The sequence below is a fragment of the Streptomyces sp. NPDC058632 genome, from assembly GCF_042717095.1.
Taxonomy (GTDB): domain Bacteria; phylum Actinomycetota; class Actinomycetes; order Streptomycetales; family Streptomycetaceae; genus Streptomyces.
Map to the genome: position 1 here is coordinate 1 of NZ_JBHXQZ010000062.1, position 47,762 is coordinate 47,762.

A 47,762-nucleotide genomic window follows, 5' to 3' on the forward strand; every position below is an offset into this window, starting at 1 on the left:
CCCACTCACGTGGTCGCGTACTGGCATGCCTAGCGCGCGGTGTCGGTCCTGCGTACCGACAGCAGGTCCTCCAGCTGTTCCTCGCGGGCCTGGGCGGCCACGAAGAGCAGTTCGTCGCCCGCCTCGAGCGCGTCCTCCCGGGTCGGGGTGAGGACGCGTGTCCCGCGGATGATCGTGACCAGGGAGGTGTCCTGCGGCCACTGGACGTCGCCGACCTGCGTGCCGGCCAGCGCCGACTCCTCCGGCAGGGTCAGCTCGACCAGGTTGGCGTCCCCGTGGCTGAAGTGCAGCAGCCGGACCAGGTCACCGACGCTGACCGCCTCCTCGACCAGGGCCGACATCAGGCGCGGGGTGGAGACGGCCACGTCCACGCCCCAGGACTCGTTGAACAGCCACTCGTTCTTGGGGTTGTTCACCCGGGCGACGACGCGCGGAACGCCGTACTCCGTCTTGGCCAGCAGGGAGACGACCAGGTTGACCTTGTCGTCCCCGGTCGCGGCGATGACGACGTTGCAGCGCTGGAGCGCCGCCTCGTCCAGGGACGTGATCTCGCAGGCGTCGGCGAGCAGCCACTCGGCCTGCGGAACCCGCTCGACCGAGATGGCGGTCGGCGCCTTGTCGATGAGCAGGATCTCGTGCCCGTTCTCCAGCAGCTCGCCCGCGATCGAGCGGCCCACCGCGCCGGCTCCGGCAATGGCGACCCTCATCACTGACCGCCTTCCTTTTCGGGACCCTTGGCGAATACCGCCTCGACCTTGTCGATCTCGTCGGTGCGCATCATCACATGCACCAGGTCCCCCTCCTGCAGCACCGTCTGGGAGCTGGGCAGGATCGCCTCTCCGAGCCGGGTGACAAAGGCCACGCGGACGCCGGTCCGGTCCTGCAGCCTGCTGATCCGGTGCCCCACCCAGGCCTGCGAGGTGTGCACCTCGGCGAGCTGCACACCGCCGGTCGGATCGCGCCACAGCGGCTCGGCGCCCGACGGGAGCAGCCTGCGCAGCATCTGGTCGGCCGTCCAGCGGACCGTCGCCACCGTGGGGATGCCCAGGCGCTGGTAGACCTCCGCGCGGCGGGGATCGTAGATACGGGCGGCGACGTTCTCGATGCCGAACATCTCGCGGGCCACCCGCGCGGCGATGATGTTGGAGTTGTCCCCGCTGGAGACGGCGGCGAAGGCACCCGCGTCCTCGATGCCCGCCTCGCGCAAGGTGTCCTGGTCGAAGCCGATCCCGGTGACCCGGCGGCCGCTGAACGAGGAGCCCAGCCGGCGGAAGGAGGTCGGGTCCCGGTCGATCACGGCGACCGTGTGCCCCTGCTCCTCCAGAGTCTGGGCCAGGGCGGAACCCACCCGCCCGCACCCCATGATCACAACATGCATCGCGTCACACCGTGCTTCCTGCAGGCCCGTCGACCTTCATGACCATCGTGACCATCGTGCTCGTGTCCCTCTTTCGGCTCGCCGGGCAACCCGCGGCGGCCCGAGTACGGGCCGCGGGGCAACATCATGCCGGGACGGCGCGATCCCGATCCCCTCCGGGGCCCGACCGCGGGTACCCGGGACCAACGTATCCGTACCGGGAGAAGGTCAGCGGCGGGTGATGCTGCGCACGCTCGCCAGGGTCAGGGCCCCGAGGCCGAGCAGCGCGGCGAGGGCACCGATCAGTTCTGCGGGCGCGTACATGGCAACCTCCACGGAGCGGCGACGGACAGGGCCGACGGACAGGGGCCCCGTCATATAGGCATGGAATCGGTACGCTCCGCGGAACCCGCAACGCCGCCACCCCGCGTTTTCACCCGGAGAGCAGAAGGCCGGACGCTCCGCAACCCGGCGGCGCACCCGGGTGCCGTACGGGTGACGTACGGCACCCGTACGGAAGCCGTATGGATGTGGGTGGTGGGTGGGTCGCCCTCTGTGAGACGGCCTACGATCCACTGTTGTGTCCAAACTGACCGACGTGCCCAAACGCATTCTCATCGGGCGCGCGCTGCGCAGCGACCGGCTGGGCGAGACGCTTCTGCCCAAGCGCGTCGCACTCCCCGTCTTCGCCTCCGACCCCCTGTCGTCCGTGGCGTACGCGCCCGGCGAGGTCCTGCTCGTCCTCTCCATCGCAGGGCTGTCGGCGTACCACTTCAGCCCCTGGATCGCGGTCGCGGTCGTCGTCCTGATGTTCACCGTGGTCGCCTCCTACCGGCAGAACGTCCACGCCTACCCCAGCGGAGGCGGCGACTACGAGGTGGCGACGACCAACCTCGGTCGCCGGGCGGGCCTGACCGTCGCGAGCGCCCTGCTCGTCGACTACGTCCTCACCGTGGCCGTGTCGATCTCCGCCGGCATCGAGAACCTGGGCTCGGCGGTCCCGTTCGTCGTCGAGCACAAGGTGGCCTGCGCGATCGGCGTGATCGTGCTGCTGACGCTGATGAACCTGCGGGGCGTACGCGAGTCGGGCACCCTCTTCGCGATCCCGACGTACGTGTTCGTCGCCGGCGTCTTCACCATGATCGCGTGGGGCACGTTCCGCTCGGTGGTCCTCGGCGACGACATGCGGGCACCCACGGCGGACTACGAGATCAACCCCGAGCACCAGGGCCTGGCCGGCTTCGCCCTGGTCTTCCTCCTGCTGCGCGCCTTCTCCTCCGGCTGTGCCGCGCTCACCGGCGTCGAGGCGATCTCCAACGGCGTACCGGCCTTCCGCAGGCCCAAGTCCAGGAACGCGGCGACGACGCTGGCCATGATGGGCCTGCTCGCCGTCACCATGTTCTGCGGCATCATCGCGCTGGCCCTCACGACCGACGTCCGCATGGCCGAGGATCCGGCCACGGAACTGTTCCACGACGGTGTCCCGGTCGGCCCCGACTACGTACAGCACCCGGTGATCTCGCAGGTCGCCGAGGCCGTGTTCGGCGAGGGCAGCCCGCTGTTCCTCGTCCTGGCCGCCGCGACCGCGCTGGTGCTCTTCCTCGCCGCGAACACCGCCTACAACGGCTTCCCGCTGCTCGGCTCGATACTGGCCCAGGACCGCTACCTCCCGCGCCAGCTGCACACCCGCGGCGACCGGCTCGCCTTCTCCAACGGGATCGTGCTGCTCGCCGGCGCGGCCGTCGTGCTGGTGTGGGCCTACGGCGCCAGCACCACGCACCTGATCCAGCTCTACATCGTCGGCGTCTTCGTGTCCTTCACCATCAGCCAGACCGGCATGGTCCGGCACTGGAACCGCCTGCTGACCACCGAGAAACAGCGGGCCGCACGCCGTCACATGATCCGCTCCCGGGCCATCAACACCTTCGGCGCCTTCTTCACCGGCCTGGTGCTCGTCGTCGTACTCGTCACCAAGTTCACCCACGGCGCCTGGGTCGCCCTGCTCGGCATGTGCTTCTTCTACGCGCTGATGACGGCCATCCGCCGGCACTACGACCGCGTCTCCGAGGAGATCGCCGCCCCCGAGGGCCCCGGCCCCGACATGGTGCGCCCCTCCCGTGTCCACTCGGTCGTCCTGATCTCCAAGATCCACCGCCCCACGCTGCGCGCCCTCGCCTACGCCAAGCTGATGCGCTCGGACACTCTGGAGGCGCTCAGCGTCAACGTCGACGCGGCGGAGACCCGGGCGCTGCACGCGGAATGGGAGCGGCGCGGCATCGAGGTGCCCCTGAAGGTGCTGGACTCCCCGTACCGCGAGGTCACGCGGCCGGTCATCGAGTACGTCAAGAACCTGCGCAAGGAGTCGCCGCGGGACGTGGTGTCCGTGATCATCCCCGAGTACGTGGTCGGCCACTGGTACGAGCAGTTGCTGCACAACCAGAGCGCGCTGCGGCTGAAGGGCCGGCTGCTGTTCACGCCGGGCGTGATGGTGACCTCGGTGCCGTACCAGCTGCAGTCCTCCGAGGTGGCCAAGCGGCGCGCCCGCAAGCGGGCGGACTGGACGGCACCGGGGTCGGTGCGGCGCGGGCCGGCGGAGCGGTCGAAGGACTCCTCCCGGCCCGCGTAGACTGGACGGCTGTTGTCGCGGGCCACCGCCCGCACCTACGCCCCCGATGTTGTGGAGTCACCCCGCCATGCAGGCAGAACCGAGAAAATCGCTGGTGGGGGAGGAGTACGAGGTCGAGATCGGCCCCGTCGCCCACGGCGGCCACTGCATCGCCCGTACGTCCGAGGGCCAGGTGCTGTTCGTCCGGCACGCGCTGCCCGGCGAGCGGGTCGTCGCGCGGGTGACCGAGGGCGAGGAGGGTGCCCGCTTCCTGCGCGCGGACGCGGTCACGGTGCTGGACGCCTCCAAGGACCGCATCGACGCCCCCTGTCCGTACGCCGGGCCCGGCCGCTGCGGCGGCTGCGACTGGCAGCACGCCAAGCCGGGGGCGCAGCGCAGGCTCAAGGGCGAGGTCGTCGCCGAGCAACTCCAGCGGCTCGCCGGGCTCACCCCCGAGGAGGCCGGCTGGGACGGCACGGTCGTGCCCGCCGAGGGTGACAAGCTCCCCGCGGGCCAGGTCCCGCAGTGGCGCACGCGCGTGCAGTACGCGGTGACCGCCGACGGCCGTGCGGGGCTGCGCCGGCACCGGTCGCACGAGGTCGAGCCGATCGACCACTGCATGATCGCCGCGGAGGGCGTCAGCGAACTCGGCATCGAGAAGCGGGACTGGACCGGCATGGACTCCGTCGAGGCGATCGCCGCGACGGGCTCCCAGGACCGCCAGGTCGTCCTCACCCCGAAGCCGGGCGCACGCCTGCCGCTGGTCGAACTCGACCGTCCGGTCTCCGTCCTGCGCATCGACGAGCGCAACGGCCAGGTCCACCGCGTCCACGGCCGTCCCTTCGTCCGTGAACGCGCCGACGGCCGCACCCACCGGGTCGCGAACGGCGGCTTCTGGCAGGTCCACCCGAAGTCGGCGGACACCCTGGTCACCGCGGTCATGCAGGGTCTGCTGCCCCGCAAGGGCGACATGGCGCTCGACCTGTACTGCGGCGCCGGCCTGTTCGCGGGCGCCCTCGCCGACCGGGTCGGCGACGCGGGCGCGGTCCTCGGCATCGAGTCCGGCAAGCGCGCGGTCGAGGACGCCCGGCACAACCTCGCCGACTTCCCCCGGGTCCGCATCGAACAGGGCAAGGTCGACTCCCTCCTGCCCCGCACCGGCATCACCGAGGTCGACATCGTCGTCCTGGATCCGCCGCGGGCAGGCGCCGGTCGCAAGACGGTGGAGCACCTGTCGTCCCTGGGCGCGCGGAGGATCGCCTACGTCGCCTGCGACCCGGCCGCCCTGGCCCGCGACCTGGCGTACTTCCGCGACGGGGGATACCGGGTGCGGACGCTGCGGGCGTTCGACCTGTTCCCGATGACGCATCACGTGGAGTGCGTGGCTATTCTTGAGCCGATCGCAAAGGGTGTCTGACCTGCGGTTTTGTTGTCCGGGTGGCTTGCTCGACCTGTTTCCCTCCGTGCAACGGTTCAAGCGGACGGATCGATCTTTGAGGGCTTTCTGACCTGCGAATTCGTCAGCGAGGCGCTTGCAACGGCGACGTCTTTAAGTGGCTCTTGTGGAGACTCTTGACGCTCGGATGACGCTCGAAACGGAAGTCTCTACTGCGCCTCCGCGGTAGGGATGCGAGCGGTCGCCCAGTCCCACGCTTCGCGGAGCCGATAGCGCGGCCCGACCGCGCATTTGATACCAGCCTGGTATCATCCCTGTATGGCAATGACACTTCGACTCCCCGACGACCTTGACGCGAAGCTCACCGAGCGGGCTCGTCGGGAGGGTCGCAGCAAGCAGGAACTTGCCATTGAGGCCATCCGTGACGCGCAGAACCGGGCCGAGCTGAAGGTCGAGGACGTCTTGGCTGAGCTCATGGACAGCGATGCGGAGATCCTGGACTACTTGAAGTGACCGAAGTGCGCTACATCCAGATCGACGAGATCCTGGCCATCGCCCGCACGGTTAACGGTACCGAGCACAGCGTGCGTGATATGGGCCTTCTGGTGTCGGCAATCGAACGACCCCGGACGAACGTGTTCGGAGCCGAGTTGTATCCCACGCTGCACGAGAAGGCAGCGGCACTGTTGCACTCCGTCGCCCGCAATCACGCGCTGATCGACGGCAACAAGCGCACCGCCTGGCTCGCCATGCGCGTCTTCCTGCGGCTCAACGGCGTCAGCGCCAGTACAGCACCGCCGCACGTCTCCACTGCCGGCCCGTTCGTCGAGGACGTCGCGCAGGACAACATCGATGTACCGGTCATCGCCAAGCGCCTGGCGGCCTGGTTCCCTATTTCCTGAGGTTCGATGACGTGAGGGCAGGGCACGCGCGTGCCCTGCCCTCACGCGCGGTCCGGCCCTGCTCAGGTCAAACCTGAATGGGACGCTGTGTACCGGAAGGTGTGGCTCCCTTTAGGCGCGGGATACCGGACAGCAGCCGCAGGCTTTCCGCTCGAGTTCTTGGCTCGGGTCACCGGGTGACACTGGGTGCCTTATCCCGGCGTCACGTACCCTGCGCCGATGCGATCGAGGCCCCTGCGTCAACGCGGCGACGGGGGACACCTGAGTCGACGCCCACCTCTTGCCGGTCCTCGCCCCGTCGCCCGACGCGATGTCGACGACCTCGCTGGATGGATTCCGGGGTGTCGCGACCATCGGGCGCGCGTAGCTATGCGGCGCGGCTGCCCCGAGGCGGCCGACTCGCCTTGCCCACGACACCCGTATCGTCCGCGCCGGGGCAGGAACGAGTTGACAGAGCACAGGAGTGCGCGGTGCCCTCCCCGCACTGGCACTACTGGCGATCGATGTGATCCACGTGGAAGGTCAGCCCGGCAACGGTGCCCGACTGGATGACAGGACCGTGCTGGACTCCCCCGCTGATGTGGTTGTCCACCGTGCGCCAGCTGTCTGTCGCGGACGCCGAGAGTTGCAGTAACGAGGTCAGCAGAGCGCGCAGGGCTTCGTCGCTGTCGTCGCCGGCTTCCGCGAGTCGGCGCAGACGGTCACCGTATCGTCGGCTGATCTCGCGGGCGGTCCGTTCTCGTTCCGTGGCGTCGGCGGTGAGGAGCCGGGTCCTCACGTCCTGCAGGTCGTCGAACGTGTCGGGGGCCGCGCCTGCGCGGGTCAGGTACCGCCCGACGAGTTCCCGGGCGTGTGTCCAGGAGTCGGTGACCATGAGGGAGACCAGTGTGGTGGCGCCCGACGCCGCGAGTACGGCCAGTTCGCTGTCCATGTGTCTTCTCCTAGGCGAGGGGGAAGCCGGAGGCGGGTGCCTCGTCGTCGTCCGGAGCGAGGGACGCCGGCGGATCGAAGCGGTGCTGGATCTCCTCGGCGGTCTCGTGGCGGTTCTGCTCCTTGACGAGGCCGGCGATCTGTGCGGCGAGCATCGGGCGGCGTACATCCCCGTCGGTGAAACCGATGCTGTCGAGGAAGTCGGAGAGATGCATCGTGGCCGTCTCCCGCCCTTGTGGCGCTGAGGGAGGCCCCTCCGCGGGAAAGTCCGGCGTCGTCGGCTCGCCGGCCTGCTGAGAGATCAGATCCTGAAGCCGTTCGGGAACGTCGGTGTCATTGGCCGCCGAGGTGAGCTGAGCGAGCAGGGCCAGGTCGTTCACCGTACGTCCCACATGCTCGTCATTCCTGGCGAGCCACCAGACCACGGCGCTGCCGGTGTCCTTGAGGACGTCCTCGCCCAAGTACCGGCGCCTGCTCTGCTCGTACTTGCGCTGGTGCGCCCAGACCTCCTCGTCCTTGCGCACGCCGGCGAGTTTGTCGAGGCGCTCCTGGTCCTGCTGCACCAGGACGAGCTGGATGTTCTCCGCCATCGCCTGGAGATGCCCGGTGGGCTCAGGCAGCATCCGGCTGAGGGCGCCGGACAGTTCCTGCTCGACGAGTGAGGCCCGGACCGGTTCTCGTTGCTCGGTGATGGTGCGAGCCCGCTTCAGGACCGCGTCGACGGCGAGGCCCGCCGGGTTGAGGACGGGGGCGCTCGCGGGAGCGTCGACGAGGTACCAGCGCACCGTCGCGGAAAAGACGAAGTCGTAGTCGGCCCACTTGCTGGGCAGTACGACCTGGCCGACGCGGTGTTCCGTGCGTTCCACGGGGGCGGCCGTGAGCTGCTCCTCGAAAGCCACCGGTACCGTGCCGCGGCGCATCGCGGCGATCCGGAAGACGGCTGCCGGGACGACGAGCAGCAGCACTGCCAGCAGCGACCATGCCCATGCGGGCCACCGCTGCATCAGACCGATGATGCTCAGCAGAAGACCGCTCAGAACGGTGAGGAAGACGGTCGTGGTTTTCCGTGCGGTGGTCATGATCGAGTCCCCCTGGGTGAGGGCGTCGGCGGTGTGGCCGGAGCGACGCCTTGAGCCGCGCTGATCTTGTGGAGCAGCAGATCGGTGGTCTCCGCGGACCGCGCCGCATCTCCCGGACTGGTGCGCTCGGCGTCGCGGGCGCACGCGTACAGCAGAGCGAAGACCTCGCCCCGCTTCTCCGTGCACCGCTGTGCCGCGCTGACGAGGAGGTCCAGCAGGAGCCCGCCGTGCGGCCCGGTGTCGGCGGCCGCCCAGTGGAGCCAGCGTCGTGCTTCTGCCCGCCACTGCGGAGGCGGCAGCTCGGTCAGTACTGCGTGCCAACAGGTTGTCAGGCAGCGCTGCGCGCTCTGTTCGTCGACGAGCGTGTGCGAGGTGCCGGTGCGCTGCGTCAACAGTTCGGGATCGCTGACCTGGAGGAAGATCCCGAGATTGGCGGGTGAGCAGTCGGAATGGGCGAGACGGTCGAGCAGCACGCGGTGCAGTCGGCGGCTGCGCGCCACCAGATCGCACAGCGCCTGCCGGGCACGCGTCGTGCCGCGCTCACGCCGGGCCAGGTGGTAGAGCCTGACCAGGGCTTGATCGGGATGACTGGTCGCGAGGACGTCGGCGCAGACGCGGACCAGCACCTGCGCGAACTCCCCCTTGAGATGCCGTTTGGCGCACCACTGGTAGATCTGCTCGCGGAAGTCCCTTGCGTGCACCGGGTCCGCCAGCCCGCGGGTGAGCGCATGAACGGCCGCTTCCAGGCGAGGGCGGCTCGTCCCACCGGTGCTCCAGCCTTCGATGAGGGCGCCCAGTCCGTCCGCACGTCCGGTCCGCAGATATTCACCGGCCACTCGTTCCACCAGGCCGTCGCGTACGACGGGGACGACGTGCGGGTCCTTCAGCTCCACCACGCTCGCGGCCCAGGTGCCGAGGTGAGGGCGGAGATCAGGCATGTGGTCCCAGAAATGGGCACGAACGGCGGAGTCGAAGTCCAGCTTCTCGAACCGGACCTGTCCGTTGGGGGTGGCAGTGGCCGAGATCTCGAGGAGCCGCTCGGCGAGGTCCCGGTGCTGCAGCGGCGAGTCGCCCTCCGACGGAGGTCCGAGGGCGCTCAACAGTTGCTCGGCCGCGCGGTAGACGACATCGGCATGCGCTCCGTGCAGCATGGACACCGCGATCAGCAGGGCTCGTTGCGGCGCCTCCCGCAGCTTGGTGACGAGCGCGGCGGCTTCCCGTCGGCCGTCGTTTCGCGCCCGCCAGGCCGCCTCGCACCACTGACCGAATCCGTCCCCGGGCTGACCGGCCTCACGTGCTCGGCGCACCAGGTCGGCGAATTCCGCGATCTCCCGCATCGGCCTGTTCGTCGTCAGGAACCCGGTGACGGTGCCGTCCGGCCGGAGATATTGCTCAGGCGGCACCCCGTGCAGGCGCAGATGCCGCCGGAGAACGCTGATCCCGGGTGGCCGTTCGAGCACCACACGGCAGTACTGCAGGTCCGGGTCGAGAATGCCGCGGAGCGGCATGACCACGACCAGGTGTGCCCGCTGCTCGTGCACGGCCTTGCGCAGCGCCGTGAGGTCGGCCTGGGCCGCGGCCCAGCGGCGGTCGTCCGCGGCGGACAGGTCCAGCAACAACTGATCACCGGTGCCGACCAGAGCGGGGTCCTGGAGGGACAGCTCGCCCTCCTCACCGGGCAGGAGTTCGTGGAAGACACCACTGTCCCGGTGATGTTCGTGCAGCAGTACGCGGGCCGCAGCCGACCGGCCGATGCCCGGGACACCGTCCAGGATGACGGTGCCGGTGTCGGCGAGTACGGCACGAGCCTCACCCATACGCGCCGGAGCGACCAGTACGTAGCGCAGTCGGCGGAGTTGGTCCTCGGCGATGCGGCGGAACGCCGGCTTGTCCGAGTCCTGCAGTTGCGTTCCGATGTAGACATCGCCAGGGCCAGTGACCGTGACGCCCGAGTCCCGGACCCAGGTACTGGTGTGCTGGCTCACCGGTCCTTGTCCTCGTGACCGTCCCGTTCACCGAACCGATGCTGGACGGCGCCGTGGTGGTCACCCTCGGAGTACGTCATCCCGTCACCGCCCGAGACATGACGTGAATGCGAGTAGATGCTGCCGTTCCCGGTGTGAACAGGACCGTGGGCGCCCTTGACGACCGTGCCGACGTCACCGGTGAAGTCACGGCTCTGTACGGCTGTACCGTTCACGGTCCCGATGGAATTGGTCACGCTGCCCGGCGCGGGTGTCCCCGTCTCGGTCCCGGACCGGTCTTCAAGGCCGGGAACCAGATCGGCCATCAGGTCACCGATGCGCGCGACACACACCTCGGTGTCACCGGAGTCGAACGCGATGGACTGGAGATCGGCTAGCCGCTGCAGCGCGGGCGGCAGATCAGCCTTGCTCAGCCGACTGGTTTTGCGTCCGTCCAGAACGGGGACCACCGGGACCTCACAGATGAAAGCCTCCTCGATCTCCTTGCGCACCCAGTCCCCGGGGTCCTCCAGCCGGGTACGGAAGTTCGTCCAGTCCGGTCCGATGACGGCCAGGAGTACGGAGCTGCGCCGTACCGCGGCCAGTAGCCGTTCGGGCCAGCTTTCACCGGGGACGATGGATTGTGACGCGTGGAACGCGTGTCCCGGACCGAAGCGGTGCGACAGTCCTTGACGCAGTAGGGCCGCGGTCTTCTCTCCGTCTCCGGTGCGGTAGTTGATGAAAATCTCGCTCATGACGGTGACTCCTCAAGAGGGGTGGTCGGGCGTGACAAGGTGCCGAGCCGCGGTGCCAGCCGACGTACCGGTGGATGGTCCGGGTAGCGGCCCAACACCCGGACGAGCCGTCGGAGATCGGTCGTGACGGTCGCTGAGCGCACCGCCGTCACGCCGTCGAGCAGTGGCTCCGTCAGCGCGCAGGCGTGGTCGATCTCGCCGGCGGAGGCATAAGCGAGCGCGCGGCGTACGCCGTACCGGACCTGCGTACGCACCGCGTCGGGGCCGACCAGAGTGAGCTGCCGATCCAGTTCCTCGCCCGCCTCGCGCGGTCGCCCGAGATCGACGAGGCACCAGCCGGTGATCATGCCGACCGAATCGGGAAGATGCATGGAGCCGATCACCGGGCCGTCAGCGCCTTCGGCAATGTCGTTCCGGCGGGCGAGCAGGGTATGAGCCCGGTCCAGGGCACGTAGACAGGCGCCGACATCACCGGCGAGGGCATGACCCTGCGCTTCGCGCTGCGCGGCGAGACCGCGGATCCGTGGCGGCAGCACGCCGCTCTGCGCCCGGCGGGCCAGCGCGATCGTCTGCTCGGCGTCCTCCCGGTACAGCGTGACCAACGCCCTGCGGACCAGCGCATAACCGGCCAGCGCCTGATCGCCGCCGGCGGCGGCCAGATCGACCGCACGCTGTGTCCACCACAGCGCCGCACGCTCGTTCCCGGTCTCCTGCACCAGCCAGCCCACGTACTCGGCGTACCGGGAACCGAGCGCCAGCAGGCGGCGCCTGGTGCCGCTGTCGCTCTGCGCCGACAGCTCCCGCAGCGTGTGTGTCTGCGCGATCAGAACGGGCAGGAGCAGGCCGGGTTCCACGGTCTGACCGAGTCTGCGGTAGTGCGTGAACAGGGAGCGTGAGGCTTCCAACATGCCGGCGCCGGCGACCGGGGAAACCGGACCCGATCCGTCCGACCTCCAGGTCATCAACGAGGCGACACCGGCGTTCATCACCTCACGCCGGCCCACGGGCCCGAACGAGTTAGGGCCGTCCGGTGACAACTGCATCATCCAGTTCTCCTCCTCGACCCGGCCTGGCGCCGACACGGCAGGTGAGTCGACAGCGGTAGGGGTGCCCAGGGCGATCAGTGCCCCGTCGGCACCGAATGCGGCGTCGCACAGCCGCGCGAGATCACGGCTGGGAGCCTTGATGCCCCGCTCGACCTTGCTGAGCTGCGCCTTGCTGTAGTGCACGAGACCGGACAGGTCCGTAAGGCTCAGTCCGGCCTCCAGACGCCGCTTCCTCAGTTCCTCGCCGAACGGGGTGGACGAATGTGGCATGGGAACCTCCCAAACCCGGTCATCCGGGTCGAGGCGGTGCTGCACGAAAGAGTGCGGCACCAACTCCCGGACGGACAAGGCGATCGAAGCTGTTTCCCGTTTCCTTCTCCGACGCCGGGGCGCGGCAAGCCTCGTCAGCAACCTTCGATCACACTGCCTATTTGACGTTGGGTCTCTCGTACGCACTGGGCGCACCGAAGCGACTTCATCGGCGTGATACTCCGTGCCGGTGGAGGTGCTGCGTACTACGGGGAGGCATGACGTGCCAGAGTTTCGGTGCAGAACCGACGTAGAGTCGTGACGCTCATTTGACGCTCCGTATGCCCGACGGTCCTCGACTGAGCTGGGGGAATTCGCTCTGACCTGCTGTTTTGACGTTTGTGTCCAGGCCGACAGCTTTCCGATGACGCACCACGTGGAGTGCGTGGCGATTCTGGAGCCGGTGAAGAAGGCTGCCTGACCTGCGGTATCGCGGTGACTTGGATAGATCCGACGTGTTTCCGTCCTCACCACAGGTCGATCCGCGTATACGGCCCTGACCTGCGTGTTCCTTTGGTCGGGGCCGTTGCGGCACCCGATCGCACCGTCTTCTCGGAAATCTTGACGCTCGGACCCTCGGCGGATCATGGGGTGAGTGGCGGTGGCCGGCCGAGGCAGGACCGGTTATGCCGAGGGGGGTGAGTCGCGCCTGCGGATGCCTGCCCATTGGCCACGGACAGTGACAGACTCCGGCTGTGGCGTTCGGTCGGTTGATCGGACGTTCCTCTTGAGAAGTCCGGCTGCCTGGAACTGGTACAAGTAGACTTGTGCATGCTGCGACGTAGTTGACCTGTCCCGATGTGGGGTTTCCCTGATGAACAAGAACCTGCCGCCCAAGCCTGAAGATGTGGTCGACCGGGACCGGGAGTGGGGCCTGCTGGCCGAGTTCGTCACCGATCCGGATCCGGCGATGCGCCTGGGCATCGTGTCGGGGCGCAGGCGGCACGGGAAGTCGTATCTCCTGCAGGCGATGTGCGAGCGGGTCGGTGGCCTCTATGTCACCGCGGTGCGGGAGGAGGGCCGGCTGCCGGCGATCCGGCGGTTCGGTGACGCTGTCGCGGCCCATGCCGGGCTGCAGCCCGGCACGCTTCGGCTGTCCGACTGGCGTGAGGTCCTGAATAACGCCCTTGATGTAACCGTCCGTTCGGGTACGCCACTCCTGGTGATCGACGAACTGCCGTATTTGCTCCAGCATTCGCCGGAGATTCCCGGACTGCTCCAGCAGCTCTACGACGAGCGTCAGCGCGGCACCGGCACCGGCACCCGCCCCGGCCCCCGGTTGATCCTGTGCGGCTCCGCCATGAGCGTCATGCATGAACTGCTCTCGGGTACCAAGCCGTTGCGGGGCCGCGCTGTGATTGACCTGCGGCTGGGAGCGTTCGACTACCGAGCCGCACGCGACTTCTGGCAGATCGAGGACCCTCTGACCGCCCTGCAGGTCCACGCCGTCCTCGGTGGAGCCCCCGGCTACCGGCCGGTGGCCGCCCGCCCGCACCCGAACGACGGCTTCGCCGCCTGGCTGACCCGCACGCTCCTGGATCCCGGCCGTGCCGTCTACTCGCGTACCGAGACGGAGTACCTGCTGCGGGAGGATCCGCGTATCACCCATCACACCCTTTACTACGACATCCTCACCGCGATCGCGCAGGGCGCCACCACCCCTACCAAGATCGGTGCGGCCCTGGAGCGGCAGCGCAACGCTGTCACCCATCCGCTCGACGTACTGGAGTCCACCGGCTACATCCAGCGGGAGCAGGACATCCTCCGCCCCCGTCACCCGGTGATCACCCTGGCCGACCCCGTGATCCGCTTCAACCAGCTGATCGCCCTGCCGCAAGTAGCCACGGTGGAGCAGGGCTTCGCGGAGCAGGCATGGCAGGCCGCCGCACCGACGTTCAACTCCAAGATCCTCGGCCCGCATTTCGAGGATCTCGCCCGCACCTTCACCCGCCGCTACGCCTCCCCGCTCCTCCCCGGGGGCCTGCCGGGCCCGGTCGGCACCACCGAGGTCGCCGACCCGGCGGCCCGTACCAAGCACGAGCTGGACGTCATCGCCCTAGCCCTGGGGGAGCGTCCGCAGGCGCCGCGCGCTCGGGTCGCCCTGATCGGTGAGGCCAAGGCCACTGCCGCTCGCCGCGGTACCGGTGACCTCCAACGCCTCGAGCGCATCCGGGACTTGCTCGCCGGCCAGGGCTACGACACCACAGGCACCACGCTGGCCCTGTTCTCTCTGCACGGCTTCTATCCGGACCTGATCGAATTGGCGGCCAGACGTGATGATCTCCTCCTGGTCGACCTTCCGGGTCTCTACGGGGTCGGTTGACCTCAACAGGAATTTTGCCCGTCAAGTCAATGAACGGCGTAGAGGGGAAGAGATCGGACCCTGACACTGCCTCCGACCAAACCCGTGACGGGTAGCACGGGAACGCGCATGAGGGGGCCATGAGCCGTGTTGTCGTGGTGCACGGGGTGGGACGTCAACTTGATACCGCTGAGACCATGTGGGCGGAAATCGCGCCGGCGTTACGCGGCGGAGTCGGACTTGCCCTACGCCGAGATCCCACCCTCGGGCGGCTGTCGGAGGACGACATTGCCTGCGCCGGACATGGGGACCTCTACAGGCAGACCGGCACGCGCGGTGAGCCGTACTACCGGGGCCGAGTTGCTGGAGACCTGGTGGCGGGAGGCCGCTCGGCTGGACCCCGGCATCCCCGGCCCGGACACCACAAGGTCGGACGGTACGGACGTCGGTCCCCCTGCCAGTGCCGCCCCCGGCCGTCCTGCCGGCCGCCCTCTGTCTGCGGACCGGGTTCGCCGCGCCCTGAACGCTCTCACTCGCACTCGATTCTTCGGTGCCGTCTCCGACCGGCTACTGATCTCGAATCTCAAGCAGGTACGTCGCTACTTCACGGAGCCCAAGCTGCGCGAAGCCATACGGTCTCGGACTGCGGAGCTGATCACGGCCTGCCAGCCCCCAGCCCACGGCACGAAAGCGGTCCACCGACTCCGTCGGCGGACCGTCACGAAACTTCGAGGCCAAGGGTGATTTCGCCCACAATCGACGGTAACCGGTGTGCGGCAGTGCGAAACCCCGTTTCGGAGAACGCGAACGCCTCACTCCTGCTGTGAGGCGGGCGGGGAGTATGAGTTCACCTTCGGCCTCTTCTTCGCGCTGCGGCTGCGGGCGCGTACGGCCCGGTCGCGGGGTGTCTCGTCGCTTGTTTCGAATCCCAGCATCACGTTGTACCCCTCGCGGGCACGTTGCAGCCCGAAGTCCCTCAACTGCTCGACGCTGGTCCCCACAGTTCCGACTCGGCCGAGCTTCACCAGCTCCGCGAACTCTGATCCGACGAGGTAGCCGACAGCCCGTTCGTAGCTGAAGATGCGTCCATCCTTGGGGCCAAGCGTGCAGTCGTCTTCCAGGAGGACTCGGGCGTAGGAGAGGGGGATGTACATGCCGTGGGCCAGCTCGGTGCCGGAAGCTGCCCCGTTCCGCCAGTACGCGAACTTCAAGAAGCAAGCGTCCGTGGAGAGGCGCCACTCATGGGAGCGGGCGGGTTTTGAACTGAGCTGTGAAACCTGTTCCAAGCGGGTCATCTGGTCCAGGAGTTGCTTGTTCACCCGGTATTCCTTACGCCGGGGCTCCAAGCGCTTGTACTGGACGAGGACGAAACTGTGCGTGGGGTGGTGGTAGTAGATCATGTCTGTGCCCAGTCGGCTCTCTACCGGAGTGGCATTGACGTTGACGACCTCGAGACGGCGTCCTGCGGAGTCCTCCAGCACGTGGATGTCGCATCGAACGTCATTGCGTTGCCGCCAGTCATCGAAGAGAGGCACTTCGCCGCCCAGGCCGACCCGTGCGTCGTGGTCGATCAGGCTGTTCTCCACCGGGTCCGGAATGAGTCCCGCCAGGTATGGCTCTTCCCGGGACGAGGGGCGCCCCCAGGCCGACAACGCGGAGTGCGGGAAATCGGTCACGCGAGTAAGGGTCTGAGCCGCGTCTCTCTCCTCCTGCCACGCACGGTCCGCTGCGTCCTCGACGTTGAAGTGGAGCGGGTTGAGCTGGGCGAGCAACCAGTTGATGTACCGGGACAACTCGGGGTGGCGACTTACGAGTGCTTCCTGCAGAGCCCGCCAGGTCTCCGTGCCACAGTGGCCCGCGCTTCCGGAGAGAGCTCGCTCCACGTGACCTCGGTGTGTCGAGGGCAAGGACGCGAGGATTCCGTCGGGCCCGTCCAGAGGAACCGGTTTTGGACATCTGCGCATGGGCTCGATGGTGATGCTTCTGTCGACCGGACCCACGGTGTTGATGCGCTGGACCGACCCCATCCAGGTGATGAAGCGGCCGTGTTCGGCGAGCGCGTCGCGGCCGGAGTTCGCGGAACGTGCCGGATTGTCGCGGACCAAGAACACCAACCGCGTACCGGTGTCCGACGTGTCGAGCCCAGTGGGCAGCCCTTTGGTGAAGTGTTCCGAGACTAGCCAGTCGTCTTCGTTGCTGGCCATCTGTTCCGGGGTGAGGGTCACTATGTAGGTCACGAGCGGACCCTACCGATGCGGTCGATACTCAGGCGTACGGAACACCCGGCACTGCTGAGTAACGGAGTTGAAGGGGACGCTGCGTTCTCACTGTGCTCCGTCCTTCCTCCGCGCCCCCGGCACCATCCTCAACGAGCCGCCCAGAGCCCGATGGCTCGCTGGCCACTTCGGCGGGAATCTCATCCGGACCCAGAGCATCGTCGATCGGGCGCTCGCCAAGGCAAGCAACGCGGTCGAGCGCACCTTGGCATGGCTGGTCATGACGCTCGTTCGACGCTCTGGGCGGCGGCACGCGGGGCCACGAGCCCAGAAATGGGGCCTGACCTGGCCTTTTCCGGGACTCACTCAGGCCGACATCTTCCCGATGACCTCGCACGTGGAGTGCGTGGCGATTCTTGAAAAGGCCGCAAAGGACGTCTGACCTGCGGTTGCGCGGCCCAGGTGGGTCGCTCGACCTGTTTTCCTCCGTACAGCGGGTCGGGCGCACTCACTGCTTGTTCAAACTCGCCTGACCTGCGGTTACAGGGTGTGGCGGGGTTCGTGCGAATGATGTCGGCGACGTGCATTCATCATTGTTGACGCTCGAATGACGCTCGATTCGTGAGACTGAAGCAGGGCCGCGTTGCTCGGCCGGCGATGGGCGAGTGGGGCCGGCAGGTTGCCCTCGTTCGCGACGCGTCGGCGTGACTGTCGCCCACGAGGGACAGCCGACAGCCGGCTTACGCAAAGGGCGCAAGCCGGTGATCGGTCATGACGTCGTCCGGCCCCATCGGTGACGACGGAGCGCTTGCCGGAGGAGTCTCATAGCCGCTCCCGGGCCGTCCGGTCGCGGACACCCAGGACGTCACCCGCACGGACTCGGTGCGATTCGGTGCGCGGCACGTCCCGGGTGCTCCGATCCGCTTCAGCCGCCGATGGGCGTGACCCCTGAGGGAGCCGGGACCAGTCGGTACCCGCCGTCCTCGCGTAGCACGTGTCCGGCGGTCGGCGGCGGGAAGTGGCTCCCAAGCAGGAGAGTTGACGTACCGGCCAGTGAGCCGAGCACCTGGTTCCGGGTTCTGGCCGCGAGTTCGGGAGCGACGTCCACACAGCTGCAGAGCTGCGGATGCGCCATCTGGACCGGGTGGTGGATGCTGTCGCCGGTGACCAATGCGGTCTCACCACGGCTGCTCAGTTCCACCGCTACCTGCCCCGGTGTGTGGCCGGGGGTGGGCAGCAGACGGATGCCCGGCGCGACGTCCGTGCCCTCGTCCGCGACATCGATGAGGTCGAACAGACCTGCTTCCCGGACGGGATGGACCGAGTCCCGGAACATCTGCCGACGCGCCTCCTCCATGTCGACACCCGCCCAGTAGTCCCACTCGGTGCGTGAGGTGAGATAGCGCGCGTTCGGGAAGGTGGGCACCCAGGCGTCGCCCTCGGCACGCGTGTTCCACCCCACATGGTCGGCGTGGAGGTGGGTCAGGACCACGACGTCAACGCTCTCCGGCGCGAAGCCCGCCGCCCGTAGCCGTGCTTCGTAGTCGCTGTTCAGGTTGTGCCAGGCGGGGTTGGCGCGCCGCTTCCCGTTTCCGATGCCGGTGTCCACCAGCACCCGCATGCCGTCCACCTCGACGGCGAAGCTGTGACTCGCCAGGCGCAGGACGCCTTGTTCGTCGGCGAATTCGGGGCTCAGCCAGGGAGTCCGGCTCACGAGGTCGGTGGTTGCCCCGGGCAGCAGCCACGGACCGGTCCGGGCGGGCAGGACCACTTCGTCGATGCGTCGTACGGTGTGGTTGCCCACCGTCCAGGAAGAGGCGGGGGGAGTGATGGACTTGGTCGTTTGCGATGAGGTGAACACGGCGACTTTCCTTACCTGTTATGGGTCGCGAGGACGGAGATGTCTGGAGCGGGTGTGTCGGGTGTGTCGGGTGAGGCGGATGTGTAGTTGCTCGTCGCCGGGCAGGAGTGGGCGTCCGGGGACGGTGTCCGGCGCCGACTGCGCAGCGGCGCGGTCAGCGTCGCGACTGCGACGGTCGCCAGTACGGCCACGCAGCCGGCATAGGCCAGTGCTGCCGCACGCAGCCCGAAGCCGGCGGTGAGGGCGCCGGCGCCGATGGCGGGCAGACTCATCGCCAGGTAGCTGAGTACGTAATAGGAGGCGAGCGTGCCGCCCTTCTCCCGGGCCGGGGCCGAGTCGACGACCGCGCGCAGCGCACCCTGGGAGACGGCTCCGAAGCCGAACCCGGCCAGCGCCGCCCCGGCGAAGAGAAGTACGGGGCCGGCAAGATGCAGGGCACCCAGGGTCAGGACGGCCGCCGGAATCACCGCGCAGCTCCCGAGAAGAGCGGAGACGTCGGCACGCATCCTGCGCGTGAAGTACACCGTCGGGGCGGCGACGGCCGTCAGCGTGAAGAAGACCATGCCGCCGGCGTATTCGGGTCCGCCGGGGGAGATGAGCCGTGTGAAGCCCGGTCCCAGGGACGAGTAGAAGCCGCCGAGTGCCCAGACGGCGACGACGCCGGTGCCGTTGAGCAGGAGAGTGTGGGCGGCCGCCGACGGCAGCGCCAGGTGGGGCCGCGTCGAGCGCAGTGCTCCGGGACGGCGGCGGACGGTCTCGGGCGTCGAGACAAGGGCGATGGCCTGCGCGGTGAACACGGCGATCAGGGCCGCGTACACCGTGATCGTCGGAACGGGGGCGAAGCGCACCATGAGGGTGGCTGCCAGGACGCCGGCCGCCATGCCCGTCACCGGCGCGATGCTGTTGGCCAGAGCGGGGCGACCCGGCCGGGCGGGGTCTTCCAGGTCGAGGAGAGCCGCACCTGCTGCGCTGGTCGCCGCGCCGGTCGCGATGCCCTGCAGCACGCGGGCGCCGATCAGGGTGGTCAGGCCGCCGGCCGTCGCGAACAGTGCCATGGAGGCGACCTGGACCGCGAGCGCGCCCAGGAGCACGGGGCGGCGTCCGACATGGTCGGAAAGGGTTCCGGTCGTCAGCAGTGCGATCAGGAGCGCCAGGGCGTAGGCGCTGAAGACCACGGTGATGTCGAGGGCCGACAACTGCCACTGAGCCTGGTAGTGGGGGTACAGCGGGGTCGGCGCGCTGGATGCGGCGAGCAGCGCGATCAGGATCGAGGCGTGCAATGCGAACGGCAGGCGTCCGGATGGGGAGGTGCGGGGAGGCGCGAGGCCCGCGGGGACGCTCTGCATGAGGGTCCTTCCCGTGCTAAAAGCGATTGGTTTGCTTTAAGCCACCGTAGGTCCTACGATCGACTAAAGCAAACGATTCGCTTTTGCGGTGGTCGGAGGTCCTGTACCAGCCCCGGCCCGTCGCGCCGCACAGATCCGGAAGGAAGCCATGACCAGTGAACTCACCCCCCAAGAGGCAGCCCGAGGGGCGCTGCGGGCGGGGCTCCCCCTCGGGGACGGCCGACACGAAGGAGTGGCTATGACGGCCAACTACATCCACTCCGTGATCAGCACGTTGCGCGAGCTCGATTTCGGCGAGACCCCTCCCGCGTCCTCCTACCGAGCCGGACAGGGGAACGCCGATGCAACCGTTTGAGCTGTCGCTGACCGAAGCCTCCCGTGCGGTGCGCGCACGGGAGCTGTCCCCCGTCGAACTCACCGAATCGGTGCTCGCCCGTATTGCCGCCGTCGAAGGACGGCTGGGCGCCTACGTCACCGTCGCCGCCGACGCGGCCCTGGCCGCAGCGGTCCGCGCCGAACGGGAGATCTCCGGAAGCGGACCGCGCGGGCCACTGCACGGGATCCCCATGGCGCTCAAGGATCTGATCGACGCAGAGGGGATACCCACCACGGCGAGCTCGCACGTCCGGGCAGGGCACGTGGCGGAACGCGACAGCCGGGTGGCCGAACGGCTCGGCGCCGCCGGGGCCGTCCTCCTGGGCAAGACGCACACGCACGAATTCGCCTACGGCCTGACCACTCCGCAGACGAACAACGCCTGGGACCACAGCCGGGTTGCGGGCGGCTCGAGCGGCGGCTCGGCGGTAGCTGTCGCCGCAGGCGGGGCGACGTTCGCCATGGGCACGGACACGGGCGGTTCCATCCGGGTCCCCGCGGCCCTGAACGGCGTGGTGGGCCTCAAGCCGACCTATGGCCTGGTCCCACGCACAGGCGTGACCTCGCTGTCCTGGTCCCTGGACCATGTGGGCCCTCTCACCCGCACCGTCCAGGACGTCGCGCTGGTGCTGTCGGCGACCGCCGGCCACGACCCGTGCGACCCGGCGAGCGTGTCCGGCCCCATGCTGGACCGCTTCCCGGGAGGCGACCTGCGAGGACTGAAGGTCGGCGTACCGCGGAATCACTACTTCGACCGGGTCACGCCCGAAGTCGAGGAGTCCGTACGCGGCGCGATCGAGCGACTGGCGGAGCTGGGGGCGGAGCTCGTCGACGTCGAGATCCCGATGGCGCGTTACATCCAGGCCGTTCAGTGGGGGCTGATGGTTCCCGAGGCCACCGCTTACCACGAGCGGTCGCTGCGGGCCACCCCCGACCTGTACGCGGCGGACGTTCGCATCCTGCTGGAGGCCGGTGAACTCACCTCTGCGGGCGACTACCTCCGCGCCCAGCGGGCCCGCACCATGATGCGAGACGCCTGGGCTCGCATGTTCGACGGAATCGACGTCCTCGCCGCGCCGACGGTGCCGATGACCGCCGCCGAGGCGGGTCAGGAAACCGTCGAGTGGGCCGATGGCACGACCGAGGCCGTGTCGGACAGCTACGTCCGCCTCTGTGCCCCGGCCAACATCACCGGCGTCCCGGCCCTCACCCTGCCGGTCGGTGACGACCGCGCCGGACTGCCGATCGGTATGCAGCTGATGGCGCGCCCCTTCCGCGACGCGACAGTGCTCCGTGTGGGCCGGGCCTACGAGGAGTCGGTGGCCGGCGCGGGGCGGCTTGCTCCCCTCGCTGTCTGAGGGAAGGCGGACGTTCCAGCCGGCATGCGGTCGCGTCGCTGCAGGGGCGTCCGCCGTGCTCGGGCGCCCGGATACGCAGCCCCGCGGGTCGCCGACGCCGGCCACCGCCTAGAAGCAACAAAATCGCATTAAGGTGGACCGTATGAGTCCCAAGCCCATGGCTCGCCCTGGTGGGCGCAGCGCGCGCGTACAGGAGTCCGTTCACGTGGCGGTACGTGAACTCGTGGGGGAGGTGGGCCGCGACGCGCTCACGGTCCCGATGGTGGCCACTCGGGCGGGCGTGACCCCCTCCACGATCTACCGTCGTTGGGGCGACTTGCAGGAACTCCTGTCCGACGTGGCCGTCGAACGCCTGCGCCCGGAAACGGATCCGGCCGATCTCGGAAGCCTGCGGGCCGATCTCGACGCGTGGGCGGAACAGTTCCTCGACGAGATGGCCTCGCCGCCGGGGCGCGCCTACATCCGGGACGTCCTGCTCGGCGACCCCGACGGAACCAATGCCGGTCAGTGTTCGGCATATGCCGCAGAGCAGATCGACGCCGTGTTGGCCCGTGCGGTGCAGCGGGGGGAGCCGGTACCCGAGACGGAACTGCTGATCGACCGTGTCGTGGCGCCGATCATGTACCGCATCCTCTTCCGCCCTGGCCGACTGGACGCCGCATACGCGCGCGAGCTCGTGACGAACGCCGTGTACGCCCAGCAGATCGAGGTCGGCGCTCGCCCCACCCAGGCCGCCGCGCCGCGGCGCTCGAAGAAACCCGGCAACTGACCACTTCGCTCATCGGGCGTTCTGGCCACTGGGCCGTGGAGGCCAAGCGGCTGGCTGTACTGGCAGGGGTCATGAATTCCCCAGCAATGACCGACCAGGACGTGGCCCTTGGGCGTGACGCCCGTTTGACGCTCCATGCGCACGAAGGGCCCTTCGGCGGAGCGCAAAACGGCCCCTGACCTGGTGCTATGCGAGAACCGTCCTGCCGGGACAGCTTTCCGATGACGCATCACGTGGAGTGCGTGGCGATCCTTGAACCGGCCGCGAAGGGCGCCTGACCTGCGGTTTCGTGCGTGCGCATTATGTGCGGTATGGGCGTTACGGGCGATATCTTGACGCTGAAATGACGCTCGTGACGCTCAAATGACGCTCGTTCTGACGGGGGGCCCAGTAGTTCTCGCCGAAAAAACAACGCTAAGGACTGATCCGCAAGTCAGGCCGTGGGCTCCAGAGGGGCCGTGGCCTTCTGCTCGTCGTGCTCGCGCAGCATGCGCATGACGGTGGCGGGTGAGGGGTGTTGTCCCTTCTTCGCGCCCGAGGTGATGACGAGCTTCTTGGCGATGTCGCGCAGGCTCATCTCCTGGCCGCGCAGGTGGAGGGCCATGGACACCATGGAGTCGTCGGTGACGCCCGCGCCGCCGATGGTCTTGCCGCGCTTACGGGCGGACTCGTGGCCTTCGAGCGTGCGGTCGCGGATGTACTCGCGTTCCATGCCGGACATGGCGGCCAGCACGGTGAAGACGATGCCGGAGGGGTCGTGCGAGCCCTTCAGTTCCCCGGTGAGGAACTCCAGGCCGACGTCGCTGGCTTTCAGCTCCTCGGCGAGCATGGCGAGTTCGATGCCACGGCCGAGCCGCTTGTGTTCGTGGACGACCAGGGTGACGCGCACGCCGGAGGAACGGATCTCCCCGGCGAGCTTGACGATGGCCTCCAACTCGGGGCGCCGGGTGGCGCGGGTGGAGATCTTCTCCGAGAAGATGCGGGCGACCCCGGCTTCGGCGAGGGAGTCCAGCTGTGCGTCCAAGGACTGCCGGGCGGTGGAGGCGCGGGCGTACCCGAGACGGACGTGTCCGACCGGCTCGGCGTCGGCGTCCGCGGGCCGGGGCAGCTTGGTCCACACCGAGCCGGGTTTCCGTACGGCGGGGGTCGGGACGCTAAGCACCTTGACGAGTTGGGGCGCGAGCCGGAAGCGGGCCGTGTGGTACTGGATGGCCACCTTGCCCTTCCCGGTCCGGCACGGCGAGCCCGCCGGCACGGCACAGGTGGACATCGGGCAGGAGTGCGATTCCACGCGCTTGAAGTCGTCGCTCACGAGTGCCGACTGTTTCATGTGACGGTTCATTCCGTCGAGCCGTTTGCAACAACTCATGAAACATGATCACCGCAGGTGGACCTCCGGGCGGCGGGATGTTTCACGGGCGGTCACCTATGAAACACCGTTCCGGGTCCCGGGCGGCTGCCCCTGCCCGTGACAGCCCGCCGGACGCGCGTCCGGCGAAGCCGACAACCCTCCACCACCGGCAGGGGAACGAGATCATTCCTTGGCGTTAATCCTGGAGCATCACCGGGATCCCTGAGCCTCGCCCCGATGAACGCGACGCGACCGCATCCGCGCCGCCATGGACAGGATCCTGGCCGGCACCCCTGAACATTCCGGCGGCGCCTTGACCATCGTGGCTCTCACCCAGGAAGCCCAGGTGCCCCGCAACGCACTCACTCAGCGCCACCTGGACCTGAAGAACGACTTCCACGACAAGGTCCGCGCCTGCGGCGCCATGCCGGACAGCGAGAAACGACTGCGCCGCCAAGTGACCAAGCTCAAGGAACTGCGGGCCGCAGACGCCAAAGAGCTCACGGCACTGCGATCCGACGTCGAAGCCCTGGTCGGCGCCCTGCACCAGGCACAGTTGGAGAACCGGCAGTTCCGTCAGCGACTCGCCGCCCCGAACCCCAAAGTGCGCTCGCTCCCCACCCAACCCTGGCCGCAAGTTCCCCAGGGGATCTCTTGAACTAGCGGCACGAGCAGCCGGGGAAGCGGCGCGCACGTTAGGCCGTAGGTACTTCAGCGCTCGGCCTGTACGCGACTGGGGACGTACTCTCACCCTTCCTCAAGGAGAGGGGCGTCCTGCCGCTGGATATCCGCAGACCGCTGCTTGCCCTTTGGGGTCCTCCGCCTGAGCCACGTCGCTGCGGTCAGCAGGAACGTGGTGCCGGTGGCGATGAGGATAACGGTGTCGGGAGTGGTGACGGTGAGGAGGAGGCCAGTGGCGGCAGCGCTGAGGCCGTAGCCGATGCCGCTGCCGGCGTACAGGACGGAGTAGCCGACGGGGTGAAGGTCGGCGGGCAGTTGTTCGCGGAGGGTGAGGTTACGGGTGATCAGTACGGCTGCCTGCAGGAGACCGGTGAGAGCGAGGAGAGCGGCGATCACGGTCCAGGTGGAGGCGAGTGCGGTGGCGGCGACGCCCGCGATCATGATGACGAGCAGAAGGGTGCTCTGACGTTGCACGCTGCCGGGCCAGGTTCGCGCGCCGTACACGAGGCCGCCGAGGATGCTCGCGAGGGCGAAGCCGGTGAGGATCGGGCCGCTGTAGGTGACGGGCAGCTCCCGGTGCTGGAGCAGGGCGGGCAGGGTCAGTTCGATGCTGGCCAATAGGTACATGGCGGCGATGCTGGTCAGGTAGACGGGCCAGGCCGTCAGGGCTTGTTTGAGCGGGGCGCGCTGTCCGTCGTCCGTGGCGCCGGTCTTGTCGGGCAGCAGCCACAGCGCGGCGGTGGCGGCGCACGTGGTGAGCGCGGCGAGGAGGAACGGCGTCTGCGGGGCGGACTGGAGCGCGAGTAAGGACACCAGGGCCGGTGAGGCGGCCCAGGCAGCCATGTTGAGCGTGGATTCCAGGCTGAGGGCGGCGTGGAGGCGCTTTTTGGGTGCGAGGTCCTCGGCCATGGTGCGCAGTGCGCCGGGTGCGGCGGCTGCGGCGGCGCCGGCGATCGCGGCGAGGATCACGGCGAGCACGGTGCCGGGGGTGGGCAGGAAAGCGAGCAGGGCGAAGGCGACGGCGGACAGTCCGAGTCCAGCGGTGATTTCCCAGCGGTAGGGGCGCGTGCGCAGGCGCATGCTGAGAAGCGGGGCCCCTATCGCTTCCGCGATGGCGTACGCGGCGGCCATGGCGGCGCCGCCGCTGTAACCGGCGTCCGTACCGCGCCCGTAGAAGAGGAAGGCGAGTGGCGCCATCGCCACCGGCAGGCGGCTGGCCGTGACGACCGCGGCCCAGATCGAGACGTGCTTGGTGAACAGGCCGCGGTACGCCACGCGTAGTGATCCTTAACTGTCGTGCTGGGCCAGGAGGCCGGTCAGTTGGTCTTCGAGGTCGCTGGCTTCTTCGTGGTTGTGCGCCAGGACGACGTACTCGAGGTTGCCGGTGGCGGCGGTGTCATCGGAGGCGATGACGATGCCATGACCGTGCCGGGAATCCCAAGCGAGCCCGTGTTCTCGCATGGCGCGCAGAAGATGGGCGAGCGCGGGTGCCCGGACGTTGAACCTGCTGATCAGGACATGGCTGTCCGTCCAGTGCGGGCCGACAAGAGTCTCGGCGATGTGATGCAGGTGGGTACTGCCGCCCAGACGCGCGTTTACCTCGTTGAACCATACGTTGCCGGCCTGGTCGATCACGGCGTCGATACTGGCCAGACCGCGATAACCGAGGCTCTGCATGAAGCGGGCCATCCGCAGGGCCTCGCTGGTGAAGTGCTCCCACGCCGGTCCGGGCACGCTCCTGGGCGGCAGTGCGAGTCCGGCCAGGACCGGAGGATGCTGGTCGGTACGAAGCTGTCCTCCGTTGAGTATGACGGCTTCGCCGTGTTCGGGGCAGTCCACCTCGACGTACACGGACGTGCAGCCTGGGTGGAACACCTCCAGGACGATCTCTCCCTGTGGGGCGTGGGTGGTGGTCAACCCGGCTTCCTTGAGCACCTGTTCGTGATCAGTCGGATCGCCGAGGACGATCGTGTGCTGGGCTCCGGTGCCTTCCAGGTCCGGGTCGGTGGTGATCACGGTGTTGCCGTGGCCGCCGACGGCGCGGTCGCGTTTGAGGATGACAGCCGGGTGCGCGGCCAGGAGCCGATGCAGCGTGCGCAGCAGATCCTCAGTGGTGCGGCACGGTATGCCGTCGGGGACGGCGAACCCGGCCCCTGCGGCCAGGGCACGGAAGACGACTTTACTGTTGAGCAGTTCCGCACCGCCTTCCGCGACGAACCGTGATCCGGTGACAAGGCCGAGCTCACGCGCGAGCACCTCGGCGCCCCGGTCGTGGATGTACGGACAGAACTCCCAGTCAGGAGTGACCAGTTCCCTCAGACGGCCGAGGATCTCCTTGGAGTGGAGCAAGTCCTGGGTGAGGAGGTCTACATCCGGTGCGATCACGTGGATGCGGTCCGGGGAGATACCCGTGTGCTGGGCTACGTGATGCAGGAAGTCGTCAGGCACTGGCCGTGGCAGGACGAGGGCATCGCCGTCCCGCATCAGCCACACCAGGCGCTTCATGGCGAACAGGATGCCGTCGAAGTCATTCTGCGTGAGCAGGTCCATGCGGTCGACCATGTGCTCGGTGCAGGCGTTGCCGAGCCAGAGGCGAGGCATCAGAACTCGGCCTTTCCGCCGATAGCGTCCAAGTACCACACCTGCAGAAACCCGTTGTCGTCGACGCGGGCATTTTCGGGAAGCTGCCAGCCGGGGACCCAGGACATCCTGTCCTCGTACCGGTAGGCGGTCTGTATCAGCATCCGGTTGTGCTCGTCCCGGCCGATGATCGACCCCTCGTACAGCGGCACCTTGCCGACATCCGTCATCAGCGTGAAGTGCGGGCGTATACGGCCGGACGTCAGCCCCGAGGCTCCCAGCCGGCGGTGCAGTTCGAGGCCCTCCTCGACGGACGTGCGATGGTGGTCCATGCCGCGGATCGGGACGCAGTGGAACAGGTAGTGCGCCTCGATTCCCATGTAGCGCAGCTCGTCGAAGAGCCCGACGAGGGTGTCGAGACTATCGTTGAGCCCGCGCAGCAGGACCGTCTGGTCGTAGATGCGTGCCCCGGCCTCCTGCAGCGCCGTATACGCCTCCCTGACCTCGGGAAACAGCTCGCCTTTGTGGTTGATGTGCGTGGCGATCTCGACCCGGAACGTCGAACGGCGTCGCAGTGCGTGCTGCATACGGGCATCGACCCGGCGCGGGTCCTGGAGCGGCACCCGGGTAGCGATGCGCACGATCTCGACCTGGGGTGCGTGTTCTTCCAGCGCGTCCAGTAGCCATTCGATCCGGTCGACCAGGATCAGCGGGTCACCACCGGTTACGAGTACCTCACGAACATCCTGGTTCTCCGGAGCCGTCCCGCAGTAGCGGGCAATGAGTTCCAGATCCTCACGCGAGAGCGTGGCGGTGTCGTACTGCCCGCGGATGCACCAGCGGCAGTGCGCGGCGCAGATTGTGGTGGGCTCGACCAGCAGGGTCCGCCGGTACAGCTTCTCGACGCCACGCACTTCACGGCCCTCGAAGAGGGTGCTCATCTCCGACTGGTAGTGACGGGCGACCTCGAAGGTCTGCTCGACAGCCTCAGAAGGGTCAACGGCGTACTGGATGTCGAGGAAAGGGAGCGGCTCACCGGCTTCCTCGATCTTCTTGCGTAAGTACGGGGAGATCTTCTCGGCGAAGACGCCGTTCTTGGCTCCGGCCATGACTGTAGGGCCTGTCCTCTCAGGATCACTGAACGGGAAATGGCGCCTCACCGTTGGTCAAGGGCAAGACGTTCAGGCCCACCGAACCGGATTGGGTGGCCGGTTCAGCAGCCTGACGTGCGGCAATCACCCTGCAGTATCAGGTTGATGACAGGACGTTACCGGCGGCCCATCAGAACACATGTCCGGTGCATCGGATATGACGTACCTCATGTTTCGTAGCGTTGAGGAATTGAGTGCAAGCAATCAGTGGCCGAGTGGAGGGCATCCTGACTGCCCAGACCCGGTAAACCGTCCCGCCAGCCACATCAGGCCATTCTGTGACCTGATGTAGAGACCCCACCGACCACACAGCAGATGGCATCCGGGCCACCCCGGAGAGCAGCCCCGGCAGGACATCAATCTTCAACTCGTAGAACTTGACAGAGAAGCCTCCCGCCCCGGGGACGCCCCCCGGCAGGCCTTCATCGCTGCTGGGGCGGTGCCGGGGACGGCTACTACTGCAGCCCGGCTCCGGGGTCGTCCGTGTCCACGGTTCGTAGCGGGCGGTGTCCCCGGTCGTCGAGCTGGGCGAGTTCGTGCTCGTAGTCGACGGTGATGGAGCCGTAGTAGTTGACCACCGAGCTGCGGGCCGGGGAGATGTGCGCCAGCACCTCGGCGTCCACCTCGCGGCCGGCGGTACGGAGTTCATCGACGGCCAGGCCCATGTACTCGGTGTGCCAGCAGACCACGCTGTTGGTCACGACGGTCAGGCACCACGCCTGCTCGTTCTGCTGCTCGGGCTGGCGCCGGGCGACCTTGCCCTCACGCGCGTGGTGAAGCTGGCGGCGCAGGGCGTGCAGGGACTCGCCCTTGTTGAGCTGGCGGGCGATCTTACGGCGGTAGCCCTCGTCCGACAGGTACTTCGCCGCACAGATCGTTCTGCGGATCGCCCCGTACTCCTTCAGGGCAGCGGCCAGCGCGTTCTGCCGGGAGGACGCGGACAGCTTGCCGACGATCAGGGAGGCGGTGGCGTGCCCGTACTTCAGCGAGCCCGCCAGACGGAGCAGGTCGTCCCAGTGGTCGGCGACCAGGTCCAGGTTGGCCTTCTTGGTCAGCAGCGACCCGGCGGTCGGGAAGCGGTCCCCGTAGTCGGCCCTCGCGCCCATCCGGTACAGGGTGATCTTGCCCAGGTCGCGGATGCGGGGCGAGAGCTGCTTGCCGACCAGGTCGAAGAGGCCGAAGTTGACCAGGGTCACGCCGTGCGTATCGGTCGCGTGCTCGCTGATCGGCAGGTCGGTGGCGTTGCCCAGGATCTCGTCCAGCACGTAGTGGGCCTCGCGGTGCGTGGCCACGATGACCTTGGTGCCGAAGGTGGAGTGCTGGTCGGAGACGTGGGTGTAGGTGGAGATGCCCTCCGAGACGAAGTACTTGTTCAGATGCCGGGCGGTGATCGACTTGCCCCGGGTCGGAAACCGCTGCCCGTCGGAGGAGGACAGGGTGCCGGAGCCGAACATGGTCGTCATCGGCAGCCTGTGGTGGTAGTTGACCAGGCAGATGTTCGCCTCGCGCAGCGTCTCCTCGCGGATGTACCACTCCGCGGTCCACGCCAGCACGTCGTAGGGGATGCCGCATGAGGCGGCCATCCCGTGCAGTCCGAGGTTGGTGGAGAGCCCGATCAGGCAGGCGATCAGGTTCCGTTTCAACTGCGGGGAACGGGCCTGCTTGCCGCCGGCGTGGGTGAAGCAGTCCAGGAACCCGGTGTGCCGGTCCATCTCCACCAGCAGCGAGGCGATCGGCACGTTCGGCAGCATCTTCTCCAGTTCTTCGTGCAGTTCCTCGGCCTCGGACGGGATGTCCTCCGCCGTCAGCGGCGAGATGACCAGCTCACCGGCGTCGTTGAGCCGCACGGGCCCGTCACCGCGCTGGAGGACTCCCTCCAGGTCGGTGAGGGCCTCGTCCAGCTCGTCCGTCACCAGCGGCAGGGCCTCGGAGAAGTCGGGGCTCTTGCCGACCAGGCGGCAGAACTCGGCCCGGTGCGTCTCCCACTGGGCGGGCTTGAACAGGTAGGCGGCCGGGTTGTCGTAGCGGCGCGAGCCCGGCACGTACACGTCGCCCGAGCGCAGGCCGTCGCGCAGCGCGAGCAGCGTGCATAGCTCCCAGTAGTGCCGGTAGGCGGTCACATCGCCCTTCGCCGCGGCCTCATCCAGGTAGCCCTGCCACCGGGTCGGCACGAACAGCGTGGGGGCTCCTTCGGGGACGTTGCGGGCGCCGGTGGCGTTCAGCTCCCGCAGGATCTCCAGGGCCTCGATCAGCGGCGTCGCCTCGGTGCCGCCCTTGAACCGCACCGTTTCCAGGACCTTCGGGGCGAACTGCCGGATGTAGGTGTAGGAGCCGGCCAGCAGCGCCAGGTGCCCGTGGTCGCGCGGCAGCCGCACGGTGGCCCGGCGTGTGCGGCCCGCAGTCGGCTCATGCCGATCTTCCCGCGCAGCAGCGTCCCGACCTCCTCGTCCGGGATATCCGTGTCCGCGAGGACGGGCAGGATCTCGTCCAGCAGGGCGAGCCGGTCCTCCGACAACTTGGCCCGCTCGGCGAGTACCTCGCGCAGCTTGATCTTCGCTCGCGACTCCGAGCCTGACAGGGTCTGGTCGAAGAGCTGCACCACGGAGTCCAGGACATCGACCGCGGACTGCGCCAGCAGCGTGAGCAGGATCGGGTGACGCCGGTTGGGCTCGCGCCGCACCAGGGCCTGCGCGGTCAGACGGCGGCCGATCTGGGCCAGGTAGCGGCGGCGTTCGGCAGGCAGCGCGGACAGGTCAAGTGCGTCGGCGCCCAGTCCCCGCAGGAACGTCAGCTTCTCGACCTCGCCCTTCACGCTCGTCGGCGACCCCTGCACCGGTCCCGTTCCCATCCAGTGCAGCCGCGTCGAGCCCAGCGTCGGCTCGACCGCCAGCAACCCGTCCAGCCCCCGCACCTGCTCGCCGGTGAGCAGGTGGGCCACCCGGCCGTGGGTCTCCTTCTCCGCGGCCTGGCGCGCGGTGGCGACCTTCTCCAGCAGCGAGACGACACCCGGCCGGATCACCTTCGCCGAGCGCAGGTACTCACACCCCAGCCGGAACAGCAGGCTCGGGGAGTCGTGTTCCATCGCGCGGGCCAGCAGGAACTCGTCCAGCTCTTTGAACTCGATCGCTTTCGCGGGCTTCCACGACAGGTACTCGGCGATCTCCCGCAAGTGATCCGTGCGGGTCTGCCCGCGCTCTCCGTAGCCCGCCAAGTCGGCGACGGCGACCCCGAGCTGCCTTGCCAGACGCCCCACTGCGGCAGGCGGCGCGGAGGGGACGTCGTCGGGAACGAACCCCAGCCAGGGCAGAGTTGAGAGCTGGACGGCGGCGCCGAGTACGTTCTGGGCCCGGCGGAACTTGCCGAGGAACGCTTGATCGGCCGAGGTGAGCGTGAAGTAGCGGATCAGCTCGTCCTTGCCGATCGCGGGGAAGGACCGTAGGCCCTCCAGCTCCTCATCAGAAAACACCCGCGTGGCCATCGGCCCCTCCCGCCCCATTCGATCAGCACAGTCGGAGACCACCGATACCCGGCCGGGGAGCGCGGGTAGACGAAAACCACCGAACTGGCCTCGCCAGAAAGGGGGTTGCTCTACTCTCCTGCGCTCGTGACGCGAGCTGTTCCCTCATCGCACAGGTTCACCATGGTCGGGTCGGCCTTGATCCGCTTCGAGCGCCGCACCGCACCGAGCACCGCAGCCGGCTGCTTATCCGGCCACTCCTCGGACTCGAATCAGGCCAGATCAGGAGCCGCTGCACGGCATAGCGTTGTTTTTTCGGCGAGAACTACTGGGACCCCTGACGGGGTGTCACCTGACTGATCGTGTAGGTCGTGCCAGTTGGAGAGCGCGTTCCCGCGGGCTGTCTTTGCAGAAACTTGAAGACAATAAGGCGAGTTCCTGCATGCCGTAGTTCGGCGGGCCGGACGTTGGCGGAGCGGGCGCTCAAGAGGTCGGTCCGTAAGGGTTCCAGTGTCCGAGGAAGGGCCTTAGGTCGTCGGCTCGCGGTTCGGGGACGTCGGGCAACCGGGGTGGTGAGCTCAGCGGGTCGAGGTGCTCGACGGTGGTCGCTGCCCAGCTGATCCACCCTTCGGCGTCGGTTCTGGCCTGGCCCGGCGGCATGGCCTCGACTTGCGCGCGCACAGCGCTCACGTACCCGGTCAATCGGGTGGCGTGGTGCCAAGCCGCTTCCTGCGCTTCGAGGTGCCTGATGCGGTACACCTCCGCGTACCGGATGCGGGCTTCTTCCATGGCGGCTTCCCAGCGGATGCGCTTCTGGCGTGCCGCTTCGATCTCGTCCTGGCGTCTGCGTTCAGCGGCCTCGCCGCGAAGAGTGACCTCTTGGGCGATCTGGGCGAGCTGCTTTTCGAGGGAGTGGCCGGGGGCGTCGGCCCATTCGCTCGCCCGGTGCGGTTGGCCGCCGCTGAGGACGAAGCGGAGCCGTTCGGACGGGGTGTGGTCGAAGCGGGGGATTCTGACCCAGGAGTCCTTCTTGGCCGCGGCGAGTTCCTTCTCGGTGGCGACGTGCTCGGTTCGGTCTTGCTCCTGGAGGACAAGGAACCCCACGGTCTGGCCCCGTGCGGTGATGGTGAAGTGGGGAGGTGCGCTGCGGCGGCGATGAGGCGGGGGAGCGAAGCCGGTCCGTCCAGCAGAAGCGGAATGTCCTGCGGTCTTGACCGCGGTGATGAGCGCTTGGATGAGCCGGAGGGCACGTCCTTGGACGGGCTTCGTGAGGCCCAGCGGTTGGGTTTCGCTCTGCATGGCCTGTACCACGGTGTGCGGACGCGCGAGCCGCGACGGCACGGAGATGGGTTCGAGGACGGCAAGGCGCCAGGTGGGGATGTCGACGAGCTTGATCTCGTACCCGCCACGGCACCAACCCCCGTATAGCTCCTTCGTCTCCGGGACCCTTGTGGACCTACGTGCCGCGGCGACGTGGGACGGCCACTTCTCCAAGTCCGGGCCGCTGCCGCTCTTGACGATCCGGCCGCCGGCGTCCGCAAGCTCCTGCAGCAGCTGCTCCGTGAACGTCGTACGAGGCTGTGATGGAGGGCTTGGCGTCCGCCCGGTGGCCGGAGTTTCGTGCGATTGGGGGGACCGGGGTCGTGGAGCGGTGGCCTGGGTCCCCGGCGGGCGTGACCCGCGGGGAGGGTAGGTGCCGTGAGCCAGGTAGTGCTGGCCTGCACCCGTCAGGGCGACGCTCCACTGCCCGCCCTTCCGGGAGACAGTGACCAAGCCGCGGTTGTGCAGTGCCTGACACGTGGTCTTGTAGGAGCTGGTCTCCCACAGGACAGCAGGACATCCGGCTCCCACCCACTGCAGCACTGACAGTTGCCGCTCATTGACCTGCCGCTCCAATGAGTTGGTGCCATCGTGATTTCCGCTGCTCAGCGGAGCTGGTGTGACGTTGGGGCGAGGTGCTCGTGCTGGTCGGGGTGGAGATCGGTAGCACGTGATCGTCCGTCACGGGTGGTCTCTGGGTTTCCCGGGCGGGAATCACGGGCCGCTGCGTAGGTTCCGTGGCGGGAGGGGTGTGGATGACGGACGTGCTCACGTGGACGATCGAGCGGCGGGTTCAGCTGATATGGCCGGCGGCAACCAGGTGTCCGCCTCCACCGTGCGCCGCTGGGTGACGGAAGTCCTGCGTCTGCTGGCCGCCCTCGCCCCGCGCCTGGACCGCGCCCTGAAGAAGATCGCAAAGAAGGGCGGGGTCGTCGTCCTGCTGGACGGTACCCTGATCCGCACCCGCCGCCGCACCGGGACGGACAACCGCAAGAACTACAGCGGGAAACATAAGGCCCATGGTCTGCTGTTTCTCGCGCTGACCGACGAGAAGGGCAACCTGATCTGGATCTCCTCAGCCCGGCCCGGCCGGTCCAGCGAGATCACCACCGCCCGCCACGACAAGCTCACCGAGCATCTGCGCGAGGCCGGCCTCGGCGCCCTGGCCGACCTCGGCTTCGTCGGCCTGGACGACGACCCCGACGACCACCCCGTGATCATCACCGGCCGCAAAGCCACCCGGAACCACAAGCTCACCGACGCGGAGAAGGAGGCGAACCGTCTGCTCAGCCGCGAACGCGCCGCCGTCGAGCACGGCTTCGCCAACCTCAAGACCTGGCGCATCCTCACCAAGGTCCGCATGAACACCCGCCACACGACCACCCTCCTGCGGGCCCTCCTGGTCCTCGCGAACACCGAGATCCAGAGGTGACCGACGATCTCCCCGAGACGATCACGCTCATGATCGGCACGAGCACGTCAACTCAGGGCCACACCAGCCCCGTGACCTGCGAAAACAGGATGAAAACTTCTCAGTTGTCGACGGTCTGGCGTTCCTGTGCGTCGTAGGGGTAGGCGTCCACTTCCTCGGGGGATGGCAGCAGGCAGGTCTTGCGCTGGAACATGCGGAGCATGGCGTGTGCGAGGGTGCCGGCCTGGCGGCGGGCTTCACGGGCGTCGTCGGATGCTGCGACGGTGAAGCTGACCAGCGCGTACGGCTCGGCCAGGGTCTCGGACGGAGTGAACCGTTCGCGGTACAGGCGCAGGGCGGTCACGTCGTCGTGCGGGTTGAAGTGTGCGGCGAAGGCGAACGGCAGGCCGAGCCGGGCGGCGAGCTGCGCCGAGTAGCCGGATGAGCCGAGCAGCCACAGGGGTAGGCGGCCGGTGGGCGGGGTGACGCCGTTGAGCCGGTCCTGGGCGGGCCCGGGCACGGCGTACACGCGCTCCGCGTAGGGGTGCTCGGCGGGGAAGTCGTCGCCGAGGAAGGGGTAGCGCCGAGGTAAGCCCAAAAGAGGCCATGAAATGATCTTGAAGCCGTGAGGGTCCGGCCCGTCACCCGTTCGGCTCAGTGTCGTTGGTGGTGTGACTATCGTCTGCGGCCTGGGGTGGGTTGTGACTTCGTTCGAAAGGACCGCGTATCCGCGGTTCAAGCGGCTGATCACCGCGCACGAGCTGCATCTGTTCTTCTCCCCGACTCGCGATGAGCTGGGGTGGGCCGCCGACCGTACGGACAGTGATGAGCATCTGCTGGCCCTGCTGCTGACGCTGAAGTCGTATCAGCGCATGGGTGCTTCCCGAAGGTGGAGGACATCCCGGAGGCTGTGGCGGAGTTCGTGCGGCGGGCGGTGGAGCTGCCGGAGGGCACGTTGCCGCTGTACCGGGCGGCGAAGACCATGAAGAACCACCGGGGGCTGGTACGGCAGCGGGTCGGCGTGGCCTACGACCAGGTGCGGGCCCGGCGGATCGCCGAGGAGTCGATCCGCCGGGAGGCGGCGTCGAAGAACCGGCCTGCGGATCTGATCAACATCGCGCTGGAGAAGGTGGTGGAGGCCGGGCTGGAGCTGCCAGCGTTCTCCACCTTCGACGTGATGGCCTCGACGCTGCGCAAGGAGGTGAACGCCGAGATCTGCGGGGGTATCCATGACCGGATGAGCGCGTTCGAGCGGGCGGGTCTTCTGCGGCTGCTGGAGGAGCGCGAGAGCGACGGCACGACGCTGTACAACCGGCTCAAGAAGCCCGCCCAGGGCCCGACCTGGTCGCACTTCAAGAACCTGGCCAAGCGGCTGGAGTGGGTGGACGAGCTTGGCGAAACGGACGTGTGGATGGACGACGTCGCGGCGGGGAAGATCACCGACTTCGCCGGGGAGGCGGACGCGGCCGACGTGGCGGAGCTACGGGACTACAAGCCCGTCAAGCGCCTCGCGCTGGTGGCGTGCCTGACGCACAAGGCGCGGATGCGGGTCCGTGACGACCTGGCGACGATGTTCTGCAAGCGCGTGGCGATAAAGATCAAGAAGGCCAAGGTGGAGCTGGAGGAGATCCGGCTGGCCGAGCGGGAGATCGTCGAGGCCCTGATCGGGAACTACCGCACCGTGCTCAAGAGCATCGACGAGGGCGGTCCCGCTCAGGTGGCGCTGGAGAAGGCCGCAGCCATGACCGCCGAGGTCCGGGCGGCGCTGGAGGGCCTGGACGAACAGGCGCCCGCCGACGAGGTCGCGCGGCGACTGGAGGACAGGGTCTCTCCGGCGGTCCTCGCCCTGGCCAGGGCCCAGGCGGTGCAGGCCGACGGGTTCGGCGCGGTCACACAGGCGGTGGAGGGCTTCGGCGGGTTCGCCAAACAGTACGAGCAGATCGAGAAGGTCTCCGCTCACCACGGCAACTTCTGGGAGGTGCTGCTGTACGGGCAGATCGGCCGGGACCGGGCGGTGATGTTCGACCTGGTCGAGAAGCTGGAGTTCACCGCGACGTCGGAGGACGGGCGGGTCCTGGACGCGCTCGCGCACGCCCAGCGGCACCAGGCGGCGCGCGGCGAGTACATCAGCGCCCTGGGCGAGGACGGCCGCGCGGTGGACATCTCCTTCGCCACACAGAACTGGCAGAAGCCGTCCTCGACAAGACCCGGCCGGGGCAGTTCGTCCGCAAGCACTTCGAGGCGATGGTCTTCACCGCGCTCGCGGAGGAACTGCGCACCGGCGATGTCGCCGTGGTGGGCTCGGAGGAGTACGCGGACTGGTCCACGCAACTGCTGGCCTGGGAGGCCGTCAAGGGGAAGCTGGCGTCCTACCTGGTGGAGGTCGGCCTGTGCGAGGAAGGCGAGGCGGGCGAGTTCGACGCCGCCTTCTTCCGCCGGCAGCTGGAGGACAAGCTGCGCAACGCCGCCGCGGCGGCGGACGCCGGGTACCCGGACAACGAGGGCCTGGTCATCGACTCGGAGACGGGCATCCCGTCGCTCAAGGCGCACCGGGCGGAGGGGCAGCGGCCGTCTGCGAAGCGGCTGGAGGAGGAGATCAAGGCCAGGATGCCGGAGCGCTCCCTGATGGGGATTGTGGCCCGCACGGCGTACTGGGTGGAGTGGTGGCGCCGGTTCGGCCCGGCCTCCGGCAACGAGCCCAAACTCCAAGACCCCTTCGGCAGGTATGTGATCACCACGTTCGTCAAGGGCACCAACATGGGCCCGTACGAGGCCGCCCGCCACATCCCCGGCGTGAGCGGGCACGAACTGGCGTACACGGCGAACCGGCACTTCTCCCTGGTGCTGCTGAACGAGACGATCGCAGACCTGGTCAACGCGCACGCCCGCCTCGACATCTCCCAGGCGTGGGGCGACGGCACCGCGGTGGCCGCCGACGGCACCCACATGGACACCTACCTCGACAACTTGCTGGCCGAGACGAGCGTGCGGTACGGCAAGCCGGGCGGGATCACCTACCACCACATCTCCGACACCTACATCGCGCTGTTCACGCACTTCATCCCGTGCGGGGTGTGGGAGGCCGTCTACATCATCGAGGGCCTGCTGAAGAACACGTCCGAGGTGCAGCCGACCACCGTGCACGCCGATACCCAGGGCCAGTCCCAGCCGGTGTTCGCGCTCGCCCACCTGCTGGGCTTCGACCTGATGCCCAGGATCAGGAACTGGAAGGGCATGACCTTTTACCGGCCCTCCAAGCAGACGGAGTACGTGCACATCGACGCCCTGTTCGGCGAGGTGGGCAAGAACTCAATCGACTTCGACCTGATCGAGTCCCAGTTCCGCCACCTGATGCGGGTGGCCGTCTCCGTACGCGAGGGCGCCATCTCCTCTTCCACGCTGCTCAAGCGGCTGCGCTCGGGCTCCAAGAAGAACGCCACCTACGCCGCCTTCCGCGAGGTCGGCCGCGTGATCCGCACCGTGCAGCTGCTGCGCTACCTCTCGGACGCCCCGCTGCGCCGGCGGGTGACCGCGGCGACCAGCAAGGTCGAGTCGTTCAACCGGTTCTCCCAGTGGATCGGCTTCGGCAACCGCGGTGTCATCGCTGACAACGACCCGGTCGAGCAGGAGAAGGCGATGAAGTTCAACGCCCTGCTCACGAACGCGGTGATCTTCCACAACGCCCTGGACATCGCCGAGATCGTGCGCCAACTCCTGGAAGAGGGATGGGAGATCGACTCCGAGGACCTGGCCCATATCTCGCCCTACCTGACCGAACACATCAACCGGTTCGGCGAGTACTCCACGCACGAACTCGGCATCACCCCCGAGGCGTACGACCCGAAACTCGACGTCGACTTCACCCCGCTGCGCGAGCAGGACCCGGCCGCGGCCGGCTTCGGTCCCGCCGCCTGAGAGGCCGGAGCCGGGTCGGCATCATGATGTCCATGGACGATGTGCGCGACGTCCTAGCGCCAGGGGTAGAACCCCTCGGTGGCCAGCATCTACCGGGCGCTGGCCGAGCACGCCAAGCGCGAGGCTTACCCCGAAGCCGTCGAGCAGGCGCACGGCGACACGCTGACGTCATACCTCCCTGCTCAGGCGGCGGTCCGCAGGTGTTCGTGCGCCCACTCTTCGAAGCTGGTCAGGTCGATGCCCAGCGCACGAGCGAACTGTGGCCGGGCCGGCTGGCCGACCACCTCCAGGAACTCGTGCGTGGCACTCATGTCTCCCCCTGCGGCGCGGGCCTGTTCCTCGGTCATGTCCGGGGCCGTCAGCGGGACGCCCACGGCGCGGGAGAGGATCTCAGCGATTTCGGTCATGGTCAGGTAATCGCTGGTGAGCTCCAGTTCCACTCGGTGGAACTCGGCGGGGGCGGACATGGCAGCCGCCGCGGCCCGGCCCACGTCTTTGGCTGCTACGAGTGCCAGGTGCGTGCCCGGTTTGACGACGGTGACCAGACCCCCTTCGACGCCGCGGGGGAAGTAGAACCGCATGGACGGCTCGAAGTTCTCCATGAAGAACGACGGCTTGAGCAACGTCCAGTAGGGAAAGTCGAGTTCGCGCAGCCGGTCCTGGATCGCAGCCTTCGTGCCGAGCGGGGCTTCCATCACCGCCCACCGTCCTTCGGCCCAGCCCGGGGCCTCGACATGCTGTCCCACGCCGCTGGTGGAGGACTGGACGAACTGCTCCACACCGGCGGCCCGCGCAGTCGTCATGAGGTTGTCCGCCTGGCTGACCTCGCCGGCGAAGTCGAACCCTTGCTCGGTGTATGCGGGCATCTGAACGGAGAAGACGGCCCGCACGCCGTCCATGGCCGCCTCAAGGGTCGCAGGTTCGGTGAGGTCGCCCACGAACAGGCTGGCGCCGAGTTCTTCGACGGCCCGTGCGCGCGGCGTGCTCGGGTCGCGCACCAGGGCGCGCACCGGTGTTCCCTGCGCGAGCAGGGCACGGGCGGTGGCACCGCCTTGGCGGCCAGTGGCACCGGCGACGAGAACCGGTGTTGCGGCAGTGGTCATGTGTACATCTCCTCGATGGTCACGCACACTACAAACGGCGGGGCGCGCCGTTTCGTGTTCGCTACAATACGGCGGGGCCCGCCACTTATCAATGTTGGGGAGATCATGACCGGCCAGCGCTCGGACGCCCGCCGCAACTACACGCACATCCTCGCCGTGGCCGAGGCCGAGGTGGCGACCCAAGGAGCCCAGGCATCCCTGGAGCAGATCGCCCGCATCGCAGGCGTCGGATCAGCCACCGTGCGGCGCCACTTCCCCACCCGCAAAGCCCTACTCGAAGCCGTCTTCAAACAGCGCGTCCATGACCTGTGCGATCGCGCTCATACGCTCTGCGGCGAGCACGACAGCCGCTCCGCGCTGGTGGAATGGCTGCGCGAGCTGCTCGCCTACTCGCTCGCCGCACGCGGTCTGGCAGACGTCCTCTCCTACCAGCCCCTCCAGGACGAGGCCGCCCAGGACTCCTGTGCGTCGGCCATCGGTGCGGCCGGCGCCTTGCTGCTACGCAAGGCCATTGACGACCAGACTGTCCGGGCGGACATCACCATCGACGATCTGCTCACACTGATCGTCGGAATCGCCCTGGCCACCGAGAATTACACCGACCCGGCGATGCAGGCGGACCGCGCCTTCCGGGTCGCCGTCGCAGGCTTCGGTGCCAACGGCACCTGAGCACTCATATACGACCGTCACGGCCCTGGCTCAGCGCGTCAACCAACCCACGAAGCCGCGAAGCTGGCACCCGGGCCAGGTCCGACAGCGGGGGACCGGCTCGCGACCGCGGACCATCTGTCGGCAAACGAACGAATGACGACAGGCGTGGAGGGCGTCCAATGAACCCTGACTTTCCGGGGCCCGATGGCGGCGCGGATCCAATCAGATCCGATGACGGCTGATGACAGGGTTTGCTGACAGATAGGGTCGAATGCGACCACCACAACGGGGAGCGGCATGGCCAACCTGGTCTACAAGCGGGTGTCGACCGACCAGCAGTCGACCGACCGTCAGAACCTCGTCCTGGACGAGGCCGGGATCGAGGGCCCGGTCGCCTTCGAGGAGCAGGCGGGCACCTCCAGCCGCCTCCACCCGCTTCAGCGACCGAAGTTCGCCGAGCTGCTCGCGTACGCGCGGCCGGGCGACACCGTCCACATCTCCGAGATGTTCCGCCTGGTACGCGGCACCGGGCACATCCTCGACGTACTCGACGTCCTGCACCGCGATCGTCTCGCCCTGCGAATCCACGACGGCGCGTTCTCCGCCATGGACCTCACCGCCCGCCACCCGCGCACCGGCGAACTGCTGTCCACCGTCAAGTTCATGGTGCAGACCCTCGCCGCCGCCGGCGAACTCCAGCGCGACCTCCAGCGCGAACTGACCTACGACGGGCTGCGGGCCGCCGAGGCGAAGGGCAACAAGGGCGGGCGCCGCCCCGCTGTCCCGGCCGCGAAGACCGACGCCGTGCGCACCGCATACCTGGAGGGCCTGTCCATCGCCGCCCTCGCCCGCGACCACAACGTCAGCCGCGGCGCCATCCGCACCGCCGTCGCCGACCTCCTGCCCGAGTACACGGCCGCCGACCCGGGCACCCCGGCCCCGGAACTGGCGGTCGCCCTCGACATGTCGGGCAAGGTCGCCGACTTCCTCAGCACCGCCGAGCTGGAGCCTGCCGAGCGCGCTGCGCTCGACCACGGCGTGACCGTACGGCGCGGCCAGGGCTACACCCTGCGCGTCACCGCAGTCCCCGCGATCCACCGGCGACTTCTCGACCTCTGCCAGCCCCTCGACGGCCCCCCGGGCACCTCGGTGATTCCGGCACAACGCAAGGCCCGCCGCGAGTACGCGAACCGCGTCAACAGCCTCGCGGCTCACACCGGGCGTTGAGTGGACCCACCAAGATCAAGTACTGGCGGCTTTTGGCCTTACCTCGGCGCTACCCCCCAGGGGGCAGACCCCGGGATCAGTGCGCAGAGCAGAGGCAGAAGGAGTCACCGCACGCGTAGCAACGGGGCCTGCCCTGGCATCGACAAGTCCGCCGCCCGTTGCAGTCGACCGGTTCTGTGTGGTATTTGACAGCTTTGGCGTCGGTCTCGCCGTATTCGTGTCCGTGGCGACAAGTGGAGCGGTTGGTTATGGCCCGAGTGTGCCAGGAACCAGGTGCGCACCCGACGATGATCGTTCTCACCGGTAGTTCCTGCACCTCAACTACTTCACATCCGCCGCTGTGCCAAGCCGCGCCCGTCTTCAAGATCATTCCATGGCCCCTTTTGGGCTTACCTCGGCGCTACCCCACGTAGGTGGGTTCAGCCGCGGACGCCGAAGTCGACGCGGTCGGTGAGAGCGGCGGCGGCGAAGGCCGCGACGAGCTCGTCGCGGCCCTCGGTGAAGTGGGCCCAGCTGTCGAAGTGGACGGGCACGATGCGGCGGGCGCCCAGGATGCGGGCGGCCTCGGCGGCCTGAGTGCTGTCGAGTGTGAGCAGTGCGCGGTCCAGGACCGGGGTGCGGACCGCGCCGGCGAACAGTACAGCGGTGTCCACCGGGCCGAATCGGTCGGCGATCTCACGGACGAGGGAGAGCTGGGCGTTGTCGCCGCTGACGTAGACGGTGGGCAGGCCGTCACCGCTCAGGACGAAGCCGACGACCTCGCCGACGACGGGTTCGAGGTCCGCGCGTGCCCCGGGGCCGTGCAGGGCCGGGACGCCGGTGACGGTGATCGCGCCACCGCCGGGACGGTCCAGCTCGATGGACTCCCAGTCCTTGAGCGGGCGTGCGGTGCCGCCCAGCCGGGCCGCGCCACTGGGCGTGGTCAGGGTCAGGGATACGCCGGCGAGCAGGGCCCGGCCCGAGGCATCGAGGTTGTCGTCGTGCTCGTCGTGCGACAGCAGCACCACGTCGATACGGCCCAGATCAGCGGGTGTGGCGGAGGCGGGCGCGGTCTTGGCCAGCCCGGACGGGTAGGCGCCGGGGGCGTCGAAGGTCGGGTCGGTCAGGAAGCGCAGCCCGCCGTACTCGATGAGGGTGGTCGGGCCGCCGAAGACACGGATGGGGACCTGCTCGCTGGAAGCGCCGGTTACTGTCATGACGAGAACCACCTCACGGATAGATTGGCTTACATCCGTGACTGTAGGCGTTTGTCACGGATGAACGCAAGCTGTAGCGTGAGATGGGTGAGTGAGACCGATACCACCGCCACCGTCGAAACTGCCGACCGCGGATTGCCGCCGTCACCGGGTGCCGAGCACTACCCCGCGCTCGACCTCGCCAACAGCGCCGTCGTCCTGCCGGGCGGTCAGTTCCTCGACTCGCTGGGCACGCCCTCCGGTGCCAACCAGTGGCTGGTCGTCCACGGCCTGGCCCCCGCGGACGCGGGCCTGCAGGAGATCTGCGCGGCACGCCTGCGTTCCCTGCGCGAACAGGTACGAGCCCTGCTCGCCGCCCAGGTCGGCGGCCACCCCGCCCCCGCCACAGCAATGGCTGCTGTCAACGACGCCCTCACCCGGGTCCCCACCGCCTCCCCGCTCGGCTGGGACGCGGTCCGCGGCATGCACCGCACCGCCCCGCACCCCATCGACCAGATCGTCGACCAGGCCCTGGGCATCCTCGCCGCCGACGCCGCCGACCTGCTCACCGGGCCCGACGCCGAACGGCTGACGGCCTGCCCCTCCACCCCCTGCAACCGCTACCTGCTCCGCGCCGGGCGCCGCCACTGGTGCTCGGTCCGTTGCGGCGACCGCGCACGCGCCGCCCGCGCCTACGCCCGCCGCACGCAGCCCCCCGCCGACTGAGTTCGGCCACACCCGCCCCCGCCGCCGGTTCACCGGACCCGCGCCGGGGCGCGGCTTCGCACACCCTCAAGCCCCGGGCGCGGACGGCACACCTCGCCCTCCACGCCGGCCATTCCCCACGCCCGACGAAGGACCAATACCTCTCATGACGGCCACATTCACCCTGCTGACCACCGGCTACGACAGCCTCGACACCCGCAATGCCGACCGCGACGGCCGGGAGAAGCCGTGGCACGTCGCCTCGACCGTCGGCCTCCTGCGCGACGGCGACACGGTCGTCGTCGTGGACCCCGGCATGGTCGAGGACCGCAAACTCATCCTCGACCCGCCCGCCGCCGCCGGGATCAGCCCCGGCAGGTGACTGACGTGGTCTTCAGCCACCACCACCCCGACCACACCCTCAACGCAGCTCTCTTCATCAACGCGCGCGCCCACGACGTCTGGGCCGCCTACCACAACTACCTCTGGTACGACCGGCCCGCCGACGGATACCAGCTCTCCCCCTCGATCCGCCTGATCGAAACGCCCGGCCACACCCCCCAGGACATCTCCACCGTCGCGGAAACCGCCGAAGGGACCGTCGTCCTCACCCACGCCTGGTGGAGCGTTGACGGCCCCGCCGAAGACCCCATCTCCGACGACCACGAGGGCCTGCGCGCCTCCCGCCGCAAGATCCTCGCCCTCAAGCCCGCCCTGGTCGTCCCCGGCCACGGCGAGCCCTTCGTCCCCGACGAGAACAACCCCCATCTGAACCCGGCACCCAAAACCCGCCGACGCGACAGAGCCCAACTCGGTATCGGACTGTGCGACATCCCGTGGGCTCCCGTGGTTCTTGCCAGGGCCCGGAGCCGCTGGCCTGGGGCTTCTTTCTCGTTCGCATGATCTGCCGGTCAGTGACGTGACTTCGGGATTCCCGAAGCTTTCTCGTCCGATCTGATCAGTCTGCAGTCTGCAGTCTGGTCGAAGGCGAGGAGGCACATGCTGCCGACGCCGGCGTCGGTGAGAACACTCGGCAGAGCTCTGGAGAACTCACGGGATGTCGCACCGAGGCACTTGAGTCTCCAGCCGCCGGAGGGTTGAGGATCTGGTTCATGGACGACGAACGCCCCGACGTGCTCACCATCGGCCGGCTCGCGCGCCGCACCGGAGTTCCGGTGCGGACCCTGCGCTTCTGGTCGGACGAGGGGGCGGTGCCGCCTGTGGCCCGCTCGGCGGGCGGCTACCGGTTGTACGACGCCGAGTCCGTGGCTCGCGTCGAGCTGGTCCGCACGCTGCGGGAGCTGGGGCTCGGGCTCGACGACGTGTGCCGCGTCCTGAGCGGCCGCACCACGGTTGCCGAGGTCGCCGACGCGCATGTGGCCGCGCTCGATGCGCAGATCCGCTCGCTCAAGGTGAGCCGGGCCGTCCTGTCCACCGTGGCGAAACGGGGTTCGACCGTTGAGGAGACAACGCTGATGAACCGGTTGGCGCGGCTTTCCGCCGCCGAACGCAAGCAGATCGTCGACGAGTTCAAGGATGAGGTGTTCGGCGGCCTCCACGACCCGCGCCTGCGCGACCGCATGCGCACCTACAGCATCGAGTTGCCGGACGATCCCACACCTGAGCAGGTCGACGCCTGGATCGAACTGGCCGAACTGGTGCGGGACCCCGGTTTCCGCATCCGGTTGCGCACATGGATGGAGCTCAACACGCCCGTACCGGGACAGAGTCGTCCCGCCGGGGCCTCCATCTGGTGGGCCAGGCAGATCGTGCAGACCGTCGCGGAGGTCAGGAGAGGCGGTGTCGCTCCGGAGGAGGTGGCAGCGGCCGAGGTGCTGTCCGAGCTGTTCGGTGACGCTGACCGGGCCGCCGTGCTGCGCAGCCTGGAGGCCGGGATCGAGGCAGGAGCGGAGCGTTACCGCAGGCTCGTCGCCCGTGTGCGCGGGCAGGCTTCGTCGCCCGACGCGACCGAGGAGCTGGAGTGGCTGGCGCGGGCCCTGCGTACCGCGGATCAGAACTGACCTGGCGCTCGGCCTCGGCACGGGGCAGGCCGCCGACCTCGCGGTGCCGCTCGACCGGGACGAGCTGATCGCCTACGGGCCTCGGCTGTTCGACAACGGCGCCACCCGGCTGGGGACGGCGGCGTTGGTCTGGAGGCGGGCCCCGGACACGGCACGCGCCGTCCCGACCCCGGACACGGCACGCGCTGTCCCGACCCCGGACCGGTACGCCGACCTTGGGTGCACAGCCGGCAGTTCGGCAGGCGGTCGTGCTTACCGACGACATCCAGGCCGACGTCGCCGCCGAGACCCTTCGGATTCCTCAGCATCCTCGTGTTTCACCCGAACCCACGGAGGCATCGGCCTGACGCACACCGGCGGGCCCGTGGGTTCGCGCTGAAGGACCTCCGGTTTTCCTGAACCCACGGGGATTAGCGGCCTTGGGTGCCGTCGGCACCGCGGTTGTCGGTGCATCCGGACAGGCAGAGGACCCCGGCTCGCGCCGGGGTCCAGTCCTTGGGGGAAGTGTGGTGTCGCCCGGCGCGGCTCGGGGGTGGACGTCGGGGTCAGGAAAGCTCGGCGAGGATCTCGTCCGCGGCACGGCGGCCGGAGCGGACGGCGCCGTCCATGTAGCCGTTCCAGATCGTGGCGGTTTCCGCCCCGGCCCAGTGGATGCGGCCTACCGGCGCGGTGAGGGCGGTACCGTACTGGGTCCAGGCGCCGGCGCCCAGCCGACCGCCGTAGCAGCCGCGGGTGAACTCCTCGGCGTTCCAGTCCTGCTCGAGGACATCGAACGGGTGAGCCGCCTTCGGGCCGAAGTACTTCACGAGCGCACCGGTCACGAGGGCGCGGCGTTTCTCGGAACTCAGCAGGCTCGCGGTGCGGGCGTGTGTTCCTTCGAGGAAACCGACGAGCACTCCGCAGGAGGCGTCGGCCGGGCTGTTGTCCATGACGAGGTTGAATGCGTCGTCGAGACTCATCACGTATCCGCTCAGTCCGTCCTCGCGCCAGAACGGTGTGTCGTACCCGACCTGGAACTTGATGACCGAACCTGCGGGCATCTGCTGGGTGAGCCCGTCTCGCAGTGCCGGCAGCCCGGGGATGTAACGGATCCGGCCGGCCAAGGTCTGCGGGACGGCGACGACTACCTGTTGGGCGGTGACGCTACCGCCCTCGTACTCGACCACCGCGCCGTTCTGGTCCTGGCGGATGGTCCGGACCACGGTGTCAAGACGCACTCTGTCGCCCAGCTCCGCGGCCATCCGCTCGGAGATCTGGTGGGTCCCGCCGGCCACATGGCTCTCCTGGGCGCCGCCGGCGATGGCTACGGGCGTCTTGAGGCTGGTGCCGGACTTGACGTAGAAGAGGAAGTGGAGCAGGGAGAGTTCGGGGGACTCCGCGGAGAACAGTGCCGGTACCAAGTGCCGGAAGAACCGTTGCGCGATGCTGTCCTGGGTGTTCGCGCCCAGCCAGCTGTCCAGCGTCTGCCGGTCCAGATCCTCGGCGCCCTCGATCTCCCACGGTGCCTCCGTCGTCACCTTGGACGCCAGTGTCTCCATCTGTTCCCACAGCCGGACGACCTCCGTGGCCGATGCTGAGGGCAGGCCGTAGAAGCTCTCGCCTCCGTACCGGACGATGTCTCCGTCGATGACGGTCAGTGCCTCCCCCTCATCGAAGGTGGGAAAGGTCTGCAGGCCGAGTTCCTCGATCAGCTCAAGCAGCACGTCCTGTGTCGGGCCTACCCACTGGCCTCCCATCTCCACAGGCACTCCGTTGCTGAGGACCCCACCGAGGTTGCGCCCGGCAACCCGGTCGCGCGCCTCCAGTACCGTCACGGACTTGCCGGCGGCGACCAGTTCGCGCGCGGCGCTCAGGCCGGCCAGGCCGGCGCCCACTACGGCAACGTCGACATCATGCATCCTGCATCCCTTCAAAGGGGCAGTCCGGTGAATGGGGACCAGTCCGCAGCAGGCGCGGTGGACCAGACACCCGGCGGACCAGTGCGGGTGGGCTGCGCCAGTCAGCACAAAGTGACCGGCTTTCCGCACAGCGGATTGCTGGTGGCGGGATCGAGCGGGCCCGGCGTCACGCCGGGACCCCGCTGCGCGTTCACGAGCACGCACCGAGCACTGATGGCTGTTCACTGTTCCCGAAGGCCGGACTGCGGGAAACATGCCAGGGCGCCGTGGAGGTCTCTGTCATCCCGGCTCAGGGGCGCCGGCTCCAGTCGAGACGGTCGGCCAGGCCGGCGGAGGCGAACGCGGCTGCCAGCTCTGTGCGGTCCTCGGTGAAGTGGGCCCAGCCGTCGTAGTGGAGGGGGGACCTGTCCCCGAGTGGTGGACACCTCTGATACCGGCCCCGGCAGGGGCAGGGCAGGAGGCATCTTTTATGGTGATGAAGGTCTACTCGCCCGAGTTCAAGGCGGACGCGGTCGCGCTGTACCTGTCGGACCCGAGCCACACCTT

Annotated in this window: 39 protein-coding genes and 1 pseudogene; 19 read left to right on the plus strand and 21 right to left on the minus strand. The window is 68.4% G+C overall.

The window, feature by feature from the left end; genetic code table 11:
• Positions 1-29: 29 nt before the first annotated feature.
• Together ACFWVE_RS22845 and ACFWVE_RS22850 are read right to left on the minus strand one after the other, a co-directional pair.
• Entirely contained in the window at positions 30-707 is a 678-nt protein-coding gene (locus tag ACFWVE_RS22845; protein WP_384016849.1) for a potassium channel family protein, read from the minus strand.
• Positions 707-1,378, minus strand: a complete 672-nt coding sequence (locus ACFWVE_RS22850) for a potassium channel family protein (protein WP_384016852.1) — start codon at positions 1,376-1,378, stop codon at positions 707-709. Before ACFWVE_RS22850 ends, ACFWVE_RS22845 begins: the two co-directional genes overlap by 1 nt.
• A 559-nt stretch (positions 1,379-1,937) precedes the next feature.
• Here ACFWVE_RS22850 and ACFWVE_RS22855 point away from each other — a divergent pair.
• The 4 genes from ACFWVE_RS22855 to ACFWVE_RS22870 all read left to right on the plus strand — a co-directional run bounded on the left by ACFWVE_RS22855 (position 1,938) and on the right by ACFWVE_RS22870 (position 6,260).
• Entirely contained in the window at positions 1,938-3,983 is a 2,046-nt protein-coding gene (locus tag ACFWVE_RS22855) for an APC family permease (protein ID WP_384016855.1), read from the plus strand.
• 67 nt (positions 3,984-4,050) lie between these two features.
• Complete coding sequence (locus ACFWVE_RS22860) at positions 4,051-5,379, plus strand: class I SAM-dependent RNA methyltransferase (protein ID WP_384016858.1); 1,329 nt, start codon at positions 4,051-4,053, stop codon at positions 5,377-5,379.
• 297 nt (positions 5,380-5,676) lie between these two features.
• Entirely contained in the window at positions 5,677-5,871 is a 195-nt protein-coding gene (locus tag ACFWVE_RS22865; RefSeq protein ID WP_142231618.1) for a ribbon-helix-helix protein, CopG family, read from the plus strand.
• Positions 5,868-6,260 carry a type II toxin-antitoxin system death-on-curing family toxin gene (locus tag ACFWVE_RS22870; protein WP_384016862.1) on the plus strand — a complete coding sequence of 131 codons (393 nt, stop codon included), beginning with the start codon at positions 5,868-5,870 and terminating at the stop codon, positions 6,258-6,260. Before ACFWVE_RS22865 ends, ACFWVE_RS22870 begins: the two co-directional genes overlap by 4 nt.
• Before the next feature lie 490 nt (positions 6,261-6,750).
• Here ACFWVE_RS22870 and ACFWVE_RS22875 read toward each other — a convergent pair whose 3' ends face one another.
• Genes ACFWVE_RS22875 through ACFWVE_RS22895 form a run of 5 tightly spaced genes read right to left on the minus strand, consistent with a single transcriptional unit; the run spans position 6,751 to position 12,304 of the window.
• Complete coding sequence (locus tag ACFWVE_RS22875) at positions 6,751-7,191, minus strand: hypothetical protein (protein WP_384016865.1); 441 nt, start codon at positions 7,189-7,191, stop codon at positions 6,751-6,753.
• 10 nt (positions 7,192-7,201) lie between these two features.
• A complete protein-coding gene (locus ACFWVE_RS22880) occupies positions 7,202-8,269 on the minus strand; it encodes a hypothetical protein (RefSeq protein ID WP_384016868.1) in 1,068 nt (355 codons plus the stop codon).
• Positions 8,266-10,254, minus strand: coding sequence for a hypothetical protein (locus ACFWVE_RS22885; protein WP_384016871.1), 1,989 nt, complete (start codon positions 10,252-10,254; stop codon positions 8,266-8,268). The genes ACFWVE_RS22880 and ACFWVE_RS22885 overlap by 4 nt, the downstream gene beginning before the upstream one ends.
• The gene (locus tag ACFWVE_RS22890) at positions 10,251-10,988 is read right to left on the minus strand and encodes a toll/interleukin-1 receptor domain-containing protein (RefSeq protein ID WP_384016873.1); all 738 of its coding nucleotides are present in this window, start codon (positions 10,986-10,988) and stop codon (positions 10,251-10,253) included. Before ACFWVE_RS22890 ends, ACFWVE_RS22885 begins: the two co-directional genes overlap by 4 nt.
• Entirely contained in the window at positions 10,985-12,304 is a 1,320-nt protein-coding gene (locus ACFWVE_RS22895; RefSeq protein WP_384016876.1) for a helix-turn-helix domain-containing protein, read from the minus strand. Before ACFWVE_RS22895 ends, ACFWVE_RS22890 begins: the two co-directional genes overlap by 4 nt.
• Positions 12,305-13,157: 853 nt before the next feature.
• On the opposite strand from ACFWVE_RS22895, the gene ACFWVE_RS22900 reads away from it, so the two are divergent.
• Positions 13,158-14,666, plus strand: a complete 1,509-nt coding sequence (locus ACFWVE_RS22900; protein ID WP_384016879.1) for an ATP-binding protein — start codon at positions 13,158-13,160, stop codon at positions 14,664-14,666.
• Between the two features lie 791 nt (positions 14,667-15,457).
• Here the strand turns inward: ACFWVE_RS22900 and ACFWVE_RS22905 are convergent.
• The 3 genes from ACFWVE_RS22905 to ACFWVE_RS22915 form a co-directional block, all read right to left on the minus strand.
• Positions 15,458-16,882, minus strand: a complete 1,425-nt coding sequence (locus ACFWVE_RS22905) for a hypothetical protein (RefSeq protein ID WP_384016882.1) — start codon at positions 16,880-16,882, stop codon at positions 15,458-15,460.
• A 904-nt stretch (positions 16,883-17,786) separates the two neighbouring features.
• On the minus strand, positions 17,787-18,722 hold the full coding sequence (locus tag ACFWVE_RS22910; protein WP_384016885.1) for an MBL fold metallo-hydrolase: 936 nt from the start codon (positions 18,720-18,722) through the stop codon (positions 17,787-17,789).
• An 11-nt stretch (positions 18,723-18,733) separates the two neighbouring features.
• Positions 18,734-20,068 carry an MFS transporter gene (locus ACFWVE_RS22915; protein ID WP_384016888.1) on the minus strand — a complete coding sequence of 445 codons (1,335 nt, stop codon included), beginning with the start codon at positions 20,066-20,068 and terminating at the stop codon, positions 18,734-18,736.
• Positions 20,069-20,216: 148 nt separating this feature from the next.
• On the opposite strand from ACFWVE_RS22915, the gene ACFWVE_RS22920 reads away from it, so the two are divergent.
• The 3 genes from ACFWVE_RS22920 to ACFWVE_RS22930 all read left to right on the plus strand — a co-directional run bounded on the left by ACFWVE_RS22920 (position 20,217) and on the right by ACFWVE_RS22930 (position 22,570).
• Entirely contained in the window at positions 20,217-20,423 is a 207-nt protein-coding gene (locus tag ACFWVE_RS22920; protein ID WP_249626581.1) for a hypothetical protein, read from the plus strand.
• Positions 20,410-21,801, plus strand: coding sequence for an amidase (locus tag ACFWVE_RS22925; protein ID WP_384016891.1), 1,392 nt, complete (start codon positions 20,410-20,412; stop codon positions 21,799-21,801). Before ACFWVE_RS22920 ends, ACFWVE_RS22925 begins: the two co-directional genes overlap by 14 nt.
• Positions 21,802-21,943: 142 nt before the next feature.
• A complete protein-coding gene (locus ACFWVE_RS22930) occupies positions 21,944-22,570 on the plus strand; it encodes a TetR/AcrR family transcriptional regulator (RefSeq protein WP_384016894.1) in 627 nt (208 codons plus the stop codon).
• A gap of 433 nt (positions 22,571-23,003) precedes the next feature.
• On the opposite strand, the gene ACFWVE_RS22935 is transcribed toward ACFWVE_RS22930, so the two are convergent.
• Positions 23,004-23,900: a recombinase family protein gene (locus ACFWVE_RS22935; RefSeq protein WP_384016897.1), complete on the minus strand. Its 897-nt coding sequence runs from the start codon at positions 23,898-23,900 to the stop codon at positions 23,004-23,006.
• A 289-nt stretch (positions 23,901-24,189) separates the two neighbouring features.
• On the opposite strand from ACFWVE_RS22935, the gene ACFWVE_RS22940 reads away from it, so the two are divergent.
• Positions 24,190-24,579, plus strand: coding sequence for a hypothetical protein (locus ACFWVE_RS22940; RefSeq protein WP_384016900.1), 390 nt, complete (start codon positions 24,190-24,192; stop codon positions 24,577-24,579).
• A gap of 89 nt (positions 24,580-24,668) precedes the next feature.
• Here ACFWVE_RS22940 and ACFWVE_RS22945 read toward each other — a convergent pair whose 3' ends face one another.
• The 6 genes from ACFWVE_RS22945 to ACFWVE_RS22970 all read right to left on the minus strand — a co-directional run bounded on the left by ACFWVE_RS22945 (position 24,669) and on the right by ACFWVE_RS22970 (position 33,284).
• On the minus strand, positions 24,669-25,877 hold the full coding sequence (locus ACFWVE_RS22945) for an MFS transporter (protein WP_384016903.1): 1,209 nt from the start codon (positions 25,875-25,877) through the stop codon (positions 24,669-24,671).
• A 12-nt stretch (positions 25,878-25,889) separates the two neighbouring features.
• Positions 25,890-27,203: a peptide ligase PGM1-related protein gene (locus ACFWVE_RS22950; RefSeq protein ID WP_384016906.1), complete on the minus strand. Its 1,314-nt coding sequence runs from the start codon at positions 27,201-27,203 to the stop codon at positions 25,890-25,892.
• A complete protein-coding gene (locus tag ACFWVE_RS22955) occupies positions 27,203-28,291 on the minus strand; it encodes a radical SAM protein (RefSeq protein ID WP_384016909.1) in 1,089 nt (362 codons plus the stop codon). Before ACFWVE_RS22955 ends, ACFWVE_RS22950 begins: the two co-directional genes overlap by 1 nt.
• 497 nt (positions 28,292-28,788) lie before the next feature.
• Complete coding sequence (locus ACFWVE_RS22960) at positions 28,789-30,681, minus strand: Tn3 family transposase (protein WP_384016956.1); 1,893 nt, start codon at positions 30,679-30,681, stop codon at positions 28,789-28,791.
• A complete protein-coding gene (locus ACFWVE_RS22965; RefSeq protein ID WP_384016912.1) occupies positions 30,582-31,811 on the minus strand; it encodes a DUF4158 domain-containing protein in 1,230 nt (409 codons plus the stop codon). Before ACFWVE_RS22965 ends, ACFWVE_RS22960 begins: the two co-directional genes overlap by 100 nt.
• Before the next feature lie 462 nt (positions 31,812-32,273).
• A complete protein-coding gene (locus ACFWVE_RS22970; protein WP_384016915.1) occupies positions 32,274-33,284 on the minus strand; it encodes a hypothetical protein in 1,011 nt (336 codons plus the stop codon).
• Between the two features lie 598 nt (positions 33,285-33,882).
• Here ACFWVE_RS22970 and ACFWVE_RS22975 point away from each other — a divergent pair.
• A complete protein-coding gene (locus ACFWVE_RS22975; RefSeq protein WP_384016918.1) occupies positions 33,883-34,542 on the plus strand; it encodes a transposase family protein in 660 nt (219 codons plus the stop codon).
• Between the two features lie 100 nt (positions 34,543-34,642).
• On the opposite strand, the gene ACFWVE_RS22980 is transcribed toward ACFWVE_RS22975, so the two are convergent.
• Entirely contained in the window at positions 34,643-35,119 is a 477-nt protein-coding gene (locus ACFWVE_RS22980) for an LLM class flavin-dependent oxidoreductase (RefSeq protein WP_384016920.1), read from the minus strand.
• A 312-nt stretch (positions 35,120-35,431) separates the two neighbouring features.
• On the opposite strand from ACFWVE_RS22980, the gene ACFWVE_RS22985 reads away from it, so the two are divergent.
• Positions 35,432-37,147, plus strand: a complete 1,716-nt coding sequence (locus tag ACFWVE_RS22985) for a DUF4158 domain-containing protein (RefSeq protein WP_384016923.1) — start codon at positions 35,432-35,434, stop codon at positions 37,145-37,147.
• Positions 37,129-38,436: a transposase gene (locus ACFWVE_RS22990; protein ID WP_384016926.1), complete on the plus strand. Its 1,308-nt coding sequence runs from the start codon at positions 37,129-37,131 to the stop codon at positions 38,434-38,436. The genes ACFWVE_RS22985 and ACFWVE_RS22990 overlap by 19 nt, the downstream gene beginning before the upstream one ends.
• Positions 38,437-38,618: 182 nt before the next feature.
• Here ACFWVE_RS22990 and ACFWVE_RS22995 read toward each other — a convergent pair whose 3' ends face one another.
• On the minus strand, positions 38,619-39,539 hold the full coding sequence (locus ACFWVE_RS22995; RefSeq protein ID WP_384016929.1) for an NmrA family NAD(P)-binding protein: 921 nt from the start codon (positions 39,537-39,539) through the stop codon (positions 38,619-38,621).
• Between the two features lie 105 nt (positions 39,540-39,644).
• Here ACFWVE_RS22995 and ACFWVE_RS23000 point away from each other — a divergent pair, with 105 nt between their 5' ends.
• Both ACFWVE_RS23000 and ACFWVE_RS23005 read left to right on the plus strand, forming a co-directional pair.
• Positions 39,645-40,208, plus strand: coding sequence for a TetR/AcrR family transcriptional regulator (locus ACFWVE_RS23000; protein WP_384016932.1), 564 nt, complete (start codon positions 39,645-39,647; stop codon positions 40,206-40,208).
• Positions 40,209-40,487: 279 nt separating this feature from the next.
• Positions 40,488-41,417: a recombinase family protein gene (locus ACFWVE_RS23005; RefSeq protein ID WP_384016935.1), complete on the plus strand. Its 930-nt coding sequence runs from the start codon at positions 40,488-40,490 to the stop codon at positions 41,415-41,417.
• 419 nt (positions 41,418-41,836) lie between these two features.
• Here ACFWVE_RS23005 and ACFWVE_RS23010 read toward each other — a convergent pair whose 3' ends face one another.
• A complete protein-coding gene (locus ACFWVE_RS23010; RefSeq protein WP_384016938.1) occupies positions 41,837-42,613 on the minus strand; it encodes an MBL fold metallo-hydrolase in 777 nt (258 codons plus the stop codon).
• Positions 42,614-42,700: 87 nt separating this feature from the next.
• On the opposite strand from ACFWVE_RS23010, the gene ACFWVE_RS23015 reads away from it, so the two are divergent.
• The 5 genes and pseudogenes from ACFWVE_RS23015 to ACFWVE_RS23035 all read left to right on the plus strand — a co-directional run.
• On the plus strand, positions 42,701-43,318 hold the full coding sequence (locus ACFWVE_RS23015; protein WP_384016941.1) for a CGNR zinc finger domain-containing protein: 618 nt from the start codon (positions 42,701-42,703) through the stop codon (positions 43,316-43,318).
• A gap of 145 nt (positions 43,319-43,463) precedes the next feature.
• A complete protein-coding gene (locus ACFWVE_RS23020; RefSeq protein WP_384016944.1) occupies positions 43,464-43,679 on the plus strand; it encodes a hypothetical protein in 216 nt (71 codons plus the stop codon).
• Entirely contained in the window at positions 43,676-44,200 is a 525-nt protein-coding gene (locus ACFWVE_RS23025) for a hypothetical protein (RefSeq protein WP_384016947.1), read from the plus strand. The genes ACFWVE_RS23020 and ACFWVE_RS23025 overlap by 4 nt, the downstream gene beginning before the upstream one ends.
• A 209-nt stretch (positions 44,201-44,409) precedes the next feature.
• Positions 44,410-45,318 (plus strand): MerR family transcriptional regulator, encoded by a 909-nt coding sequence (locus ACFWVE_RS23030; protein WP_384016950.1) that lies wholly within the window; start codon positions 44,410-44,412, stop codon positions 45,316-45,318.
• A 1-nt stretch (position 45,319) separates the two neighbouring features.
• A pseudogene (locus tag ACFWVE_RS23035) lies at positions 45,320-45,564 on the plus strand (hypothetical protein); the annotation flags it as partial.
• 299 nt (positions 45,565-45,863) lie between these two features.
• On the opposite strand, the gene ACFWVE_RS23040 reads toward ACFWVE_RS23035, so the two are convergent.
• Positions 45,864-47,216, minus strand: a complete 1,353-nt coding sequence (locus ACFWVE_RS23040; protein ID WP_384016953.1) for a flavin monoamine oxidase family protein — start codon at positions 47,214-47,216, stop codon at positions 45,864-45,866.
• Positions 47,217-47,762: the final 546 nt, after the last annotated feature.

What these genes read in the sequence shown, in the direction of transcription:
- ACFWVE_RS22845 (WP_384016849.1), bottom strand. Translation starts at nt 707, where the DNA reads ATGAGGGTCGCCATTGCCGGAGCCGGCGCGGTGGGCCGCTCGATCGCG.
- ACFWVE_RS22850 (WP_384016852.1), bottom strand. Translation starts at nt 1,378, where the DNA reads ATGCATGTTGTGATCATGGGGTGCGGGCGGGTGGGTTCCGCCCTGGCC.
- ACFWVE_RS22860 (WP_384016858.1), top strand. Translation starts at nt 4,051, where the DNA reads ATGCAGGCAGAACCGAGAAAATCGCTGGTGGGGGAGGAGTACGAGGTC.
- ACFWVE_RS22865 (WP_142231618.1), top strand. Translation starts at nt 5,677, where the DNA reads ATGGCAATGACACTTCGACTCCCCGACGACCTTGACGCGAAGCTCACC.
- ACFWVE_RS22875 (WP_384016865.1), bottom strand. Translation starts at nt 7,191, where the DNA reads ATGGACAGCGAACTGGCCGTACTCGCGGCGTCGGGCGCCACCACACTG.
- ACFWVE_RS22880 (WP_384016868.1), bottom strand. Translation starts at nt 8,269, where the DNA reads ATGACCACCGCACGGAAAACCACGACCGTCTTCCTCACCGTTCTGAGC.
- ACFWVE_RS22890 (WP_384016873.1), bottom strand. Translation starts at nt 10,988, where the DNA reads ATGAGCGAGATTTTCATCAACTACCGCACCGGAGACGGAGAGAAGACC.
- ACFWVE_RS22895 (WP_384016876.1), bottom strand. Translation starts at nt 12,304, where the DNA reads ATGCCACATTCGTCCACCCCGTTCGGCGAGGAACTGAGGAAGCGGCGT.
- ACFWVE_RS22900 (WP_384016879.1), top strand. Translation starts at nt 13,158, where the DNA reads ATGAACAAGAACCTGCCGCCCAAGCCTGAAGATGTGGTCGACCGGGAC.
- ACFWVE_RS22915 (WP_384016888.1), bottom strand. Translation starts at nt 20,068, where the DNA reads ATGCAGAGCGTCCCCGCGGGCCTCGCGCCTCCCCGCACCTCCCCATCC.
- ACFWVE_RS22920 (WP_249626581.1), top strand. Translation starts at nt 20,217, where the DNA reads ATGACCAGTGAACTCACCCCCCAAGAGGCAGCCCGAGGGGCGCTGCGG.
- ACFWVE_RS22925 (WP_384016891.1), top strand. Translation starts at nt 20,410, where the DNA reads ATGCAACCGTTTGAGCTGTCGCTGACCGAAGCCTCCCGTGCGGTGCGC.
- ACFWVE_RS22930 (WP_384016894.1), top strand. Translation starts at nt 21,944, where the DNA reads ATGAGTCCCAAGCCCATGGCTCGCCCTGGTGGGCGCAGCGCGCGCGTA.
- ACFWVE_RS22935 (WP_384016897.1), bottom strand. Translation starts at nt 23,900, where the DNA reads ATGAAACAGTCGGCACTCGTGAGCGACGACTTCAAGCGCGTGGAATCG.
- ACFWVE_RS22940 (WP_384016900.1), top strand. Translation starts at nt 24,190, where the DNA reads ATGGACAGGATCCTGGCCGGCACCCCTGAACATTCCGGCGGCGCCTTG.
- ACFWVE_RS22950 (WP_384016906.1), bottom strand. Translation starts at nt 27,203, where the DNA reads ATGCCTCGCCTCTGGCTCGGCAACGCCTGCACCGAGCACATGGTCGAC.
- ACFWVE_RS22955 (WP_384016909.1), bottom strand. Translation starts at nt 28,291, where the DNA reads ATGGCCGGAGCCAAGAACGGCGTCTTCGCCGAGAAGATCTCCCCGTAC.
- ACFWVE_RS22965 (WP_384016912.1), bottom strand. Translation starts at nt 31,811, where the DNA reads ATGGCCACGCGGGTGTTTTCTGATGAGGAGCTGGAGGGCCTACGGTCC.
- ACFWVE_RS22990 (WP_384016926.1), top strand. Translation starts at nt 37,129, where the DNA reads ATGCCGGAGCGCTCCCTGATGGGGATTGTGGCCCGCACGGCGTACTGG.
- ACFWVE_RS22995 (WP_384016929.1), bottom strand. Translation starts at nt 39,539, where the DNA reads ATGACCACTGCCGCAACACCGGTTCTCGTCGCCGGTGCCACTGGCCGC.
- ACFWVE_RS23000 (WP_384016932.1), top strand. Translation starts at nt 39,645, where the DNA reads ATGACCGGCCAGCGCTCGGACGCCCGCCGCAACTACACGCACATCCTC.
- ACFWVE_RS23005 (WP_384016935.1), top strand. Translation starts at nt 40,488, where the DNA reads ATGGCCAACCTGGTCTACAAGCGGGTGTCGACCGACCAGCAGTCGACC.
- ACFWVE_RS23010 (WP_384016938.1), bottom strand. Translation starts at nt 42,613, where the DNA reads ATGACAGTAACCGGCGCTTCCAGCGAGCAGGTCCCCATCCGTGTCTTC.
- ACFWVE_RS23020 (WP_384016944.1), top strand. Translation starts at nt 43,464, where the DNA reads ATGACGGCCACATTCACCCTGCTGACCACCGGCTACGACAGCCTCGAC.
- ACFWVE_RS23030 (WP_384016950.1), top strand. Translation starts at nt 44,410, where the DNA reads ATGGACGACGAACGCCCCGACGTGCTCACCATCGGCCGGCTCGCGCGC.
- ACFWVE_RS23040 (WP_384016953.1), bottom strand. Translation starts at nt 47,216, where the DNA reads ATGCATGATGTCGACGTTGCCGTAGTGGGCGCCGGCCTGGCCGGCCTG.